The following is a 44,674-nucleotide window of genomic DNA, read 5'->3' on the forward strand; positions in this document are numbered from 1 at the left end:
GCCACGGCCAGAGCCGAGGTGCCTCCGCCGATGTTGGCCTGCGAGGCGACGGCCGCGGTTTCCGGATCGATACGCAGCAGGCGCGCGCCCGCGAAGGTGAACAGCCCGTGCACGGCGACCAGCGTGGTCGCGAAGCCCAACAGCAGCAGCCCGGTGCGCCCCAGGCCCACCAGGCGGACCACGTCGCAGAACGCCCCGATCACCGCCAGGAACAGGTAGACCGCGAACATCCCCAGCACACGCGTGCCGCGCAGCGTCGCGAAGACCGGGAACTGCGCCAACGCGAGCGCGAGCGCGGTCAGAATCAGGATAGACGGCACGTTCCAGCCGGCGTCCGCGAGCGCGGCGGACGCGTAGTTGGAGAGGTAGAGCGCGGCGAAACCCAGTCCCAGCAGGATCGCGAGGTCCAACGGGTGGACCGTTTCCGTGTCTTCCGCGACGCCGGTGACGTCGTAGTCGGGATCGGCCGCCGGTTGGGAGCCCTCGCGCGTGCGCCATAACGGCAGCACCAGCCGGGGCAACGCCAGGGTGGCCATCATCCAGACCGCGGTGAGGATGTTGTCCACCACCACGGTGCCCGCGAACAGCGTCCCGTCCCGAACCACGTCGTAGCCCAGCGCGACCGCGTTGAAGTTGATCGACCCGCCTATGTAGGTGCCGACCATCACCCCCACCGACCCGATCAGAAAGAGCGCGATGATGGGCAGACCGGCCTTCAGCACTTCCCGGAGGCTGATGGGCAAGACCAGCCAGAAGATCGCGAGCGGCGCCAGGTAGGCGAAGATGGCGTCGTAGACCGGCACCGGCGCCTCGGCGCTCGAGCCCGCCGGTATCCACCCCAGGTTGGCGACCACCGCCGTGACGAGGATCACCAGCAACGCAGTGCCGAAATGCCGGAAGAAGGTACGCCGTACCAGATACTCGGTCGCGACCACCAGCGCGCACAACGCCGCCAGCACGTACAGGGAATCGTGCGTCATCGCTCCTCGCGGGACTGTCGGCGGCCGGGATTCGGGCGCGCACAATAGATCCGCGGCGATGCGCCGGCCAGTCCACGCCGGGCACACAAACGTCTTGACAAAAAATACTTGTCAACGCATCATGGGGACATGACGACGACGAGCGCAACCACCGAACCGACCCCGATCGCCTTCCTGGAGGGGCTGGAAGGCGCGGTGCTGCTGAGGGATCCCGAGCGGCGCAGGCTGGTCGACGAGCTGCGCGAGCTGCCCGATTCTGCGGCCGGCCTGGCTCAGCGCCTGGGTCAGACCCGCCAGCGGCTGAACTACCACCTGCGGGCGCTGGAAGAGGCCGGGGTGCTGGAGCTGCACCAGGAGCGGCTGAAGGGGAACTGCCTCGAACGGATCCTCCGCCCCACGGCGACCAGCTATCTGGTCGACCCGGGGGTGGTGGACGGCGTTCCGGCGCCAGACTCCGCGGGCGACAGGGCCTCCGCCGCGTTCCTGCTTGCGCTGGCCGCGCGCGCCGTGGCCGAGCTCGGTCGGCTGTGGCGGAGGGCGGGTCGCGAGCGCAAGCGCCTGGCGACCGCCGGAATCGAGTCGCGCGTGCTGCTCGCGCGCCCCGCCGACATGGAAGCGTTCGTCGCCGATCTCACCGACGCCGTCGCCGACGTGGTGCGGCGGCATCACGACGACCGTGCAGGGGCGCGACCTTTTCGCGTCCTAGCGGCCGCCTATCCGGAACCGGCCGTGGACAACCCGGCCCAAGACGAAGGACGGATGCAATGAACGACGTACGGAGTGCGCCCGCCGAGGCCGAGCAGGCCGCCGCGAGCGAAGGACGGTCCGCGATCGGCGAGGTGCGTATCGACGCCCCGATCGAGGACGTGTGGCAGGCGCTCACGGACCCGGTCGAGCTGGCTCGTTGGTTCCCGCTCAACGCAAAGGTAGAGCCGGGGCCCGAAGGCTCGATCTGGATGTCCTGGCTCAACGAATTCGTGGGAACGAGCCGCATCCTGGCTTGGGAGCCACCTACGCGGCTGCTGACGACGTGGGGCGAGGTCGATGGCGGGCTGGAGCCCGGGCAGCGCACCGAGTACGTCCTTCGAGCCTCGGGCGGAAGCACCTTCCTGAGGGTGGTCACGTCGGGCTTCAGCGACGACCCGTCGTGGGACGCCTGGCTGGAGGGGACGCGGCGCGGCTGGCGCTTCGAGCTGTCCTCGCTCAAGCACTACCTGGAGAGCCACCGCGGGCAGGATCGCGAGGTGGTCTACCTGCGCCGGCGCGTGGCGCTTTCGCAGGCCGTAGCATGGGAGCGGCTGACCGGGCCCGGAGGCCTGGATCCGAGCTCCTTCGGGGGAACCGCAGTCGACGAAGAGCCGCCGGTGCAGTATGCCGCGCTGACCGAGCGGCCGCGGGGCCTTCTGCGGATGTCCATGGAGCCGTGCCACGACGGGCCGGATGGCCGCGACGTCACCCTCTGGCTGTCCGTCTGGGGAGACCACGGCGCGGACCTGAACGCGCTGAAGTCCGACTGGACGGACAGGCTCGAGCGACTGTTTCCGGAGGGCAGGTTCGCCTGAGGCTCCGGCCCCTCCCCGCTCCCAGCGATGGGACGTTTGACCGGGCGCCTCCGCCGGACCATGCTCCGGACGGGGGCGCCCGTCTCGTCGTGGGCGCGTGACGGCCAGGACCCGACCTTCCAAACGGCGGTGGCGCACCGCAGGAGTCGCGCAGGTGAGATCGAGCCAAGGCGCCACGGCGTGGGCGTTCGCGGCGGCGGCAGCGGTCGTGACAGCGGCGCCCTGTGCGCTGGGCGCGCAGCAGCCGGCGGACACCGCGGCCCCGATGGCCGGATTCGAGCGCCTGATCGGGGCGTGGCGTTCGGGGTCCACGGTGCAGGTCTTCGAATGGGGCCCCGGACGGCTCGCGGTGCGCGCGCGCTCGCACCTTACGGCCGAGGAGGGCTCCCGGCAGGTCAGCGAGGGCCTCTTCCTGCACGACCCGCTGCGCGACGAGGTGCGCGGGTACTTCGTCGCCGTCGAGATGCCCGTTTCGTACTTCGAATACTCCGTGGACTGGCAAGGCGACGTCCTGGTCGCCGAACTCACCACCACGGACGTGGAAGGGCGGACGCAGCGGTTCATCGAGCGCTGGAGCTTCGTGGAGGCGGACCGGTTCCTCTGGACGCTTCTGGCGGGCGCGGACGGCGCCGACTCCGCGCCCATCATGAGCGCGGAGTTCGAACGCGTCGTCTGGCCGCCGGAGAATCTCGACGAGGACGCACCCGAAGGAGAGCGGTGAGCTCGCCGGATCTCGCTGGTGGACAGGCCTCGCTGGCTGTTCGAGCGGTTGGCGTCGCCTCGGCTCAGGCGTCGCCCCCCTCTTCCGCCAACGGGGCCGCGAATCCGACGAGCGTCCCGCAGGGTGCCATGACGAAGATCTCGTCCATGCCGTAGAAGGTCTGCCGCCTCGGCACGACGACATCCGCGCCTGCCAGCGCCGCCACGACAGGATCCAGGTCGTCCACCTTGATGAACAGCGTGGCGACGCCGGCGGCGAGCCTGTCGGCCAGTCCCGGGTGCCCGGGCGCTTCGGCCTCGAGGTCGTCCTGGATGCTCGCGCGCGACTGATACATCACCACCACGTCACCCTTCTGCAGCATCGCGAACCCCGTCCCTTCACCATGCGGCACGGTTGCCACCACCTCGAACCCGAAGCGGTCGGTCCAGAAGGGCAGGCAGGGGTCGACGTCATCGACGGTGATGAGAGGCGTAACGTCGTTCATTGGGCCGGCCTCCGAAGGCGGGGTCGAGCGTGAGCAAAGGGGCCGGCAGGGCGACGCCCCGCCGACCCCATCGAGGTCGATGCTCAGCGCACGGTCCTACCCACCCAGCTCGAACCGCACCCGGGCGTAGTAGAAGCCGCCGTTCATGCCGAACTGCGTGACCCGGCGGCTGAACGGGAAGTTGCCGTTGCTGATGTTGGCGTCCTTGGTGTGCCCGTCCGGGAAGGTGTTGAAGATGTTATTGGCGCCCACCTGCAGCATGACGCCCTCGGCGAGATCGACGCCGATGTCGGCGTCCACCAGGAACTTGGCGCCGAAGTCTTCGTCGTTGTCAGGATTCGTAGGCCGGTACAGAACCTCGCCGAAGAAGTTGCCGCGCAGGCCCACGTTGACGTTGCCTCGATCCCAGCGCGCCGACGCCGTGGCGTTCTGCTTGGGCAGCGCGGTCTCGAGCCGGTTCTGCTCCTCGCGGTTGAACAGCACGACCGCGATCGCCGAGTCGACTCCCGCGGTGAAACGGTCGGCCATCGTCTGCGGGACGTTGATCGCCGTCACCTCGGTGTCGGTGATGTTGGCCGACCCGGTCAGGTTCAGCGTGCCGCCGTTCCAGTCGGTGACGTAGTTGATGACCAGGTCGCCGCCCACCGTCCGCGTGTCGACCGCGTTGGCGAAGAACTGCGCCTGCCCCACGCCCAGCGACGCAAACGGCGCGAGGATGTCCGCCACGTCATCCCCGATGTCGTCGTTGCCGTCCGAGAAGCGGCTGGTCAGCACGACGCGGTCGTCGATCGTGATGTAGTAGAAGTCGCCCGTGACCGACACGTTGCTCGCCGGGCGCCACGTGAATCCGCTGGACACGTTGATCGACGTCTCCTCGGTGAGCTCCGGCACGCCGAACGCCTTGGTGACCGGGCTCACGTTGTTGGCGGTGAGGACCCGCGCCGGGACCAGCTCGTTGGTGGCGGGATCGATCACGAACTGGGTGCTGACGGCGTTGAACCAGATCTGGTTCAGCGACGGCGCGCGGAAGCCGTTGCTGACGGCGGCGCGCAGCGCGAAGTCCTCGGACAGCTCGGCGCGCGCTGCGATCTTGCCCGCGAACGTCTCGCCGAAGTCGCTGTAGTTCTCGAAGCGGCCGCCCGCATCCAGTTGGAAGGCGTCCGAGAACTGGGTCTCGAGGCCTATGTAGGCCGCGACGCTGTTGCGGCTCCGGTCCACCTCGGCGGCCGTCTGGAAGCCCGGGAATACCTGCGAGCCGGACTGCTTGGGCCCGCCGCTCGAGGTCGTGTCGAAGTCGACCCCCGGAACGCTGCCGCCGTTGCCCAGCGAGAACGACTCGAACTGGCCCGCGCCGAGCTGGTAGTTCTCCATCCGGAACTCGCCGCCGGCCACCAGCGAGAGCGACTTCACCGCGCCCTCGGTGTCGATCAGGCGTACCGCGTCGAAGTTCCCCGTGGTCTCCCTATAGGCCAGGTTGCCCGCGTCGAAGGACGTGGGGCTCGCGGCACCGAGCGAGGCGTTGTTCGTGTTCTCGATGTTGAACCGGAAAGAGTTCTGTCCGTGCGCCACGCTCAGATCGAAGTCCCAGGCGCCCTTCCTGCCGCGCAGGCCGCCGGTGAAGGCGCGGTCCGTGACCTGGGTGTGGATCTCGGGCAGGAAGCCGTTCGGGAAGATCTCGAAGACGACCCGATCTTCCTGGATGGGCCGCCTGTAGAAGCCGGTCGCGATGCCGTTTCTCTGCGTGGCCCCGCCGAACACGTAGAGCTCGGCGTCGTCGGACACGGGGTAGGCGCCGTTGAAGAACGCGTGCCCCACGATCGCCTCGCCCTGCCCCGTCTTCATGCTCATTTCTTCGCGGGTAAGGCCGGCGGCGGCGATCGCGACGTCGTCGGCTTGGCGATCGTCGAAGAAGAGGGCGCCCTGGAACGGGTCGGACCGGTCGGTCCGCTCGCGGTTCAGGAACTCGCCGGTGACGTTGAAGTAGCCGGCGTCGCCGACCGGGAAGCCGAAGTTGGCGTCTGCCTTCACCTGCTCGCCGTCGCCTTCGCCCGTCAGCCCCGTCTGGACGTTGCCCACGAACGCGTCGGTCTGGCGCTTGAGCACGATGTTGATGACGCCCGCGATTGCGTCCGAGCCGTACTGCGACGAGGCGCCGTCGCGCAGCACCTCGATGCGCTCGACCGCGGCCATCGGGATGGCGTTCAGGTCGACGCCGACGGTGCCCCGCCCGAAGGTGCCGTTGACGTGGGTCAGCGCGCTGTGGTGCCGGCGCTTGCCGTTGATCAGCAGCAGCACCTGGTCGGGCCCGAGGCCCCTGAGGCTGGCCGGGTCCACGTGGTCGGTGCCGTCCGAGATGGTCTGCTTCGACGCGTTGAAGGACGGCACGATGTCGCGGATGACCTGCGCCAGCTCGGTCTGCGGCGACTCCTGAATCTCCGCCGCGGTGATGATGTCGACCGGCACGGTGGTCTCCAGCGCGGAGCGCTGCGTGCGCGTACCGGTGACGACTATCTCGTCGATGCTGAGCGCGCCCACCGATAGCTGGAAGTCCACCGTCTGGCTTTCACCGACGCCCACCGTGACGGTGCTTTCGCCGGCCTGGTAGCCCAGATACTGCGAGCGGATCGTGTAGGTGCCGGGCGGAACCCGGAGCGTGTAGCGCCCGTCCGAGCCGGTCAGGACGCCGCGCGCGGTGCCGACCACGAAGACCGGCGCCCCCACGAGCGGCTGCTGGGTTGCGGCGTCCACGACCAGGCCGGAAATCGTCGCCCCCTGTGCGGCCCCGGGTGACGCTACGGCGAGCAGCGAGAGAACGGTCAGCGTCAGATGCCGGATGCGTCTCACGGTCACCTCCTAGCGTTGGGAGAGTCCACGCCTCGACCCAGCCCGCACGGGCGCCGGTGCGAGATTGCCCTGCTGGCCGCCGCGCGCGTCCCGAGCGGCGGCCAAGGCTGCACTAATCGTTTCGCCTAAAACCACTTGCGTCAACCGCGATCACGCCGTCGGCGTATACGAACAACGGATTGACCTCCACTTCCGCGACATCCACGTGGGCGCTCAGGCAACGAGCGACGCCCCTGGCGACCGCCGTGACCGCGGCGAGATCGGCGCGTGCGGTGCCACGATAGCCGAACAGTACGGGACCGCGCCGAAGACCGCGGCAGAGGTCGATGACCTCGGCTTCGGACACCGCTCCATCCGCCCCGAGCGGGAGCAGCCCGACGTCTCCAAGGAGTTCTACGTCCGTGCCGCCCAAGCCGAGCGTCAAGATCGGCCCGTAGCTCGGGTCGCGGCGCGCGCCCACGATGAGCTCGGCGATGGGCGCGGGGTGCTGCGGCGAGATCAGCGCGCCGTCGACTTCGACCGGCAGCCCGGCTCGGCGCAGAAACGCCTCGGCGGCCGTCCGGCACTCCCGGAACGCCGTGAGGAGGCCGTCGACGTCGTCCAGGCCCAGGCGCACCGCGCCAGCCTCGGTGCGGTGCGGCAGGTGCGGGGACACGACCTTCAGGACGCGCCGGCCGTCGTGCTGCGGCAGCGCCCGGATCGCGGCCTCGTCCGCGCACAGCGCGGCCTCGCCGAAGGGAACGCCCTGGGCGGCGAGGAGCTCGCGCGCCTCGGTCTCCGAGAGCGCCGCCGCGGACCTGTCCGCGGGAGACCGCCTCTCGACCTTCGGCGCGAGCACCGCCGGCGCGGCCGGCGACGCCAACGGGGCACCGCGCTGCCACACCGCGGACACGGCGCGCAGCCCGGTCTCCAGAGAGGCGGTCACGGGCACACCGTCTTCGATCAGCCGTCGGAGGGGCGCCGGCCCCCGCGCCGCGTATAGCGAGTGAACGACCAGAGGAACGGCGCCGGCGCGTGCCGAGGCCGAGATGGCGCGCGCGGCGCGCAGCTCCTCCCCCGCGAGGTCGGCCGAGAACCGGATCGCGTATCCTCCGAAGAGACCCGTCACGAAGAGCGCCGCGCAGCCGGCGTCGCGCGCGATGAGCTCTACCGCGCGGGCCAGCACGGCCGGCTCGCGGTCCGCCGCGCCGGCCACGTCGATCGGGTTCGACACCGCTGCGGCCGGGCCCAGCAGGGCGCGCAGCGCCTCCTCCGTACGCCCGTCCAGCGCCGCCAGCGGGACCTTGTTTGCGGCGAGCTCGTCGGCCGCCAGCGTGGCGTGGCCGCCGCCGTCGGAGAGCACGACCACACCGACGGTGCGCTCGCCCCCGGTCCGACGCCGGACGGACGCGGGGGCGGGCGCCTGGAGCGCCAGCGCCTCGGCCACCGTGAGCAACTCGTCCGAGCGGCGCACCTCCACGATGCCGGCGGCCCGGGCCACGGCGCTGAAGACGTCGTAGGATCCAGCCAGGGCCCCCGTGTGCGACAGCGCGGCTCGTCGCCCCGCGTCGTGCTTTCCTCCTTTCAGGGCCACCACCGGTTTCCGCTCGGACACTCGCCTGGCCACCTTCGCGAAGGTCTCTCCCTCTCGCATCCCCTCGACGTACAACGCGATCGCCCGCGTGGGCTCGTGGTCGCCAAGGAAGTCCAGGTACTCGTGGATGGCCACGTCGGCCTCGTTGCCCGGGCCTACATATACGGAGATGCCGAGCGGCCCGGTCGAGGCCGACGTCATGAGGTCGAGCGCGAGGTTGCCCGATTGCGAAACCACCGCGAGGCCGCCGGGCGGGTGCGGCTCGCCGCCGACGAGCTGCAGGCGCCGATGGGTGTTGACCAGACCCGACGTGTTCGGCCCCACGATGCGGATACCGGTGTCCTTCGCGGCGGCCACCAGGCGGGCCTCCAGGTCGGCCCCTTCCGGCCCCGACTCGCGGAAGCCCACTGCCGGAACGACCGCCCCGCGCACGCCCGCCTCTCCGAGCGCGCGCGCTGTCTCGGGCACCTTGGCGGCGGGTAGCGCCAGGTAGGCCAGGTCCGGCGTCGACGGCAGCTCATCGATCGAGCGCGCGACGGGCAGACCCAGCAGCCCTCCGCCCCTGGGGTTCACCGGGAGGATGTCACCCTTGAAGCCCGCGTTCAGCAGGGCCGCGACGGCGTGGTGGCCGCGCTTACCGGGGTCGGCCGAGGCCCCGACGATCGCCACCGATCGGGGCTCGAAGATCGGACTCAGCGGGTGCACTGGTCGCGCGGTGTCAGGTTACTCGCCGCGAAACACCGGGTCGCGGCCCTCGGCGAAGGCCCGCACGCCCTCCTCCCAGTCCTCCGACGCCATGCACTCGGCGAGCGCCTCGGCCTCGAGTTGCAGCGCCGTCCCGGGGTCGGCGCGCGCGGCGCGATCGAGCACGCGCTTGGCGAGCCGCAGGGAGATCGGAGCGTTTGCCGCCAAGGACGCCGCTAGTCCGAGCGCGATCGCCAGCGCGGCCTCGGCGGACTCGGCCAGCCGGTTCGAGAGGCCGAGGTCGTGCGCTTCCAGGCCGGTGAAGAAGCGACCGAGAAGGATCAGCTCGGACGCGCGCGCGTAGCCCACACGGCGCGCGAGCGTATAGGAAGTGCCGCCGCCGATGAACGTGCCCAGCGCCACCTCGGGGAAGCGCAGCTTGGCGTCCGCCGCCACGACGAGCAGGTCGCAGGAAAGCGCCAGCTCCAGTCCCGCGCCTATGGCGTGCCCGTTGACCGCGGCCACGACCGGCTGCGGGAGCGTCTGGATCGCGCGGTAGACGCGCTGCCCGGTGTCGATGTAATCGCCGCGCTCGTCGGCGGTCGGTCTGCGCTCGCCGTAGGCCTTGAGGTCGGCCCCGGCGCAGAAGGCGCGGCCGGCGCCGGTGAGCACGACCGCGCCGACCTCGCCGTCGGCCGCGGTATCAGCCAGCAGGGCCTCGAGCGTGCGGTACATGTCGATGCTCACCGCGTTCAGCCGATCCGGCCGATTCAGGCGAACCGTGCGCACGCGGTCCTCGGTCTCGAAGACGACCGGAGCGGAGGTCACGCGCTCGCCGGCGAAGCCGCGGGCCGCTGCCCGGAGGCGCCTGCGCCGTCTGTCCGCCCCCTCTCGCGCGTGTCCAGGACGTGCTGGACGAACTGAATGGCCATCGCGCCCTCGCCCACGGCGGAGGCGACGCGCTTCATCGACCCGGCGCGCACGTCTCCGGCTGCGAAGACGCGCGGCAGGCTGGTCTCCAGCAGATAGGGCGGGCGTTCGAGCGGCCAACCCGGGGGCTTGCCCCCGTTCGATGAGAGGTCCGTGCCGGTGAGGATATAGCCTTGCTGATCCCGCTCCACCGCGTCCGCGAGCCATTCGGTGTGAGGCTCGGCGCCTATCAGCACGAAGAGCGCCGCCGTCTCGAGGCGCTCGGTCCGGCCGCTTGCGCGCTCCCTGACGGTGATCGCCTCCAGCCGCTCGCCACCGTTCGCGTCGACGACCTCGACGCCCGTCCGAACGCTGATCCTGGGCGACTGCTCGAGCTCGGTGATCAGGTACTGGGACATGCTCTGCTCGAGCGATTCGCCGCGCGCGAGGACGGTCACCGACGCGGCGTACTTGGCCAGATTGACGGCCGTTTGTCCGGCCGAGTTTCCTCCGCCCAACACGCACACGCGCTGATCCTGCATCGCGCGCGCCTCGCTGGCGCCCCCGCAGTAGAACACGCCCGCGCCGATGCGCTCCTCGATCTGGGGAATATCCAGGCGACGCCAGACCACTCCGGGTGCCAGTATCACGGCCCGGGCGCCGACCTCCCGACCGACCGCGACCCGGATGCGGAGCTCGCCGTCCTCCTGTCGCAGTCCGGTGGCCTCCCGCGCGAAAACCATGTTGGCGCCGAACAGCCAGGCCTGCTCGCACGCGCGACTCGCGAGGTCTTGCCCGCCGATCCCCCAGGTGAAGCCCGGGAAGTTGCGGATCCGGGAGCTCATGCCGGCCTGACCGCCCGAGACGGACTTCTCTAGAACCAGGGTGTCGTGACCCTCCGACGCCGCGTAGACGGCCGCGGTCAGGCCGGCGGGACCGGCCCCTACGATCGCTACGTCGTAGGTCCTGTCGCCGGGCAGGGTGCCGCCGCCGAAGCCCGCGATTAGCTCGGCGTCGGTGGGCTGGACCCAGACCCGGCCGTCGTGCCGCATCACGACCGGCAGCCGGGATTCGTCGACGCCGGCTTCTTCGAGCAGCTCGCGGCCCGCTGCGGAGTCGTCCTCGTAGAACCCGAAGGGCATGTTGATGCGGCTGAGCATGTCCCGGATCTCCAGAGCGCGCGCGCTCTGTTTCGGTCCGACGACGCGGTACATCATGAAGCTCGGTTCGTGCCCGGCCGACCACGACGCGAGGAACTCGCTGACCGCCGGATAGAGCGCCTGTACCGGATTCCAAGGCCGCGCCAGGTGGTAGTCGATCTGGCCGAGGGTCATCGCTTCCACGGTGGGATTCTCCGCCGTGTAATCCCGCTCGATCAGTAGGATCCGCTTGGCGTGCTGGTGAACGGCGTGTGCGCGGGTCAGGAAGTCGACGCCGGACAGCCCGGCCAGCTCCTGATCGGCGATCAGGAGCGCGACTGGAGCCGACTCGGACGCCAGCGACCCGAGGGTTGCCATCCCCGCCTCCGGGTCGCGCGCGGCGAGGATCCGGCAGTCGTTGCCAAACCTGCGCTCCAGGTCGCTCTGCAACTGGCCCAGGACGGACTCTTCGGAGACCGCCAGGAAGATTATCGGTTGTTCCATGCGTCCCCCGGGCGAGTGCGTCAGCCCGATGCCATGGGCACGAAGTAGGTGCGATCCGCCCAGCTGAAGGTCATGCGGCCGCCCGACTCGTCGCCCTCGATGCCGATCGTGAAGCGCTCGAAGGGCTCGGCGCTGGTCTCCCACTCCATCGGTACGCGCACGAAGTCCTGGGCCTCGTCGTACACAGTACCCCACTGGCCGGTCTGCGAGTTGATGATCAGCTCCGCGCTGTCGCTGGTGTAGGTGGACCACAGCGTGTACTCGCCCGCCGGGATCGTCGCCCCGCCGATCTGCACGTCCGCCGTCGTCCAGAACATCGTGGCCGAGTTGGCTCCGGTACGCCACGTCACGTCGTACGGAACCAACGCCCCCCAGATCTCACGGCCCCGCATCGCGGGCTGCGAATACGCCACCTCCAACTCGCTCCCGGCGACCGCCGCCCGCGTGGTGTCGGCCGGCGACGGCACTCCCAGTCCCTCTCCAGCCGCGTCTCGCGCGCCGAAGTCCGCCGCCAGCGCTTCCAGATCGAGCGCGGTCGACGCCGCGTCGGACTCCAGCTTCACGGTCGTTTCGCGTCCGGTGACCCTCTCGAGCACGCCATCGGCCGAGCGCACCACCAGGATCGGGTTGCCGAAGTACAGAACCGCGACGGTGTCCCCGCCCCGCCTCACGAGCCCCGAACCCGTGGGCCGACTCGCCAGCGGATTGATGAAGCTCAGCGGCAGCTCGTCGGCGTCGGCGAGGCGCTTCGTGACCAACTCCAGGATGCTGGGAGGGGCCGGGATGTTGGGCGGAATGGGCGTGGCGCCTGGCGGCAGGGATATCGCCGACCTGGTGGTGTCGGAGCCGGTAACGACCACGACGTCCGCGCTGTCGCCGCGAGCCGTGTACTCGTAGGATCGCGCGGACCCCGCACCGGCGTTGGTTGCGGGTGTCGACAGCGTGCCGGTGAGCCGTCGGATCCCGCCCTCGCCGTCCAGCTCGGCGGTGTAGCTGTGCACCCGCGTGAGGGGAGTGCGCACGATCCAGGTGCCTTCGATACGATCCCCGGTGACCGTAAAGCGCTCGATACTGATGGTGTCGGCTCCGAGCATCTGCACGAACGTGCGCTCCAGGCCGGTGTCAGCGGCCGGGGCGCAGGAGGTAGCCACGACGGCGAGCGCCGCGGCGAGCACGTAAACGGGAATGGGACGCATGCGAATAGCCTCCTGGCTGAGGGTCGAGGCGACGGTACGCGTAGTCGAGCGGGGCGGCAAGCCGCGCCAATTCGGTGGGCGGCTCAGGCGGGCGTGGCCTTACCTCAGCTTGGCCCACGGCGCGGCCGGACTCCTCGCGGACGCCATCCTGGCCCGAGCGCTCAGCGCACGATGACCGGCTGGGCGGCGGTGGGGGTCGCCGCGCCCCCCGCCGGGTCCGCCGACCCGCCCTCGACGGCCGCGCTAGCGGCGGCGAGCTGGTCGGCCAGCGCCGCCGCCCCGGTGCCTCCGGCGGCGCGTTTGCGCGCCACCGACCGCGCGGGATCCAGCAATTCAGCCAGCCGCAAGCCTGTCGCGCGCGGGCCGAGCTCCGCCAGCGCATCGTCCCCCAGCGCCGCCAGGGGCACGCCGCCGGCCTCCGCCCGGCGTACGAGCGCGCCCACCGCCCCGTGCGCTTCCCGGAACGGCACGCCCCGCTCCACGAGGGCGTCCGCCACGTCGGTCGCCAGCATGGCCGAGTCGACCGCGGCTGCGCACCTGCCCGCGTCCATGGCCAGCGTGGCCACCGTTCCCGTGACCGCCGGCAGAACATCCGCCAGCGAGTCGAAGGCCCGCAGCAGCGCCTCCTTGTCCTCCTGCAGGTCCTTGTTGTAGCCGCTGGGCAGCGCCTTGAGCATCGACAGCAGGCCGGTCAGGTCGCCGATCGCGCGAGCCGCGCGCGCGCGCGCCAGCTCCAGCGCGTCCGGATTGCGCTTCTGCGGCATCAGTGACGATCCGGTCGAGAAGCGCTCCGAGAGCCTGACGAACCCGAACTCCGACGACGCGTAGGTGATCAGATCTTCGGCCAACCGGGACAGGTGCACGCCCAGCAGCGCCGTCACGAACAGGAGCTCGGCCGCCCAGTCGCGATCACCCACGGCGTCGATGCTGTTGGGCGACACGGTGCGAAATCCGAGGACTTCCTTGAGCAGAACGCGGTCCACCGGGAAGCCGCTGCCGGCCACGGCGCCCGAGCCGAGCGGCAGCGCGGCGACCCGCTGGCACGCCTCGGCCAGGCGCTCGCGGTCGCGCGCGAGCGGCCACAGGTGAGACAGGAGCCAGTGCGCGGCCGACACCGGCTGCGCGCGCTGCAGGTGGGTGTAGGCGGGCATCAACAGGTCCGCGCTGGCCTCGGCCTGCGCCAGCAGAGCGCCCTGGAGTCGGGCGATCTGCCCATCGAGCCTGCTGGCGGCGCCCAGCGCCCACAGCCGGGTGTCGGTGGCGACCAGGTCGTTGCGCGAGCGGCCGGTGTGGAGCTTGCCGGCGAGCTCGCCCAGCTCTTCGCCCAGTAGCCGCTCGACCAGGGTGTGGATGTCCTCGTCCGGCGCCGCGGCCCAATCGTGCTCGGACCAGGCGCCCAGTCGGCTCCTCACGGCGGCGAGTCCGCCGCGCAGGCTGCGCGCCTCCGGCTCGCTGAGCGCGCCCGCCTTGGCGAGCGCCGTGACCCACGCCTGGCTCGCGCGCAGGTCTTCGCGCCAGAGCCGGCGGTCGACCGGCAGCGACCGGTTCAGCCGGTCCAGCTCTGGCGCGGGGCCCTCGGAGAACCGGCCGCCCCACATGCGGTGCGTCGTGTCCACCCGCGCAGGTTCCGGGGTGGCCGACCCCGTACCGCCGGCGCCCGGGCGGGCGCTCATCTCGCGGCCCCCGCCGACGCCGCTCGCGGCCGACTCGGCCGGAAGGGCGCCTCCGACTCGGCCGCCGGGCCGAGCGGGGTCGCCTCCGAGTGGCGGGCGACCTCCGAGTGGCGGGCGACCTCCGCCACGTGTGCGTCGGCGTCGAGCGCGGACCGGCGCCGCAGAGCCTCCACGCGCATGGGCAGCCCGAACAGCCGGATGAAGCCGCCGGCGTCCGCCTGGTCGTAGACCTCATCCTCGCCGAACGTGACGAAGCGCTCGTCGTAGGCGCTGTTCGGCGAGGAGCGGCCGGTCACCGAGCAGGTGCCCTTGTACAGGCGCAGTTTCACGCTGCCGCTCACCCGCTCCTGGGTCCTGGCGACGAGCGCGTCCAGCGCCTCGCGCTCGAGCCCCCACCAACGCCCCTCGTAGACGAGGGACGCGTAGCGGTGCGCCAGCTCGTCCTTCAGCTCCAGCGTGCGCCGGTCCAGCACGAGTTGTTCGAGATCGGAGTGCGCGGCGTAGAGCAGCGTGCCTCCGGGCGTTTCGTAGATGCCGCGCGACTTCATCCCCACGAGCCGGTCTTCCACGATGTCGATGCGACCGACGCCGTGCAGCCCGGCCAGCTCGTTGAGCCGCTCCAGCAGCGCCACCGGCGCCAGCCGCCGCCCATCGACCGCGACGGCGATGCCGGCCTCGAAGTCTATCGAGACCTCGGCCGGTGCTTCCGGGGCGGACGCGGCCGCGCGGGTCAGCAGGAAGACGTCCTCGGTCGGGCTCCACGCGGGGTCCTCCAGGGGCCCACCCTCGTGCGACACGTGCCACAGATTCCGGTCGCGCGAGTAGATCTTCTCGTGCGTGGCGCTCACCGGAATGCGCCGGCTGGCGGCGTATGAGAGGGCGTCCTCCCGGGAACGGATGTCCCACTCCCGCCACGGCGCGATGACGCCCAGGTCCGGCGCGAGCGCGGCGTAGGTCAGCTCGAACCGCACCTGATCGTTGCCCTTGCCGGTGCAGCCGTGCGCGAGCCAGCCGGCCCCCAGGCGCCTCGCCAGCTCCACCTGCTTGCGGGCGATGATGGGCCGCGCCATGGACGTGCCCAGCAGGTACTTCCGGCCGTACACGGCGCCGGCGCGCACCGTGGGCCAGACGAAGTCCGTCAGAAACTCCTCGCGCAGGTCCTCCACGTAGCACGCGCTGGCGCCGGATGCGAGCGCCTTGGCCTCGAGGCCGTCGAGCTCTTCGGCCTGCCCCAGGTCGGCGGCGAAGCACACCACGTCGAGGCCGTAGTTCTCCTTGATCCACGGCACCACGATGGAGGTGTCCAGCCCCCCCGAGTAGGCGAGTACGACGGTGTTGGATTCATTCACTGGATGCTCTCCGAGGTAGGCGCCGGAGCCAGGCGCAGCACGGCGATTTCGTCGCAGGCGTCCCTCTTCGGGCAGCCCGCGCAGTCGACGTCGATCTTCTGCGGCAGCACCGCCCGCTCGATCGTGTGGTAGCCGAGTCGGTGGAAGAAGCCGGGCTCGAGCGTGAGCGCGAAGGTCCGGCCGATGCCGAGGCGCGCGGCCTCGGCGTGCAGGGCTGCGACGAGGCGTCGCCCTACGCCCAGGCCGCGAGCCGCGTCGGACACCGCGAGTGAGCAGACCTCGGCCAGGTCCGGCTCGTAGATGCGCAGGGCCCCGCACCCCAGCACGCCCTGGTCGCTCTCCGCGACGATGAACTCGCGCACCGTGCGGTAGAGGTGCGCCGGGGTCTTGGGGAGCATCAGTCCCAGCGCGGCGTAGCGGTTGATGAGCGATGCCATGTCCGGGATGTCGCCAAAGGAGGCCGGCCTGGTGCCTACCAGCGTGGCGTCGACGGGCGCGGTGCCCCCGGTCGGGGCGGCCTGCATTCGCTGGGCGATCTGCACGAGCATCAGAGCGCCCCCTCGAGGATTTCGCAGCCGGCGATGAGGTCGGCGCGCGAGACGTTGAGCGGGGGCAGGAGGCGCACCACGCTCGGGCCGGCGAGGCACAACAGCAGGCCGGCGTCGCGCGCCGCCTCCACGACCGGAGCGGCGGCGCCGGGGAGCTCGAGTCCCCACAGCAGCCCCCTGCCGCGGGCGTCCACGACCGCGCCCCGGCCCACGAGGCCCCGGAAGCGCTGCCGCAGAAACTCCTCGCCGGCGCGCACGGCCTCCAGGAACCCGGGGGATGCGATTCGGGCGCACACCTCGAGAGCGGCCGAGGCGACCAGTGGCCCGCCGCCGAAGGTGGTCGCGTGGTCGCCGGGCCGGATCGCCGCCGCGATGTGCTCGCGCAGGACGACGGCGCCCATGGGCAGCCCGCCGGCCAGCGGCTTGGCTATCGTCATGAGGTCCGGCTCTACGTCCGTCCACTGGTGCGCCCACAGGCGCCCGGTGCGGCCCAGGCCGGTCTGGACCTCGTCGAAGATCAGCACCGCGCCGGCGGCGTCGCACAGGTCCCGCAGGGTCTGGAGGAAGCCTTCGGCCAGCGGGCGCACCCCCCCCTCCGCCTGGATCGGCTCGACGATTACGGCCGCCGTGCGCTCCCGCTCGATGGCATCCCCTACGGCTTTTTCATCCAGCGGATCGACGATCCGGACGCCCGGCACGAGCGGGGCGAAGGGCGCCTGGTAGGCCGGACGGTCGGTCGCCGACAGGGCTCCCAGCGTGCGTCCGTGGAAGCCGCCGGAGAAGGCTACTATGTCGGTCTTCGCGAGCGCCCCCGTGGAGGTGGCCCAGCGACGCGCGAACTTGAGCGCTCCCTCCACCGACTCGGCGCCCGAGTTGCAGAAGAACACGCGGTCGCCGAAGGAGTGCTCCACCAGCCACGCCGCGAGTTCTTCGGCGGGTCGCGTGCGGTACAGGTTGGAGGTGTGGATGAGGCCCAGGTCCAGCGCGGCGCGCACCGCCTCCGCCACGCCGGGGTCGCCGTGCCCGAGCGCGTTGACCGCGATGCCCGCGGTGAAGTCCAGGTACTCCCGACCGGCGTCGTCCACGATGCGGCTCCCCCGACCCGACACGAAGGTCTGGGCCGGCTGCCGGTACACGCCGAGGAGGGGCGACGCGGGGGCGGTGGGGTTCACGCGAGCACCTCCAAGCTCGGGGTACCCACCCCACCGCCGGCGGCCGAGGCCGGACGGTCCGCGCAGGACGTAGGGGGTGCGCCGCCCACGATCCGAGTGCCTCCGCCGCCGAGCGCGGTCAGGCCGCCGATCCGCACGTCCGGTATCCCCCCCGACGCGGCCTTCGCCGCCGTGGTCAGCTTGGGGATCATGCCGCCTGCCACGGTGCCTTCGGACACGAGTGTCTTCGCTCCGGCCTCGTCGAGCGTGGCGACCGCCCTGCCCGCGCCGTCGCGGACGAAGGGGACGTCGCTCAGGAACAGGAGGCGGGCCGCTCCCAGCGCCGTTGCCACGGCGGCGGCCACGGCGTCCGCGTTGACGTTGAGCGGTTCGCCATCCCCGCTCCCCGAGACGGGCGACAGCACGGGTACGAAACCGGCGGTCAGGAGCGCGCGCAGGAGTCGGGGCCGTACGCACGCGACGTCTCCCACGCGCCCGAGCTCGCCGCCCCGACGCGGGGTCGCCTGGACGGACGCCCCGTCCTCCCCGCTCAAGCCGACCGCGGCCACGGCGGTGGCCGTGAGCGCGCGCACGATGCGCTTGTTGACCTCCCCGGAGAGGGTCATGGACACGAGCCGCATGGTGGCCCGGTCGGTGACCCGCTGGCCTTCGTGGAAGGTCGGCTCGACGCCCAGCCGGCGCCCGAGGGCGCTGATCTCCGAGCCCCCGCCGTGCACCACCACGAAAGTCGCGCCCGCCGACGTCGTATCCTCCGCCTCCCGGGCACCAGCCTCGGACAGCGCGCGCGCGAAGCCGCGCGCCGCCGCGACATCCTCGACGAGGCGTCCGCCGACCTTGACCACGGTGAGCCGCCTCGGACCCGGAGAGGAGCCTGCGTTCGCGGTCAGGCCCACGACCCCACCCTGGTCTCGAGGCCCGCGGTCTCGGGCCACCCGCACATGAGGTTGAGGTTCTGAACGGCCTGGCCGGCGGCGCCCTTGAGCAGATTGTCGATGGCGACGAAGACCTGCAGCGCGGGCCGCTCGACCCCGCCGACCTCGGCCAGGCCCAGCGCGGCCCGGTTGGTGCCGACCACGTCCCGCAGAGACGGAGGACGGTCGCGCAACACGTCGACGAACGGCTCCTCGCCGTAGTCGGCCATCAGGAGCGCCGCGGCGTCCGCGGCATCCAGGTGCGCCGCCAGCGGCACGTGCAGCGACGCGAGGATGCCCCGCCCGACGGGCAACAGGTGGGGCGTGAACACTATTTCGACGTCTCCCGTGCCGAGCGCAGACGCGAAGTGGCGCATCTCCGGCTGGTGGCGGTGCGCGTTGCCGACGCCGTACGGGCGGAAGTCCCCGGCCACCTCGGCGAAGAGGAGGTGGCGGGCCGCGGTGCGCCCGGCTCCGGTTACGCCCGACGCCGCGTTGGCGATGACCGATCCGCCGATCAGGTCGCGCCGGATGAAGGGCGCGAGGCCCAGCAGCACCGCCGTTGGATAGCAGCCCGGGTTGGCGACGACGCTGGCGTCCCGGATCGCGTCGCGGTGCAGCTCGGTCAGCCCATAAGCGAAAGCGGCCGCCCCGGTGCTCGGGGCGGCCGCCGTCGCCTGGGCGGCGGGGCAGGGGAGCCCTCCGCCACCGTCCGCGACGGCGCGCCACTGCTCGCGTCGGCGGCGCGCGGTGAGGTTGGCGAAGCGCTCCCTGTGGGTGGGGAGCCTGAGGTCGGCCGACAGATCCACGGCGAGCCCGGGGCCCAAAGAGCCCAGCCAATCCCCGACGCGGCCGTGCGGGAGGCACGCCAGCACCGCGTCGCACGCCGACAGATCGGTGTCGGTCAGCGAGGTCAGCGGGAGATCCGGCGCGTCCCGGACGACCGACGCCAGGGAGGCCCCCGCCTCTCCCTCCGACGTGGCGGCCGCCAGGCGCACGTACGGATGGCCCGCGAGGATCCGGACGACCTCGCGGCCCGCGTAGCCCGTGGCTCCGAGCACGGCGACCAATAACGACTGTTTATGCATCGTCCGGCATAAATAGCCGCCGCCTACCTACGTGTCAACAGAGTTCTTGCGCAGTAGCCGCCCGGTCAGAAGCCCTGGTAGAGGTAGTACCAGCCATCGCCCAGGGGATGGAACCGGTCCTCGAACATCCGCTCGGGGGGTCCCTCGGGTGCGTGGACCACGCCGCACGCGTCGACCACTCCGCAGGGCCCGAACACGAATCGTACCTGGCCGCGGAATGCCTCCGAGGATTCCACGCGCAGCCAACCGACTCGGCCGACGGTCGAGAGGTCCGGGTCGGCCCGGTGGGCCTCGGCGGCCGCCGCGAAGGCGTCGCGGCTAAGCTCGAAGCGGAGTCGAAACAGCGGATTGGCCAGCGGCAACCGCGCCAGCGGGAGGAGCGCTACGGCCGCCACGCTTAGCGGCACGATCAGCCAGTATCTGACCGCGCCCAGGCGGAAACGGGCCAGGGTCAGCCCCACCAGCCACAAGAGCGCGAGACCGAGGCCGCCGTAGACCAGCACCAGATACGCCAGGATCCCGAAGCTCCCGCGGCTGTGGTGGGCGATCAGGCCGACCGCCCACAACAACCCCAGCCAGGTCGCGACGCGGGTGACCTCCAACCCCCGGTCGCGGCCTTTTGCGTCCAGCCTATTCGCCTCCGATCGAGCGCTCGAACAGCTCGTAGATGCGGCGGTACTCATCGGTCCACGAGGTCGGCTCCACGAAGCCGTGGTTCTCGACCGGGTAGAGCGCCATCTCCCAGTCCTCTTTGCCGAGCTCGATGAGGCGCTGGGCGAGCCGCACGACGTCGGAGAAGTGGACGTTGGTGTCGTACATGCCGTGCGCGATGAGCAGATCGCCTTCGAGCCCCTCGGCGAAGTAGATCGGTGAGGACTGCCGGTAGGCCTCCTCGTCCCCGTCGGGCAGGTTCAGGATCCGGCTCGTGTACCAGTGGTTGTAGTGCGCCCAGTCGGTGACCGAACGCAGCGCGGCCCCCGCCTGGAAGACGTCCGGCTCGGTAAACAGCGCCATCAGCGTGATGAAGCCCCCGTAGGAGCCCCCGTAGACGCCGATCCTGCTCGCGTCCACGCCCTCGGTCTCCGCCAGGTAGCGCGCGCCGTCCACCTGGTCCGACAGGTCCCAGCCGCCCATGTGTCGGTAGATCGCGGTCCGCCAGTCGCGGCCGTACCCGCGCGAGCCGCGGTAGTCGATGTCCAGGACGGTGTAGCCGTTGGCGGCGAGGAAGTGGTGGAACATGTATTCGCGGAAATAGCCCGACCACCAGTTGTGGACGTTGTGCAGGTAGCCCGCGCCGTGCACGAAAACCACGCCGGCGCCGTTCGGCTCGGCGCCCACGTCACTGGGACGATAGACGCGCGCCGGCACGCCCACCCCGTCGCGCGCGGGGACCCTGACGATTTCAGGCTGGATCCAGGGGAAGCCGGCCCACTCCTCGGTGGGCGTGGACGTCAGCCTTGTCCGAGGCGATCCGGGCGAAGCCGAGGTCACGTACAGTTCCGGTGGAGCATTCGCGGAGGAGTGGACGACCGCCAGCGTGGTCCCGTCGGGAGACGGCGTCGCGTCGTACGCGCCGCTGCCGTCGACCAGCCGCGTGCGGTCTGAGCCGTCCCAGCCCATCCGCCAGGGGTGCCGGTCGAAGGGCGACGCCTCGCTCGTGTGCAGCAGGAAACCGTCCCACGACTCCGGAATCTCCAGCCGGTCGACCTCCCATTCGCCCGAGGTCAGGGTGCGCCTGTCCGAGCCGTCGGCGTCGACGGCGTAGACGTGCGCGTACCCGGTCTCCTCGCTGACGTAGTAGGCGCGCGGCTCGGAGCCGGCGCGCGCGGGCAGCCAGCCGGCGCACGGGCCACCGAAGCCGAAGCACGGTCCGCCCACCCAGGCTTCGTCCTCGTGCGCATCCAGCAGGGTGAGCGTGCCCGCGACGGGGTCGAGCGAGTAGAGCCTCCAGGTCTTGTAGTCGAAGTCGATCGCCACCAGGAGCGCGTGGCTGCCGCTCTCGTGCCACTCCACCAGCCTCGCCGCGGCCAGAGCCGGGGCGTCCCCGTTGTCGGCGCCGCCGCCGCGCCGCGCGCCGGCTTCGCCGCCGGCGGGCGTCGCGCTCTCGCCTTCTCCTTCTTCGTCCTCGCCGGCGTCCGCGTCTTCGCCCTCGCTCTCCCACTCTACCTGGACCTCGTCGCCTGGCGACTCGCCGCCGCTCAGATCGAGCCACGCGATCCGGCCGGTCGCGGTTTCCAGCAGCGCCAGACGCGTGGCGCTCTGTTCGTCGCCCACCTTGGCGCGCACCTGGCGGTCCTCGGTGTAACCCGTGTCGGTGATCCACAGCGGCACGTGCGTCCGCTCCGCGTCTTCGGCCGGCTTCTGCGAGGCCACGATCGCCCAGGTCGCGGTCGGGTCGGCGGTGACGCCGCCGAGACGGTTGCCACGGCCCAGGTAGGCCGGTTGGGCGCGGCGGGCCTCGTCGCGCTCCTCCCGAGCGTCGTCGCGCTCTTCGCGCAGTCCTTCCACGCGCACGTGCTCGAACAGCTCCTCCTGCTGCTCCTCGAGGAACGCCTTGTGCCCTTCGGCCTCCTCCGGATCCTCGGGCGCCTCCCCGGTGCGCACGTCGGTCACCTGCCACAGAGGGGCGCCGTCTACGCCAAGCGCGAAGACGTTGTCGTCGGTGCGGAACAACACCGTGCGTCCGTCGGCGCTGAAGGTCGCGTTGGCTTCGGCGTCCGAGGTGTTGGTGAGGCGTCGCGCGTCGCCCGTGGCGCGGTCCAGCAGGTACAGGTCGCCATCGACGCTGGTGACCCGCAGCGATCCATCCGGAGAGAGGTCGCCTCCTGCGAGCGAGGCGCCGAGCGTGTCGGCCGCCGCGTCGTCCAACCGCTCGGGCTCGCCTCCCGCGGCGGGGACGCGGTAGGTCGCCGACTCCTCGTGCCAGGCCGCCCCGCCCGGGAGCCACGAGAAGTAGATCCACTGGCCATCGTCCGACCAACGCACCCGGGAGGGCGATCTTCCGATCAACTCCGTGCCGCGCATGATGCTGCGGATGGTCAACGGAAAGGCGTTGGCGCGCGCGGTCGCGGGCTCGTGATCCGCGGTCGCGGCCCGTGTGTCCGCGTCCGGCGCCTGCCCGCTGGTCCAGGCCGGCGTACACAGGGCGGTGGCGAAAGTGGCGATGAAGATCAGCGGCGCGTTGCGATGCATGGGGCCTCCCGGTCAGTCCTCGATTCCGGCCAGTTGCCGGATTCGTCTTTCGATCGACTTGCGTTTGCGGGCATCCCTCAGGATGAGAAGAATGGTGTCGTCCCCCGAGATCGTTCCCAGCAGCTCCTTCCAGCCCTGCCGGTCGAGCGCCACCGCGACGGGCTGCGCTCCTCCCGTCAGCGTCTTGATGACGACCAGGTTGCCGACGCCATCCACGCCTGTGAAGAGCGCGGGCAGCAGCCGCTCCAGGGTGGGCTTGGGGTCGCCACGGCCGGGTGACGCCTGGTAGGTGGACCCGCCCTCGGGAAGCGGGACCTTGGCTACGCCAAGCTCGCGCAGGTCCCGCGAGAGCGTCGTCTGGGTCACCTCGAAGCCGCGCTCGGCGAGTAGGTCGCGCAGCGCTTCCTGGGAAGTCACGCTGCGGGTCCGGATCAGTCGCAGTAGAGCGGCGTGGCGATGCGCCCGACTCACCGTCGCTTGGGGGGGAGGGTTCGCAGGCGCTGCGTCATGCGGTCTCGCTCGTTGTTGATCGCACGGACAACCGACCGGTGGGCGGGCGTGTCCTACACAACCGACTCCTCGAACGCGGAACCTAGCATGACGCAAAAACGCACGACAACGGCGGCGCTGCTCCTCCTCCTCGCCGGCACCGGTTGCGCCGCTTCGGCGCAGGAGCCGGCGCCCGACCTCACCGACAACTCCGGCGGCGCGGAGGCCGCCGCCATCGAATCAGCCGAGCAGCTCGTGCGCGCCATGCACGATCGCTACGCCGACTCTTGGTATCGCACGCTCTTCTTCAAGCAGACCGTCATCCGCACCCCGCCCGAAGGCGAGCCGCCGCCGGACGAGGTATGGACTGAGTACATGACGCTGCCCGGCCAGCTCCGCATCGACCTGACCGACGGATACAACGGCAGCGGCGCGATCTTCCGGGGCGACAGCACGTACGTGTTCCGGAACGGAGCGCTGGCGGTCGTGCGCGATCAGCGAAACGCGCTGCTCGTGCTCGGCTTCGACGTCTACGCGCAGGAGCCCGAGGTCACGCTGGAGATTCTCGGCGGCATAGGCTTCGACCTGTCCGTGCTGAGGTCGGACACCTGGCAGGGGCGGCCCGCCTGGGTGGTTGGGGCGGCGGAGGGCGATCTCACGACCCCTCAGTTCTGGATCGACGCCGAGCGACTGCTCTTCACCCGGCTGATCCAGCCGTCTCCGAACGGCGCGGGCATCTCCGACATCCGCTTCGACGACTACGAGCCGCTGGCCGGCGGCTGGATAGCCCCCACCGTCGTCTTCCTCACCGACGGGCGCGAGACCTTGCGGGAGGAGTACTTCGACGTCGAGGCGAACCCGGACCTCGACCCGGCGCTGTACGACCCCGAGGCGTGGGGACCGCCGGCAGGCTGAGTTCAAACCGTACGCCGCCCGACGGCATCGCAGGGTGCATGAAAAACGATCGCACGAGCGCCACGGCGCACGCGGCGGCCCTGCTCGCGGTGCTTCTGCTGGCCGGGCCAGCGCCGGCTCAGTCCCCCGCGCAGCCCGACGTCGACACCATCGTCGACCGACACATCGAGGCCCGAGGCGGGATCGAAGCCATCCGGGCGATCCGCACGCTCGTCTATTCGAAGGGACAATACCGGGAGGGCGATTTCGTCGGCGGCGGCAACTCGCGCATGGCGTTTCGCCGGCCCTACTACCGCGTGGTCGGAGATCCTTCGAACGCGTCCGGTTTCCTGGAGGGCTACGACGGCGGGAGTTGGGAGTGGTACGGGAATCCCGGGATCGCCATCCGGACCGTGGGGGCCGCCTCCGGGGCGACCCGGCGCGGAGCGGATTTCGAAGGTCGGCTGATCGACTATCGCGCGAAGGGGTCCACGGTCGTGCTCGGACCCGTCGCGGAGGTCGAGGGGCGCCCCGCATACCGCCTGACGCTCACCACCCTGGACGGATTCCGGCGCGACTACTTCATCGATCGGGAGTCGTATCTGATCGTCGCGGAGCGCTACGCCGCGCCGGTCCACGCGTTCGGAGCCGCCGTCGCCACCGAAGCCCGGATGGAGGACTACCGGGAGGTAGCGGGTGTGCTCTTCCCGCACCGCTTCCGTGAGAGCGAGATACAGACGGGCCGTACCCTCAACCAGATGCAGTGGGGCCGGATCGAAGCGAACGTCGAGCTACCCCTGTCGCACTTCAGTCCCCCGGATCCCGAGCGTACACCGCTCCAGAAGGTGCTGGAGGCAATATTCGCAGGCCGCACGGACCCGGACGCCGTGCTCTGGAGCTACCGCGAGTTTCGGCGCGGCTATCCGGAGGTGGATAGGCGGGCGGGCGTGGAGATGATCGGCTTTCAGATCCTCAAGATGGGGGATGGCGTAGACGCCGCCATCCGTCTGCTGGAGGTCAACGCGCGCGACTACCCGCTGTCGGCGTCCGCTGCGTTCTCCCTCGCCCGGGCGCTGGAGACGGCAGGGTATCCGCATACGGCTGCGGCAGAATACCGCCGAGCGGTCGAACTCGACCCGGAGCACGAAGCCGCGCGGCGGGCGCTGGCCCGCCTGGGTGGTGGGGGCCGCGGAGGGAGATGAGACACGCCGCAGTTCTGGATCGACGCCGGAACTGAACCCCGCGCTGTACGATCCCGACGCGTGGGGGGCGCCCCAGGGTCAGTAGGGATCGCGCTGCCTGCTACTCGGCTCCGGGCCCTTTTTCGATGTGGAGGCGGACGACGTAAGGCACGCCGAGCGAATCGGTCATCGTCGTCAGCCCTGGTCCGACCGTCGACATGGAGTGCGTGACTTCGTAACACAAAGTACTTGACGCAGTCGTGTACCCTGTGAACATTCGGTCCATGATCGACGAAAGCAGGATCAGGACGGAGAGCGGCATGAAGGGGGCCGACTCCACCGCCCCCCTCGCGCTGGGGCTGGCGGCCGCGCTGGGCCTTCTGGCCGACGGCCTCTTCCCGGCGGGCCCGGAGGGTGCCGGGTTCGCCTTATGGATACTCTTCCTGGGAGTCGCGGCCGTTACGGTCGCGCGACGGGTGGACCCGGCCTCGGCCGGTGCCGTCGGCGGTTGGTCCGCGGTCTCGACGGCGGCTGCCGCTGCTCTGCTGCTCCGGGATACACCCGTCGTGATCCCGGCCATGTGGCTCGTGATGCTCGCTTCCGCGTCCATGGTGCTCTTGCGCGCGGGCGGCGTCCGGCTATGGACGACCCGGCCGGTCGACCACGTGGTGGGTTTCGCGGCCGTGCCGGCGCGCGCGGCCCTTGGCACGATCGCTCTCGCCGTGGACGCGCAGCCACCCCCGGACTCGTCGCGGCGTCGCATCGCGGCCGTACTTCGCGGGGTGGTCCTGGCCGTCCCCCTGCTGCTGCTGTTCGGTGCGCTTTTCGCAGCCGCGGATGCGGGCTTCGAACGGTACGTCGAGAGGTTCGCGGCGTTATGGCTGGAAGACCTGCTGGCGCACCTGGCGGTCATCTTCGGCTTCGGCTGGATCGCCGCGGGCCTGCTCTCCGGCGTGCGGGCGAAGCGGCTGCCGAACCCGTTCACCGGCTTCACGCCCCCGCGGTTGGGTTCGGGCGAGACCGCCGTGGTTCTCGGGTCGTTGGCGGCCCTGTTCCTTACGTTCGTCGGATTCCAGCTCGGCTACCTTTTCGGCGGCCGCGAAGTGATCGAAGTGACCTCCGGCCTCACGGTCGCCGACTACGCGCGCCGCGGATTCTTCGAGCTGATGGTCGTGGGCCTAGCCACGGTGGGCGTGCTGCTGGTGGGCGACGCCCTCAGCTCGGCCCGGCGGCTCTTCCGATGGCTTGCCGCCGTCCTCATCGGCTGCGCGCTGGTGATCCTGGCCTCCGCGGTCCAGCGCCTGATGCTCTACACGAACGCGTTCGGCCTGACCGTGGATCGCATCACGGCCGCCGTCGTCATGGCGTGGGTGGCAGCGGTTCTAGTGCTGTTCGCGGTGACGGTGTTACGCGACCGGCCCGGCCGGTTCTCATCCGCTGCCGTGCTCGCCGGGATCGCCGCGGTGTTCGTCCTTGCGCTGATCAACCCCGGTGCCATGGCCGCCCGGTCCAATCTCGATCGCGCCATGGCGGGCGCACGCGAGGCCGACGTGGCTTTCCTGAGCCACCTGTCCGCGGACGCCGTACCGGCGATCCTGCAGCGGGTCGACGAGCTGCCTCCGGCCGCGCAATGCGAACTCGGGCGGAGCCTCCTCGACCGATGGGGCGATGCGCCCTACGGCGGGCACGACGATCGTGACTGGCGCGGCTGGAACGCAGCCCGGTCGGCGGCGCGCCGCGCGGTTCAGGTCTCGGAAGCGCGCTTGACGGCGGCTGCACACGACTGCTGAGGGGGCGTTCGACATGTCGTCGCCCGGTGTCGCGCCCAACGCTCGTCGGCAGCGCCTCGGCGTAACGCCGGGTGGGATTTACGGCGTCGCGGCCTCCTCCACGTAGATCTCGCTCCCGCCCTCGCGGAATTCTTCCGCCTTCTTCTCCAGCCCGGCCGCGACGGCGTCGCCGGCGCCCAACCCCTGCTCGGCCGCGAAATCACGAATGTCCTGCGTGATCTTCATGCTGCAGAACTTGGGGCCGCACATGGAGCAGAAGTGCGCCACCTTGGCGCCCGGCGCGGGCAGCGTCTGGTCGTGGTAGGCGCGCGCGGTGACGGGATCCAGCGCCAGATTGAACTGATCCTCCCAGCGGAACTCGAAGCGAGCCTTGCTGATGGCGTCGTCCCACGCTCGAGCGTGCGGGTGACCCTTGGCCAGGTCCGCCGCGTGCGCGGCGATCTTGTAGGTGATCACGCCGGCCTTCACGTCGTCGCGAGCGGGCAGGCCCAGGTGCTCCTTGGGGGTCACGTAGCACAACATGGCGGTGCCGTACCAGCCGATCTGCGCCGCGCCGATCGCGCTCGTGATGTGGTCGTAGCCGGGCGCGATGTCCGTGGTGAGCGGCCCGAGCGTGTAGAACGGCGCCTCGTCGCACCACTCGAACTGCTTGTCCATGTTTTCCTGGATGAGGTGCATAGGGACGTGACCCGGCCCCTCGTTCATGACCTGGACGTCGTGCTCCCAGGCGACGCGGGTGAGCTCGCCCTGCGTCCGCAACTCCGCGAACTGCGCCTCGTCGTTGGCGTCCGCGATGGAGCCGGGGCGTAGCCCATCGCCCAGGGAGAAGGACACGTCGTAGGCCGCCATGATCTCGCAGATCTCGCGGAAGCGCGTGTACAGGAAGCTTTCGCGGTGGTGCGCCAGGCACCACTTGGCGATGATCGAGCCGCCGCGGCTGACGATGCCGGTGACGCGCTCGGCGGTGAGGGGCACGTACCGGAGCAGCACGCCGGCGTGCACGGTGAAATAGTCGACGCCCTGCTCGGCCTGCTCGATCAGGGTGTCCCGGTAGACCTCCCAGGTCAGCTCCTCGGGCACGCCGCCGACCTTCTCCAGGGCCTGGTAGATCGGCACTGTGCCGATGGGCACCGGCGAATTGCGCAGGATCCACTGGCGCGTCTCATGGATGTGCTTCCCCGTGGACAGGTCCATGACGGTGTCCGCGCCCCACAGCGTGGCCCAGCGCAGCTTCTCCACCTCCTCCTCGATGGAGGAGCTGACCGCGGAGTTGCCGATGTTGGCGTTGATCTTCACGCGGAACCCGCGGCCGATGATCATCGGCTCGATCTCCGGATGGTTGATGTTCGCCGGGATGATCGCGCGTCCGCGGGCGACCTCGTCGCGAACGAAATCTGGAGGCATGTTCTCCCGCAGTGCCACGAACTCCATCTCGGGGGTGATTTCGCCGCGCCGCGCGTAGTGCATCTGCGTGGCCGGCGCGCCGGTAGCGCGCAGCGGGTCGCGCAGCAGCGATGTCGGCATCTCGACGCTCGCGCCTCCGGACATCGCCTGCGTCCGGCCGGTGGCCTCGATCCCACGGTGCGCGCGGATCCAGGCTTCGCGCAGCGCGGGCAGTCCCTTCCGGACGTCTACTTCTCGCGGCCCGCTCGAGTCGTAGACACGCAGCGGCGGCTCGCCGCCGGACAGCTCGATCTCGCGAAAGGGGACGCGCACGCCGCGGCTGCCTTGCGCGTAGACCTTCATGGAGTTGGGGAACGCCTCGCCGTAGTCGCCGGTCCAGGACTCGGTCGGCGGGCGCGTGGTGGCGGGGCTCTCGGTCCCCAGGGTCGGTAGCTCCAGCTTCGATTCGCTCATCGCCGCTCTCCCTACGCCGGTGTCAGCCGGATCAGGTTCCAAGGGACTGTCTCAACCCCGGTAGCTCCGCGGGTGAGGCGGGCGCTGCCGGGGTACCCCTGGCGGTTGGTTGGACTCTACCGGAAGCGCCGGCCGCCGTCAAAACGGAGGCCGGCGCCCGGGCCTCACACCACCACGGCCTTCCAGCGGCCGCGCCGGAACACCACCGCGCTCACCACCGCCAGCGTGGAGAAGGCCACCGTGATCGCCACGAACGCACCGGTCGGACCGAGGTCGGTGTGGAAGGCGAGGAACCACGCCAGCGGAATCTCCCACAGCCAGAAGCAGACCAGGTTGATCACCGTCGGCGTCCACGTATCGCCCGCGCCGTTGAACGAGTTCGTCAACACCATCCCGTAGGAGTAGAACACGAAGCCCAGGCTGATGATGCGCAGCGCCGTGACGGCGTGCGCGCTGGTGTCACCCTCGCCGCCGAACCACCCCACGATCAGCGGAGCCGCGATCACGAAGATCACGCCCACGGTGCCCAGGAACGCCAGGTTCATGCGGCCGGCGATCCACACGGACCGTTCCGCGCGGTCTGGGTCCTGGGCGCCGAGCGACTGGCCGACCATCGTGGCCGCGGCGTTGGCCAACCCCCACGCCGGCAGCAGCGCGAATAGCACGATCCGGATCGCGATCGTGTAGCCGGCGACCGCTTCGCTGCCGAACTCGGCGACTATGCGCACGAGTCCCACGTAGCTCGCCGTCCCGATGAAGGTCTGCAGCGTTCCGGTCGCGGACAGCTTGAGCACGCGGCCCATTACGTCCGGCACGACGCGCAGGTGCCGACGGTACACGTGGATCTTGCCGATCCCCTTCAGGAGCAGCCAGAGCTGCACCAGCACCGCCGTGCCACGGCCGATGTTGGTCGCCACCGCCGCGCCGGTGACGCCGAGCTCCGGGAACGGACCGATCCCGAATATCAGCAGCGGGTCCAGCACGATGTTGATGGCGTTGGCGAGCCACAGCACGCGCATCGCCACGGCCGCGTCACCCGCGCCCCGGAACGCCGCGTTCATCAGGAACAGCAGCAGGATTACCGCGTTGCCGCCGAACATGATGCCGGTGTACGTACCGCCCGTGGCCACCACGGACTCGCTGGCGCCCATCAAGCGCAGCAGCCGATGCGCGTTCGGCGCGGCGAAGACCGCGATCAGCGCGGACATCGCCACGCCCAGCAGGATGGCCTGACCCGCCGCGCGAGCGGCCCCCTCCGTGTCGCCCTCGCCCGTCCTGCGAGCTACGACCGCCGTGACGCCGATGCTCAGCCCGATCGCGACGGTGTAGATGAGGGTCATCATGGACTCGGTCAGGCCAACCGCGGTCATGGCGTCCGCCCCCCGCCGCGAAACGAAGAAGATGTCCACGACCGCGAACACGGACTCCATGACCATCTCGAGTACCATGGGCACGGCCAGCAGGACGATGGCCTCTCCCAAAGGGCCCTTGGTCGCGTCCGCCGTGCGGCCGCTGGCTGCCTCCCACACGAGCCGCGCCCAGCCACGCGCCCCTTTTACCGACCGCGAACCGCCTATATCCGACATGCCTACCTCGATGACTCCAAAAGAAAACGGCCCCCCGGCGAGGCGCCGAGGGGCCGTCGTCCCAAGAAGGAACGGCGCTCCTAGATCACCCCAAAGCCGGGCTCCACGGCACAACCACCGGCGCGGCCGACGCGTCCCCACCCGGGAACGGATCGGCGCCCATGGCCTGCGGCGTACGGAGGGTGATCTGCTTGCTCATCAAATCCTCTTGTCGGGGCGGAGGCTCGCGATTCGGCCGCCGCACGAAGCGCCCACGTTACGCAAACGATCCAACAACGTCAACGATCGCAGCAGTGGCCATTCCTGGCGCACACGCAAGGCGGCCCCGGTGGCGTGGCCACCGAGGCCGCAATCTATCGAGAACGCCCCTGACTCGCGGGCGACGACCACATCGCCCGCGCCACGTCCGGCCTTACAGCGCCCCGACGAGCGACGCGATCGACGCGCTCTCGGTGTCGGGGAGGAGCGGGGAGGTGGAAAGCCGCTGCGCCCTTTCGGCGAGCGACCTGGCCCGCGTCGCGTCGCCCTGCTCGATGGCCGCGTGCGCGGCCTCGATGTAGGCGTGCGCCGCGTCTACCAACGCGCCCCGCGCCAGGGCGAGGTCGCCGGCGTCCGTCAAGGTCTCGCGGGACTTGCCGAAGTCACCCGCCTGGGCGTACACGCGACCTGCGAAACGCATGGTCTCGAACGCCGCGGGGTCGTCCTGCGAGCGGTTCTCCGCGGAACGGCGGAGGAGGCTCGCCGCCTCTGCCCAGCGGTGCTGTGAATCGAGCAGGCTGACGGCTCGGTCGTACAACTCTTCTGCCCTGTCGTTGTCCACCCGGGGCGGCGCGGCGACGGCTGCGGCCGGCGCGGAGGCCAGCGAAATCATCGTAATGGCCAGAAGGCCGGTCTTGGCGATCATGTCTATCTCCAGGCTCTAACATTCGGATATTCGAGACCGGGTCTTCGCCCGGCTGGAAACTCTACGGGCGCGGGGACATCGGGTTTCACCTAATCCCCCGCGAACCCCGCTCGGTGGCGCCGCCGCCGCCTCGCGACAGCTTGTTCGTCCTTCAGATCCGCCCGCCCCGCCAAGGGTTGCGGTGCGCGTGTCAGGATTGTGTGGAGGGGGCTCAAGCGACGGCGATGAAGTCCCGGCCCTCGCTCAGGCCGCATGCGCGGGCGGCGAGGCGGACCCGCTCGCGCCCGCCCGGCTGCGCCACCGCTCCCAGGTGCAGCGCCCCGGCGAAACGGCCGGCCTCCGGCGGCGCCACCACGGAGGCCCCGTGGATCGTCTGGCCCACCTTCCGAGGGTCGACCTCGACGAACGCCAGCACGCGCAGCTCGGCCGCGGCTAGCGATCGAGCGAACGCCTTTCCCGTCGGGCCGGCACCCCACACGACCACGTTGGGCCGGTCTCGCAGCAGGCTCTTCCGGAGGTGGTGGATCTTGCAGCGTCGAAAGGCCTCGGGGGCATACGAGGAAGACGTGCGAGACAGCCGTTGGGGGCTGTCCCACCAACGCAGCAGCACCCGCGGCACGACATCGATGGCGCCGCCGCTGCGCCAGATGCGCAGCAACAAGTCGTAGTCTTCGGGCCAGCCGCGATCCCGGTAGCCGCCCACCTCCGCCGCGGCGTCCGCGCGCAGAAAGAAGGTCGGGTGGGCGATGGGGCATTCCACCCACAGATCGCGTTGGATGTCGGCGCCGCCGCGAAGGCCGTTCAGCCAGCGCTGATAGCGGCGCGCGCCGTCGGTGACGCGCCCGTGCGAGGCGTACACGACGTGGCACCCGATCAGCGCCAGTTCGGGCCGCCTCCTGGATAGTTCCTGCTGCGCGGCCAGTCGGTCCGGATGCGCCTCGTCGTCTGCGTCCATACGCGCCAGCCAGCTCCCGCGAGCGAGCGCTCGTCCCCGTTCGAGCGCGGCGACGAGGCCGTCATGCGGTTGCGACTGGATTCGCACCCGCGGGTCCCCGCGGGCCCAGGTGCGCAGGATGTCGGCGGTGGAGTCCGTGGAGCCGTCGTCGACCGCTACGACCTCGAAGTCGGTGCAGCTCTGGCGCTGGAGTGAGGCGATGGCGCGCGGCAACGTGCGCTCGCCGTCATGGACGGGGAGCAGGACCGATACGCGCGGTGCTTTCAGGGAATCCGCGGGCCGCGGGTCGCCGGCCTAGAGTGTGCCGGCGCGGAACGTGTGCACCGAGGCGCGGGATGCAGCGCGCGCCGAATGCCTACCGGACTTCGGCAACGGTACACTAGAGACCGAAGATCGGGCCGCGGCCGGGTGGCGTCGGGCAGTGGCCATCGCCCGGCCCGGCACCCAGGACGGCGCTGATGTAGCCGGATCGGCTGGCTTTCTCCGCGTCCTGGCCGGACCAGCCCAGCTTGGCCTGCCGCACGCCGCCCGGCGTGTAGGACGCGGCGCGCGCGGACGCGGCCCGGCGGCTTGCGGGCGTCTCGACGACCGCGCTGGCGAGCAGAAGCGGCGAAGAAGTGGGCTGCGTGAAGCTGACCAGCACCGGCGGCGCGGCGGACTCGGAGCCGCCGAGTGCGGGCGCCGCGGCCGGCGCACCGGCACCCGCGTCCGTGGCCTCGCCAGCCGACGCGTTCGCGGGGGATGCGGACGCGGATTGGCTGGGCGCCGGAGCCTCCTGCGCTATCTCGACGATCTGGAGCGCGGCCCAGTCCTCGGCCACCGATACTCTGTCGCGTTCGTCATCGTCGGAGGAGCCCGGAATTCCGAATCCGACGAAAGCGAACAGCGCGAGGTGGGCCAGGATGGAGGCCGAAACCCCCGCTACGATGGCCTTGAGATCGTGGCGCCCGTTGCGCCGAGAACGAGACTGAGACACGGAACCACCTTCCAAGTGTGCCGCCGGGTTCATTCTCCCGGGGCGGGGCCTCCGGTTTTTGCAACACCGCCCGCGCCGCGTGGGTTCCAGCCTACCGGCACCCATTCGCGCGCGCTGTTGACGAACCAGATCGCCGACGCCGCCGCTACATCCTCCACGCGAACCGGGCGTTCCTCCACCCGACCGGAGCGCACCAGTTCGTCTCGATAGACCCCCGGGAGAAGTCCAGCGTTAATCGGCGGCGTGAACAGCGTCCCTCCGAGCTCTACGACCACGTTGCCACGGGTGAACTCCGTGATCTCTCCACGCTCGTTCCAGAGCAGCACTTCACCGCGGTCTGGGAGGCGCTCGCGCGCCCTCTCATACAGCGTCCGGTCCGAGGTCTTGTGAAACAGGCGTGGGTCCGTCGAGCAGATGGGATCCGCCGCGAGCCCCGCGGTCAGGGGGACCTTGGGATCGAAGGCCCTGACGGCCGCGCTCGCCCGCCCATCGTGCGCCATCCGTACGCGGATCAGCGCGCTGCCCGCACCGGTAGCCTGGCAAGCCTCCCGCACGGCCGCGTCCAGAGCCTCCGGGTTGGCGGCGTGCCCCAGGACGCCGGCGGAGCGAATCATCCGCGCTTTGTGTCGAGCCCACCTGAGCGGCCGGCCGTCCTCCAACCTCAGCGTTTCGATGAGGTCATCCGCGGCGGCCAGCTCGCCGAGTATCGCCGCCTTGCCCAGCGCCTCTTGCCACTCTCCGCGAGCGGTCGAAGCCCAGGTAACCCCGCCGCCTACACCGTAGCTGATTTCGCCCCGGCGCTGGTCCACGAGCGCGGTGCGTATAGCCACGCTGAACGCACAGTCACCGCCCGGGCGAAGCAGGCCGATCGCTCCGCAGTACGCCTGCCTGGGTGAGTCTTCCAGCCGGGCGATCACCTCCGTGGCGGCGATCTTGGGAGCGCCGGTCACGGACCCGCACGGGAACAGCGCGGCGAAGACGTCCGCCAGCGACGTGCGCGGGCGGCACCGGGCGCTCACGGTGGAGGTCATCTGGTGCACCGTGGGGAACGCCTCCACGCGAAACAGGTCGCTCACCTCGACGCTGCCGAATTCCGCGACACGCCCCAGATCGTTGCGCAGCAAGTCGACGATCATGAGGTTCTCGGCGCGGTCCTTCTCCGAGGCGCCGAGCGCCGCCCCGAGCGCGTCGTCTTCGTCCGTCCACCGACCCCGCGGAGCCGTGCCCTTCATGGGCCTGGTCGTGATGCGATCCCCGGTCCGCCGAAAGAAGAGCTCGGGCGAGACCGACAGCACGTGGTGGGCGGGAAGACGTACGTAGGCGGAGCAGGGCGCCGCGGCGACCGAGGCCAGGGTCTCGTAGAAGGCGAGCGGATCCTCCGCGAACGCCCGCCGCAGCCGGAGCGTGTGGTTGACCTGGTACACATCTCCGGCCGCGATCAATTCGCGGATCGTCTCCACCGCCACTCGGTGCGTCGCGCGGTCCTCGCTCGTGACCCAGCCTGCGGGGATCTCGGCCGGACCGCTCGGCGGGAATGCGGGCGTGCGCCCGAGGGGCGCCGCGCGCTCCGGTTGGTCGTACGCCGCGAACCAGGCGAGCGGAACCTCACAACCCGTTCGGACCCTGAACCGCGCGTCGAACGCGGGCGCCGCTTCGTATGCCACGAACCCCACGACCCAGCGCCCCCGCAGGGCCGCGTTCTCCGCCGCCGACAGCGCGCTCGTGACGTCCTCCGGGGTCTCCGCGACGAACAGCTCACGCGGCTCACCGAAAATCAGCCGACCGGGCTCGTCGGCGGATCGGAAGTCGATGATGGCGCTGGGGTCGCTCAAGCCACACGGGGTTCGGGGTCACTCGTAACGGTCCGCCGGCGCCGGACAAACTCGCGCTCGACGCCACCGGCGTCACCTACCCCGTCACGGCTGGCTAGGCAAGACCGTTCCGGGGACGGAGGCCGCTTGCCGGCGCGTGTGCTCCGCGGCGCGTGCGCGGGAAGGCGGAACCACAGCGCACGGCGGCGGGTGTATTGTATGGCAACGGTATCGAACCATTCGACCCGACCGAGGATGTTCATGAGGGCTTATTGGAGCGGGCTGCGCGCCCAGATGGCACGCGCCACTTTACTCTCCTTTGCGATCATCGCGACCGCGGTGGGTGGCGCCGCCGCCCAGGCTAGAGATGGCGGCATACCACTCACGCCGCCGGAGCCGCCGCGCGAGCCGATCGGCACCGAGCTGCCGCCTGCGGTGGTGGACACGGTTACGCCCGCTCGGTTGTCCGCGGCGTTCCGCGCGGCGGCGGGTCACGCGCTGCCGGCGGTCGTCTACATCGAGACGGAACGGCGCCCCACCTCCAGAGACATCGCGCGGGAGCAATTCGGGGATCGGCAGCTGCCATCCAACCCGTTCTTCGACAGCCCGGAATTCCGGCGCTTCTTCGGCATTCCGGAGGAGGAGTCCGAGGACGGTTCCGAAGAAGAGCAGGCGCCGGAGGAGAAGGGGGCTCCGGAGGGCTCGGGCCCCGAATCCTGGAAGCGGCCCGAGCGGCCTTCCGTGTCGACGGGGACGGGCTTCGTGATCGAGGAGAGCGGCCTGATCCTCACCAACAACCACGTCGTCCGGGGCGCCCATTCGGTGGAGGTGCGGCTCCAGGACGGGCGCCGTTTCGGCGCGGAGGTCGTGGGGGTGGATGCGTCCACGGACGTCGCCCTCTTGCGACTAATTGAAACCGCCGGGGCGACCTTCTCCGTGGCGGATCTGGGTGAGTCGGAGGATCTGCAGGTCGGCGAGTGGGTGATCGCTCTGGGCAACCCTCTGGGGCTGGACTTCACGGTGACCGCGGGGATCGTCAGCGCCCTGGGCCGAAGCCTCGGCGGGGGGCAGTCCGCCGTACAGTCGTTCATCCAGACCGACGCGGCCATCAACCCGGGCAACTCGGGCGGGCCGCTGGTGGACCTGCGGGGCCGGGTGATCGGCATCAACACCGCCATCCAGACGGACGGCAGCGCGCCCCGCTGGCTGGGCTACGGCATGGCCATCCCCATCGACCTGGCGTTGCGCGTCACGGACGACCTGCTTGAGTACGGCCACGTCCGCCGGCCGCAACTGGGCGTCACGATTACCGCGGTCACGGCGATCGACGCGGAGGCGTACGGGCTCGGCTCGGTGGCCGGCGCGGCGGTGACCATGGTCCTGGATGGGTCGCCCGCGTCGCGCGCCGGCCTGGCCGCGCGGGACGTGATCCTGGAGGTGGACGGCCAGCCCGTGGGCAACAACACGGAGCTGATCATCGCGCTTCTGGAGCGTCACCCTGGCGAGGCCGTTTCGCTGGGAATCTGGCGAGACCAAGAGCGCCACCAGGTGGAGCTCGTGCTGGGCGAGTTCGCCCGCGTCCCCGAGACGGCGGCCCAGGATGTGGGGCAGGCCGCCGACGAGTCGAGCGACATGATTCCCCGCTTGAGCCTCACCGCCATCGAGCTCGACCCGGACATCCTCGCGCGCTTCGAATACGAGGACGCCGAGGCGATCCGCGGGGTGATGGTGAGCCGGGTCGAGGACTTCAGCGGGGCGGCCAGGGCGGGACTGATGCCGGGACATGTCATCGTGGACGTGAACGGACGCGCCGTCGCGACGGTCGCCGAGCTGCGCGCGGCCGCTTCCGCGCTCGGACCCGGGGACGTGGCATCGCTGCTGGTGCGGTTCCCCGCCGGCACGCAGGGAATCTACAACTTCGCGGTGGACCGCTGACGTGAGGCTCTTTCTACCGGCCGCGGCGTTCGCGGCGGTCGCGCTGTGGGCCTGCGGCGGCTCCGAGCAGAGCGAGAGCGACGCCGCGTCGAGCGCGGTGCCCGACGCCGCTGCCGAAGTTTCGGGGCTTGCGCCCGCTCTGGACGCCCGGGTGGCCTTCCTGGCCGCTGACCGCGGCGCCGGGTACGAGGCGGTCTCGGCCCTCGGGCCGGAGGGCGCGGCGCTCCGCGGCGACCGCGAGATCTTCGAAGAAACGCTGCGCTGGGTCCTGGCCGAGGGCATCGACACGCTGCCCATCGGCGGCGCGGTAGCGCGCATCGGCAGGCGCTTCGTGGGGGCGCCCTATCGTCCGGGCACCCTGGACCCACCGGGCCCGGAGAACCTGGTCGTCAACCTGCGCGAATTCGACTGCGTAACGTTCGTTGAAAGCGTGCTCGCCCTTGCGCACGCCACGCGCGCCGATGAGCCGTCGTTCGAGGAGTTCGCGCGCGTCCTGGAGCGCCTGCGCTATCGGGGTGGGGTGCGGGGCGATTATCCGAGCCGGCTGCACTACTTCAGCGAGTGGCTGGCCGACAACGCGCGCCGGGGCATCCTCGAGCTCCGGACCCGGACGTTGGGCGGGGATCGCGACCCGGAGCCGATCCACTTCATGACGCGGCACACAAAGGCATACTGGCAACTGGAAGACCCGGGCACGCTCGACGCCATAGGGCGGATCGAGCGGCGCCTGAGCGACACGCCCCGGCACGAGCTGCCGGAGACGGCTATCGAGGACGCGGAGGGCGGGATCGAGGAGGGAGACGTGATCGCCGCGACGAGCACGCTGGCCGGCCTCGACGTGGCGCACACCGGGATCGCCGTGGAGGTCGACGGCCGCATCCACCTGATGCACGCTCCTCTGGTCGGCGACAGCGTTCAGATCAGCCAGGTACCTCTGGCCGTCAGGGTCGGTCGCATTCGCACGCAGGACGGCATCATGGTGGCCCGCCCGCTGTAGGCGGATCGCGGACGTCGACGGCCGCGGACAGCTTGCACGAAGGGCACACCGCCAGAACCCTGCTGCGCACGTAGGCGACTTCGGGCGGCCGCTGCACCCGCGACAGCGCGACCTTGTCGCCGCACCGCGGGCAGGCCGGGACGTCTCCGGCGTGCAACGTCTTCGCCAGGGCCGCGCGCTCTGCGGCCGTGAATCCGACGGCGTCTACGCGTCTGCCCACCGCTCCCACCGTTGCTCCGCTACGTGATCGCCCGCCGCCGCCGCGAGCTTCCCGAGGGCTCGTGCCGCCGCCGCCGCGTGGCCCGGACAGCGGTGACGCCGTGCGACGGCGAACCCGAGCCGGTGGCACGCCCCGGTCCCGCCGGGGCCGGGCGCCAGCCGCGCCAGGTCCCGCAGGCACGTGCACAGGGTTGCGGCCGAGGCCGGGTCGGGGCCCAGCCGTCCGAGGCCCCTCGCCGCCCGGAGCGTCCGTATCGCAATCCCACGCAGCTCTCCGGCCGCCGAAGCCGCCAGTCGCCGTGCAGCCCGTTCGTGCGGGCGGTCGACCGCCGCGCCCTCGAGCCAGCGTGGCGCGACGCACGCCAGGGTCGACTGGATCGCCAGGGCGCTACGCACCGCGGTCGCCGCGCCGTCGCCAAGATCGCGCAGAGGGCCGAGGCTGGCGAGGAGGTCGTAGTCGGTCCCCCAGGGCGCCGACTCGGGCCAGGCGTCTGTTTGGGAAGGTCGGCGCTCGCGGACGAAGAGCGTGGTGGGCGGGTGATCGATGCGGGCGAGTCGGGTCATGACACACGGTAGGCGAGGGAAACGTGCCGAACGATGCACGTTCGGCTATCCCGGGGCCATGGCTGGATGGGACATCGTGGCGATGTCGTGAACCGCGTCCTAACTTTGCGCGCCCTCGAACGCGCAGTCCTCACTAGCAGCGTCGCGAGGCCCCGCGAACCCCAGGTGAATGCCAGCCGTCAGGGTGCCGCCGCTCCTAATACTCGTGTCCGCCGTGCTGGTGGACATGATCGGCTTCGGGATCGTCATTCCTCTGCTGCCGTTCTACGCGGAGGAATTCGGGGCGAGCCCCTTCGTCGTCACCCTCCTCATAGCATCCTATGCGGCCACGCAGCTGCTGGCTACGCCCATCTGGGGCCGCATGAGCGATCGGCGCGGGCGGCGCACGCTGTTCATATTCGGGCTGGCGGCGTCTTCCGTGTCGCACCTTCTCTACGGGTTCAGCAACACCCTGCTGCTGCTGTTCGCGTCGCGCATGACGGCGGGAGCCGCCGGCGGGACCATTTCCATCGCGCACGCCATCACGGCCGACAACACGTCCGAGGAGGATCGCGCGCAGGGTCTCGGCTGGATCGGGGCGGCGGCGGGACTCGGGGTGATGCTGGGGCCCTTCATCGGCGGATACTTCAGCAGCATATGGGGACTGGGGGCGCCGGGATTCATAGCCGCCGGCCTCACCGCGGTGAACGCGCTCGCCGCGTATTTCTTCCTGCCCGAATCCCGCCCGCGTTCTGTGGCGGCGGGTTTCGCGCAGGGGGAGGCCGCGACGTGGCGCGGCTGGCTCGGGATCCTCACGCGCTACCCTCTCGCGCTAATGATGGGCGTGTACTTCCTGACTATCTCCTCGCTCAGCGCGCATTTTAGCGTTCTGGCGCTCTACCTCGAGAGGGTGTTCGCGTTCGACGGTGAGGCGGTCGGCTACGTGATGGCGTTGAGCGGAGCGTGTACCGTGGTAGTGCGCGGGGGCATCCTGGGGTGGATGGTGGGCAGGATAGGTGAGCCCAACACGGCGCGGTTCGGCGTCGTATTCCTCGGCCTGGGAGTGATGACGGTACCTCTCATGAGCGGGCCGGGCTGGCTTCTTCTGGCCGTGCCCCTGTGGGCTCTGGGGGCCGGCACGCTGTTTCCGGCGCTCGCGACCATGGTGTCGCGCGCCACGGACGAGCACTCGCAGGGCAGCGTGCTTGGCGGTAGCCAGGTCGTCGGAGGTCTCGGGCGGGTCATCGGCCCCGTCTGGGCGGGGCTGCTGTTCCAGTCCGCGGGCATAGCGACGCCGTACTGGGTGGGGGTGGTCGCGATCGGCGCGGCCGGCGTACTCGCGCTCGGCCTGCCGCCGGTGTCGCAGCTGCGTCGCCGCGTAGACCCGGCTACGCTCGCCCGCGCCGAGGCGGAGGAGGCCACCGCCGACGCGCCGGTGTGAGGGAGCGAAGGAGCGCGAGGCGCCCGCCCACGTAGAGACGGCTCGTAGACGGTCGGGTTGCGGGTCCGTCGCCGATCCGCCTATATGGCTGGCGGATCCAAACGGCTTTTTTCGCAGAGGATGGCGATGTTCTTCGTCGGCCTGATCGTCTGGTTGGCCATCGGCCTGGTCGGTGGCATCCTGGCCCGCGTCCTGTACTCGACCCGAGACACCGCGGCGGCCCTGACGCTCGTATTTGGCGTATTCGGCGCCTTCATCGGTGGCATGCTCGGCTTGTCCGGATACATCCACCACGACGCGACGCCCATGCGCTTCGGGGGGTTGCTGGGAGCGGCCCTGGGCGCGCTTCTCTTCGCCTTCATGTACCACTTCGTGCAGCGTAAGGCGGCTTAGACCGATGGGGTCTCACGGCTACCGGACGGCCGGGATCCTGACGGCGCTGCTCGTGGTGGCGCCGGGGTTGCAGGCGCAGGAGGCCGGCCGGGAGGACGCGCAGCTCTACCGCGTGACGCTTCTGCAGGCGGCTCCGGGGCGGCTGCTGGACCTGATCGGCGTACTGCGCGAACGGTTCCCGGAAGACGACCCGGCCTCGCCGCTGATCATGCGACACTCCCAGGGCGACCGCTGGGACCTCATGGTGCTCGGGCCGAGCGACGCGCTCGAGGCCGGCCTGGAGGGCGCGGCTCCCGTCGACTTCCTGCGGCTGGTGCGCGGCTCGTCTCCGGTCCCGGGCACGGCCGGCCCGGAGGCCGCGCCGCAGCCGCTCTCGACCGACCCGCTCGACGAACTGATCGGCTGGACCGAGGACCATTGGGCCTGGGGCCCCCACGCCGACACCGTGCGCGCGCGCGCCGAGGGCGCCGGCCTGTTCCACATCGAGATGTTCGTGGCGCTCCCGGGCGAGCGCGGCGCGCTCATCGAGCAGCGCGGCATGGAGAACGAGTATCTGCGCAGGATCCAACGGCCCGACAACCTGCTCTGGGTGCGGCACGCGGGCGCGGACTGGGATGCGTTCACCATCGGCTTCCACGCCAATCTCCAGGCCTACGCCGAGCCGTCTCCGCTGAGCCAGGAGGAGCGGGACCGGGAAACCGTCGCGGTGGGGTTTCCCGGCCCCGGCCAGATCGGCGCGTACCTCAGGCGCTTCCTCGCCTGGCACAACGACACGCTGGCGGTGGTCGCCCGCTGAGACCGGGCCGATTCAGCGCCGGCGTCACTCCCCGACCAGCGTGGATACCGTGATGGTGCCGTCGGGATTGGGCTGCTCGAAGCGGGCGATGTAGGGGGCGTCATCCCACAGCCAGACCTTCCACGGGATCAGGCTCGTCTCCACGACCCAGGCGTCCGCCGTGATGCCGCCGGCCGACACCTGCTCGCGTCCCGTCACGCGCACGGTCTCCTGCACGAGCTGGACCGCTCCGCCGGGCGCCATCGCCGCGATGGCCACGCTCGCGGTGTAGCCGTCCTCCAGCGGAAGCGAGCGCAGGAGCACCGCGTACAGAGACAGGTCGAAGGCGGCCATGGCCTCGGTCCGCGCGGTCAGGGCCGCGCCGTCCGGCGAAGGGATCAGGACCGAGCGCAGCGAGTCGGCTTCGTAGTCCACATGGATGACGGTGCCGTTCGGCCCGACCTGGTGGGTCCGCAGCGGCGCCATCGTAGCCAGATCGGCGCTCTGAACGCGCACGAGCTCGGAGACGCCCTGCGCGTCGAAGCGCTCGACCCGTCGCCAGAGGACGGCCCGTTCCCCGCTTCCCATGAGCTTCACCTCGTCGGTCCACGCGCCCGCCGGCGTCTCCGTGCCGCCGGGGCCCACGCGAGTCAAGGAGAATCGGGCCGCGTACGGCGCCAGCTTCGCGCCGGTGGCGACGCCGCTGCCCGGCTCCACGACGGGGGCGCTGCTCTGGGAAAGGGCGGGGACGTGGGACGCAGCCGCCGCCAGCCCCGCGAGGATGAGGGACTTGAGCGACGACAGCGCGACGGTCCGTACAAGGGAGTACATATGAGAATCCTTTCTCGATATAGTAGACTCCAGTCTAAGTTTAGACTATAGTATAAAAAAAGGGTGTTGTCGAGGGGGTGCAGTGGAGTCAGGCGGACGAAGGGCGGAAAAGAAGGCCGAGACCCGGGCGGCGTTGCTGGAGGCGGCGCTGGAGCTGTTCGAGCGGGACGGCTTCGCCGGCACGACCGTGGACGCGATCGCCGAGCGCGCCGGTGTCTCTCGCGCGACCTACTTCAACTACTACGAGACCAAGGAAGGAGTGCTGATTGCGTACTACCGGGGCGTCCTCGAAGGGGAGTTGAACCGGCTCGAGGAGGCGGTAGCGCGGGACACCCCGGCCAGGCGGTTCTTCGAGGAGCAGTTCGAGATGGGGCTTCGCACCGCCCACCGCGAAGGCGAACGCTTCCGCGTGCTGTTCAGGGAGGTGTTCTCCAACCGCCGCGTCCTGGAGGCGAATCAGGAGCTCGCCGCCCGCGTCACCACCATCTACTTCGCGGCCATCCAGGGCGCGGTGACCCGCGGCGAGCTCAGGTCGGATCTGGACGTCGCGGGCGCGGTCGGCGTGTTGGGCGCCGTATGGAGCTCCACGCTGGTCGAGCGGCTGTACACGCCGCTGGACCTGGACACGCTCATCCAGCGCATGCGGGCAAAGGTGGACATCGTTTTTCGCGGCATCGTGGGTTCAGGCTAGCCAGCCGCCTCGCTGACCGCCGGCACCGGGCTCAATCCGAGCCGTGCCGTTGCGCCCACTGGCGCAGGGCGCTCGCGCCGCCGCGAAAGGAGTAGGCCTCGTAGCCGGCGCGCTGCATGCGCTCGGCGATCTGCGCGGTCTGCACTCCCTGCGCGCAGTACAGCACGTAGGTGCCGTCGCGGTCCAGGTCGCCGAAGGTTCGGCCCAGCTCCCAGTCATCGACCAGGCGCGCGCCCGGCAAGTGCCAGGCCTCGTACTCCCCCTCGCTGCGGCAGTCCAGGATGCTGGCGCCCTCCGGCACCTCGCTCGTGAAGAGGTAGGGCGCGACCAGATCGGTGGGGGTCAGCCGACGCAGGTCCAGGACGCGTCGCTCGGCCACGGCCCGCTCGACCGTGCCCGGGTCGAGCAGCGCGTCCTGCGCGTCGACCACGTCCACCGAAGCCGCCGTGACCGGTTTGCCGGGCGCGATGGCGCAGTACTCCTTGACGCGCGCCGACAGCTCATCGGTGCCGATGACGCGCGCGCGGGCGATGATCTCCTCCTTGTCGAATCCGATCAAGGGGCGGAATACGGGCAGCGACGCGGCGGGTTCGATGGCCCGCAGGTTGGTCAGCGTCTGCGATGATACCTGGCCCACAGCCTCCCCGGTCACCAGCACCTCGGCGCCGATCCGGTCGGCGACGATCGACCCCGCGCGGTACATGAGTCGCTTCAGCAGCACCTGCCAGTACCGCTCCGCGGCGTGCGCACGCAGGTCGTCCAGCGCGGGCCCGAAATCGATCAGATGAATGCGAGGGCGGGACCCATAACTCCACCGGTCCGCGAGCACCTTCATCACCGCCAGCACGGACCGCTCGTAGGCGTCGCCGCCCAGGTTGCAGAAGGCGTAGTCGAGCTCGACCCCGCGCTTGAGCATCATCCAGGCGGCCACCGCCGAGTCGTAGCCGCCGGACACGAGCGCCAGCGCCCGACCCTCCACGCCCAGCGGCAGACCGCCCGCTCCGGGCGTGCGTCGCGAGAAGAGGTGCGCCACGTCGTCGCGGACCTCGACCCCGACCGTAACGTCGGGGTTCGACAGGTCCACCCGTCCCGGCCCGTCCAGCGCGGCGCCCAGCTCGATCTCGATGTCTTTCGAGCGGAAGGGGTGCGTGCCGGACCTGCGCGATCGCACCGCGAACGAACGGCCGAGCACCTCATCGCGGAATCGCTCCCCCCCGGCCTCTACGATGCGGTCCAATTCGGCGGGCACGGTGAGCGCGATGGGAGACAGAGACCCCAGTCCGAAGACCCGCCCCAGGTGCGCCTCCGCGTCCGGTGAAGTGGATCGCACGAAGATCCGGCTCCAGCGATCCTCTACTTCGTACGTTCCGCCGGCCTCTTCCATGGCGTCGCGCAGGTTGCGCAGCAAGCGCCTGCGGAAGCGCTGCTGGGTTCTACGCGACTTGACGGAGAACTCGCCGGCGAGTCTGAGAAGAAAGCGCTGCTCTGCGTCCATCGCCCTAACAGGTCGCTGAAAAAGGGTAGCGAGCCGCGTTGGGAGCGCCACGGGGTCGGCTGCAAGGCAGCGCGACGAGGCGATACCGCTGCGTATCGGGGAGGAGCGCTAACGACATCAGACGGCCCCGTGCCGCCCCAACCCGAAGGGAGCAGGGGGGTTGCGGGATCCAGCGTTCGTCTCTCCTCGTCGCCATAGCTTAGGCTATGCCTCCTCGTCGTTCCTGCCCTGGACGCCCGCAAGCCCCCTGCTCGCGGCCGCACTCCCCTTGTTCAGCGACCTGCTAGTGTACCGTTGCAGAAGTCCCGTAGGCATTCGGCCCGCGCTGCATCCCGCGGATGCGGCGTTGGAACTCCTTGCCGTAGCGACGGCTACGGCGCGT

At 70.6% G+C, this 44,674-nt stretch carries 39 protein-coding genes and 1 riboswitch; of the genes, 13 read left to right on the forward strand and 26 right to left on the reverse strand.

Annotated elements, in window-relative coordinates; translation table 11 throughout:
- The coding region (locus ABFS34_05440) for a DUF819 family protein (protein ID MEN8374874.1) at positions 1-980 on the reverse strand (980 nt) is incomplete at its 3' end.
- A gap of 129 nt (positions 981-1,109) precedes the next feature.
- Here ABFS34_05440 and ABFS34_05445 point away from each other — a divergent pair.
- From ABFS34_05445 to ABFS34_05455, 3 genes are all read left to right on the forward strand, one after another.
- Positions 1,110-1,748: a winged helix-turn-helix domain-containing protein gene (locus ABFS34_05445; protein ID MEN8374875.1), complete on the forward strand. Its 639-nt coding sequence runs from the start codon at positions 1,110-1,112 to the stop codon at positions 1,746-1,748.
- Positions 1,745-2,542: an SRPBCC domain-containing protein gene (locus ABFS34_05450; protein MEN8374876.1), complete on the forward strand. Its 798-nt coding sequence runs from the start codon at positions 1,745-1,747 to the stop codon at positions 2,540-2,542. Before ABFS34_05445 ends, ABFS34_05450 begins: the two co-directional genes overlap by 4 nt.
- 154 nt (positions 2,543-2,696) lie before the next feature.
- The gene (locus tag ABFS34_05455) at positions 2,697-3,263 is read left to right on the forward strand and encodes a hypothetical protein (protein MEN8374877.1); all 567 of its coding nucleotides are present in this window, start codon (positions 2,697-2,699) and stop codon (positions 3,261-3,263) included.
- 64 nt (positions 3,264-3,327) lie between these two features.
- On the opposite strand, the gene ABFS34_05460 is transcribed toward ABFS34_05455, so the two are convergent.
- The 6 genes from ABFS34_05460 to ABFS34_05485 form a co-directional block, all read right to left on the reverse strand.
- The gene (locus tag ABFS34_05460; protein MEN8374878.1) at positions 3,328-3,747 is read right to left on the reverse strand and encodes a VOC family protein; all 420 of its coding nucleotides are present in this window, start codon (positions 3,745-3,747) and stop codon (positions 3,328-3,330) included.
- Between the two features lie 96 nt (positions 3,748-3,843).
- Positions 3,844-6,591 (reverse strand): TonB-dependent receptor, encoded by a 2,748-nt coding sequence (locus ABFS34_05465; protein ID MEN8374879.1) that lies wholly within the window; start codon positions 6,589-6,591, stop codon positions 3,844-3,846.
- Positions 6,592-6,703: 112 nt separating this feature from the next.
- Positions 6,704-8,833, reverse strand: a complete 2,130-nt coding sequence (locus ABFS34_05470; GenBank protein MEN8374880.1) for an acetate--CoA ligase family protein — start codon at positions 8,831-8,833, stop codon at positions 6,704-6,706.
- 54 nt (positions 8,834-8,887) lie between these two features.
- Complete coding sequence (locus ABFS34_05475) at positions 8,888-9,676, reverse strand: enoyl-CoA hydratase/isomerase family protein (GenBank protein ID MEN8374881.1); 789 nt, start codon at positions 9,674-9,676, stop codon at positions 8,888-8,890.
- Positions 9,673-11,400: an FAD-dependent oxidoreductase gene (locus ABFS34_05480; protein ID MEN8374882.1), complete on the reverse strand. Its 1,728-nt coding sequence runs from the start codon at positions 11,398-11,400 to the stop codon at positions 9,673-9,675. Before ABFS34_05480 ends, ABFS34_05475 begins: the two co-directional genes overlap by 4 nt.
- A gap of 20 nt (positions 11,401-11,420) precedes the next feature.
- Positions 11,421-12,596 carry a DUF2911 domain-containing protein gene (locus ABFS34_05485; protein ID MEN8374883.1) on the reverse strand — a complete coding sequence of 392 codons (1,176 nt, stop codon included), beginning with the start codon at positions 12,594-12,596 and terminating at the stop codon, positions 11,421-11,423.
- On the opposite strand from ABFS34_05485, the gene ABFS34_05490 reads away from it, so the two are divergent.
- A complete protein-coding gene (locus ABFS34_05490; protein ID MEN8374884.1) occupies positions 12,595-12,771 on the forward strand; it encodes a hypothetical protein in 177 nt (58 codons plus the stop codon). The genes ABFS34_05485 and ABFS34_05490 overlap by 2 nt on opposite strands.
- On the opposite strand, the gene argH is transcribed toward ABFS34_05490, so the two are convergent.
- From argH to ABFS34_05535, 9 genes are all read right to left on the reverse strand, one after another.
- On the reverse strand, positions 12,758-14,212 hold the full coding sequence (gene argH / locus ABFS34_05495; GenBank protein ID MEN8374885.1) for an argininosuccinate lyase: 1,455 nt from the start codon (positions 14,210-14,212) through the stop codon (positions 12,758-12,760). The two genes, ABFS34_05490 and argH, sit on opposite strands and share 14 nt — an antisense overlap.
- A gap of 53 nt (positions 14,213-14,265) precedes the next feature.
- Complete coding sequence (locus ABFS34_05500) at positions 14,266-15,618, reverse strand: argininosuccinate synthase (GenBank protein ID MEN8374886.1); 1,353 nt, start codon at positions 15,616-15,618, stop codon at positions 14,266-14,268.
- Positions 15,615-16,166, reverse strand: coding sequence for an N-acetyltransferase (locus tag ABFS34_05505; protein ID MEN8374887.1), 552 nt, complete (start codon positions 16,164-16,166; stop codon positions 15,615-15,617). Before ABFS34_05505 ends, ABFS34_05500 begins: the two co-directional genes overlap by 4 nt.
- On the reverse strand, positions 16,166-17,338 hold the full coding sequence (locus ABFS34_05510) for an acetylornithine/succinylornithine family transaminase (GenBank protein MEN8374888.1): 1,173 nt from the start codon (positions 17,336-17,338) through the stop codon (positions 16,166-16,168). The genes ABFS34_05505 and ABFS34_05510 overlap by 1 nt, the downstream gene beginning before the upstream one ends.
- A complete protein-coding gene (gene argB / locus ABFS34_05515) occupies positions 17,335-18,231 on the reverse strand; it encodes an acetylglutamate kinase (GenBank protein MEN8374889.1) in 897 nt (298 codons plus the stop codon). The genes ABFS34_05510 and argB overlap by 4 nt, the downstream gene beginning before the upstream one ends.
- Positions 18,222-19,337: an Asd/ArgC dimerization domain-containing protein gene (locus ABFS34_05520; GenBank protein ID MEN8374890.1), complete on the reverse strand. Its 1,116-nt coding sequence runs from the start codon at positions 19,335-19,337 to the stop codon at positions 18,222-18,224. The genes argB and ABFS34_05520 overlap by 10 nt, the downstream gene beginning before the upstream one ends.
- 65 nt (positions 19,338-19,402) lie before the next feature.
- The gene (locus ABFS34_05525) at positions 19,403-19,939 is read right to left on the reverse strand and encodes a hypothetical protein (protein ID MEN8374891.1); all 537 of its coding nucleotides are present in this window, start codon (positions 19,937-19,939) and stop codon (positions 19,403-19,405) included.
- A 28-nt stretch (positions 19,940-19,967) separates the two neighbouring features.
- Complete coding sequence (locus ABFS34_05530) at positions 19,968-22,529, reverse strand: prolyl oligopeptidase family serine peptidase (protein ID MEN8374892.1); 2,562 nt, start codon at positions 22,527-22,529, stop codon at positions 19,968-19,970.
- 12 nt (positions 22,530-22,541) lie between these two features.
- Positions 22,542-22,946 carry an arginine repressor gene (locus ABFS34_05535; GenBank protein ID MEN8374893.1) on the reverse strand — a complete coding sequence of 135 codons (405 nt, stop codon included), beginning with the start codon at positions 22,944-22,946 and terminating at the stop codon, positions 22,542-22,544.
- 180 nt (positions 22,947-23,126) lie between these two features.
- Here ABFS34_05535 and ABFS34_05540 point away from each other — a divergent pair, with 180 nt between their 5' ends.
- The 3 genes from ABFS34_05540 to ABFS34_05550 all read left to right on the forward strand — a co-directional run bounded on the left by ABFS34_05540 (position 23,127) and on the right by ABFS34_05550 (position 26,883).
- A complete protein-coding gene (locus ABFS34_05540) occupies positions 23,127-23,933 on the forward strand; it encodes a hypothetical protein (GenBank protein ID MEN8374894.1) in 807 nt (268 codons plus the stop codon).
- Between the two features lie 38 nt (positions 23,934-23,971).
- Positions 23,972-25,114 carry a tetratricopeptide repeat protein gene (locus ABFS34_05545; protein MEN8374895.1) on the forward strand — a complete coding sequence of 381 codons (1,143 nt, stop codon included), beginning with the start codon at positions 23,972-23,974 and terminating at the stop codon, positions 25,112-25,114.
- 299 nt (positions 25,115-25,413) lie between these two features.
- Positions 25,414-26,883 carry a DUF4173 domain-containing protein gene (locus ABFS34_05550; protein ID MEN8374896.1) on the forward strand — a complete coding sequence of 490 codons (1,470 nt, stop codon included), beginning with the start codon at positions 25,414-25,416 and terminating at the stop codon, positions 26,881-26,883.
- 78 nt (positions 26,884-26,961) lie between these two features.
- Here the strand turns inward: ABFS34_05550 and thiC are convergent, their stop codons facing one another.
- The 6 genes from thiC to pabB form a co-directional block, all read right to left on the reverse strand.
- Positions 26,962-28,740: a phosphomethylpyrimidine synthase ThiC gene (thiC, locus tag ABFS34_05555; GenBank protein MEN8374897.1), complete on the reverse strand. Its 1,779-nt coding sequence runs from the start codon at positions 28,738-28,740 to the stop codon at positions 26,962-26,964.
- Positions 28,731-28,850: riboswitch (TPP riboswitch) on the reverse strand. It overlaps the preceding gene by 10 nt.
- Before the next feature lie 54 nt (positions 28,851-28,904).
- Complete coding sequence (locus ABFS34_05560; GenBank protein MEN8374898.1) at positions 28,905-30,326, reverse strand: MATE family efflux transporter; 1,422 nt, start codon at positions 30,324-30,326, stop codon at positions 28,905-28,907.
- A 412-nt stretch (positions 30,327-30,738) separates the two neighbouring features.
- On the reverse strand, positions 30,739-31,230 hold the full coding sequence (locus ABFS34_05565) for a hypothetical protein (protein ID MEN8374899.1): 492 nt from the start codon (positions 31,228-31,230) through the stop codon (positions 30,739-30,741).
- A gap of 211 nt (positions 31,231-31,441) precedes the next feature.
- Positions 31,442-32,452, reverse strand: coding sequence for a glycosyltransferase (locus ABFS34_05570; GenBank protein ID MEN8374900.1), 1,011 nt, complete (start codon positions 32,450-32,452; stop codon positions 31,442-31,444).
- A 112-nt stretch (positions 32,453-32,564) separates the two neighbouring features.
- The gene (locus ABFS34_05575; GenBank protein MEN8374901.1) at positions 32,565-33,161 is read right to left on the reverse strand and encodes a hypothetical protein; all 597 of its coding nucleotides are present in this window, start codon (positions 33,159-33,161) and stop codon (positions 32,565-32,567) included.
- A 29-nt stretch (positions 33,162-33,190) separates the two neighbouring features.
- The gene (pabB, locus tag ABFS34_05580) at positions 33,191-34,993 is read right to left on the reverse strand and encodes an aminodeoxychorismate synthase component I (GenBank protein ID MEN8374902.1); all 1,803 of its coding nucleotides are present in this window, start codon (positions 34,991-34,993) and stop codon (positions 33,191-33,193) included.
- A 240-nt stretch (positions 34,994-35,233) separates the two neighbouring features.
- Here pabB and ABFS34_05585 point away from each other — a divergent pair, with 240 nt between their 5' ends.
- Together ABFS34_05585 and ABFS34_05590 are read left to right on the forward strand one after the other, a co-directional pair.
- On the forward strand, positions 35,234-36,907 hold the full coding sequence (locus tag ABFS34_05585; protein ID MEN8374903.1) for a trypsin-like peptidase domain-containing protein: 1,674 nt from the start codon (positions 35,234-35,236) through the stop codon (positions 36,905-36,907).
- Position 36,908: 1 nt separating this feature from the next.
- The gene (locus ABFS34_05590; GenBank protein MEN8374904.1) at positions 36,909-37,904 is read left to right on the forward strand and encodes an N-acetylmuramoyl-L-alanine amidase-like domain-containing protein; all 996 of its coding nucleotides are present in this window, start codon (positions 36,909-36,911) and stop codon (positions 37,902-37,904) included.
- Here the strand turns inward: ABFS34_05590 and ABFS34_05595 are convergent.
- Together ABFS34_05595 and ABFS34_05600 are read right to left on the reverse strand one after the other, a co-directional pair.
- Entirely contained in the window at positions 37,882-38,124 is a 243-nt protein-coding gene (locus ABFS34_05595) for a hypothetical protein (GenBank protein ID MEN8374905.1), read from the reverse strand. The genes ABFS34_05590 and ABFS34_05595 overlap by 23 nt on opposite strands.
- Positions 38,109-38,687: a hypothetical protein gene (locus tag ABFS34_05600; GenBank protein MEN8374906.1), complete on the reverse strand. Its 579-nt coding sequence runs from the start codon at positions 38,685-38,687 to the stop codon at positions 38,109-38,111. Before ABFS34_05600 ends, ABFS34_05595 begins: the two co-directional genes overlap by 16 nt.
- A gap of 169 nt (positions 38,688-38,856) precedes the next feature.
- On the opposite strand from ABFS34_05600, the gene ABFS34_05605 reads away from it, so the two are divergent.
- The 3 genes from ABFS34_05605 to ABFS34_05615 all read left to right on the forward strand — a co-directional run bounded on the left by ABFS34_05605 (position 38,857) and on the right by ABFS34_05615 (position 41,296).
- Positions 38,857-40,107: an MFS transporter gene (locus ABFS34_05605; GenBank protein MEN8374907.1), complete on the forward strand. Its 1,251-nt coding sequence runs from the start codon at positions 38,857-38,859 to the stop codon at positions 40,105-40,107.
- 126 nt (positions 40,108-40,233) lie between these two features.
- On the forward strand, positions 40,234-40,500 hold the full coding sequence (locus ABFS34_05610; GenBank protein MEN8374908.1) for a hypothetical protein: 267 nt from the start codon (positions 40,234-40,236) through the stop codon (positions 40,498-40,500).
- 4 nt (positions 40,501-40,504) lie between these two features.
- Positions 40,505-41,296, forward strand: a complete 792-nt coding sequence (locus tag ABFS34_05615) for a hypothetical protein (GenBank protein ID MEN8374909.1) — start codon at positions 40,505-40,507, stop codon at positions 41,294-41,296.
- A gap of 24 nt (positions 41,297-41,320) precedes the next feature.
- On the opposite strand, the gene ABFS34_05620 is transcribed toward ABFS34_05615, so the two are convergent.
- Positions 41,321-42,106: a hypothetical protein gene (locus ABFS34_05620; GenBank protein MEN8374910.1), complete on the reverse strand. Its 786-nt coding sequence runs from the start codon at positions 42,104-42,106 to the stop codon at positions 41,321-41,323.
- Between the two features lie 82 nt (positions 42,107-42,188).
- On the opposite strand from ABFS34_05620, the gene ABFS34_05625 reads away from it, so the two are divergent.
- A complete protein-coding gene (locus ABFS34_05625; protein ID MEN8374911.1) occupies positions 42,189-42,797 on the forward strand; it encodes a TetR/AcrR family transcriptional regulator in 609 nt (202 codons plus the stop codon).
- Positions 42,798-42,828: 31 nt separating this feature from the next.
- Here the strand turns inward: ABFS34_05625 and thiI are convergent, their stop codons facing one another.
- Positions 42,829-44,292 (reverse strand): tRNA uracil 4-sulfurtransferase ThiI, encoded by a 1,464-nt coding sequence (gene thiI / locus ABFS34_05630; GenBank protein ID MEN8374912.1) that lies wholly within the window; start codon positions 44,290-44,292, stop codon positions 42,829-42,831.
- Positions 44,293-44,674 lie beyond the last annotated feature (382 nt).

The sequence above is a fragment of the Gemmatimonadota bacterium genome, assembly GCA_039715185.1.
Taxonomy (GTDB): domain Bacteria; phylum Gemmatimonadota; class Gemmatimonadetes; order Longimicrobiales; family RSA9; genus DATHRK01.

Excerpts from the sequence above, each read along its gene's own strand:
- ABFS34_05445 (MEN8374875.1), top strand. The coding sequence starts at position 1,110 with ATGACGACGACGAGCGCAACCACCGAACCGACCCCGATCGCCTTCCTG.
- ABFS34_05450 (MEN8374876.1), top strand. The coding sequence starts at position 1,745 with ATGAACGACGTACGGAGTGCGCCCGCCGAGGCCGAGCAGGCCGCCGCG.
- ABFS34_05460 (MEN8374878.1), bottom strand. The coding sequence starts at position 3,747 with ATGAACGACGTTACGCCTCTCATCACCGTCGATGACGTCGACCCCTGC.
- ABFS34_05480 (MEN8374882.1), bottom strand. The coding sequence starts at position 11,400 with ATGGAACAACCGATAATCTTCCTGGCGGTCTCCGAAGAGTCCGTCCTG.
- ABFS34_05490 (MEN8374884.1), top strand. The coding sequence starts at position 12,595 with ATGCGAATAGCCTCCTGGCTGAGGGTCGAGGCGACGGTACGCGTAGTC.
- ABFS34_05485 (MEN8374883.1), bottom strand. The coding sequence starts at position 12,596 with ATGCGTCCCATTCCCGTTTACGTGCTCGCCGCGGCGCTCGCCGTCGTG.
- ABFS34_05505 (MEN8374887.1), bottom strand. The coding sequence starts at position 16,166 with ATGCTCGTGCAGATCGCCCAGCGAATGCAGGCCGCCCCGACCGGGGGC.
- ABFS34_05520 (MEN8374890.1), bottom strand. The coding sequence starts at position 19,337 with ATGCATAAACAGTCGTTATTGGTCGCCGTGCTCGGAGCCACGGGCTAC.
- ABFS34_05530 (MEN8374892.1), bottom strand. The coding sequence starts at position 22,529 with ATGCATCGCAACGCGCCGCTGATCTTCATCGCCACTTTCGCCACCGCC.
- ABFS34_05540 (MEN8374894.1), top strand. The coding sequence starts at position 23,127 with ATGACGCAAAAACGCACGACAACGGCGGCGCTGCTCCTCCTCCTCGCC.
- ABFS34_05545 (MEN8374895.1), top strand. The coding sequence starts at position 23,972 with ATGAAAAACGATCGCACGAGCGCCACGGCGCACGCGGCGGCCCTGCTC.
- ABFS34_05550 (MEN8374896.1), top strand. The coding sequence starts at position 25,414 with ATGAAGGGGGCCGACTCCACCGCCCCCCTCGCGCTGGGGCTGGCGGCC.
- thiC (MEN8374897.1), bottom strand. The coding sequence starts at position 28,740 with ATGAGCGAATCGAAGCTGGAGCTACCGACCCTGGGGACCGAGAGCCCC.
- ABFS34_05560 (MEN8374898.1), bottom strand. The coding sequence starts at position 30,326 with ATGTCGGATATAGGCGGTTCGCGGTCGGTAAAAGGGGCGCGTGGCTGG.
- ABFS34_05565 (MEN8374899.1), bottom strand. The coding sequence starts at position 31,230 with ATGATCGCCAAGACCGGCCTTCTGGCCATTACGATGATTTCGCTGGCC.
- ABFS34_05585 (MEN8374903.1), top strand. The coding sequence starts at position 35,234 with ATGAGGGCTTATTGGAGCGGGCTGCGCGCCCAGATGGCACGCGCCACT.
- ABFS34_05600 (MEN8374906.1), bottom strand. The coding sequence starts at position 38,687 with ATGACCCGACTCGCCCGCATCGATCACCCGCCCACCACGCTCTTCGTC.
- ABFS34_05605 (MEN8374907.1), top strand. The coding sequence starts at position 38,857 with ATGCCAGCCGTCAGGGTGCCGCCGCTCCTAATACTCGTGTCCGCCGTG.
- ABFS34_05610 (MEN8374908.1), top strand. The coding sequence starts at position 40,234 with ATGTTCTTCGTCGGCCTGATCGTCTGGTTGGCCATCGGCCTGGTCGGT.
- ABFS34_05615 (MEN8374909.1), top strand. The coding sequence starts at position 40,505 with ATGGGGTCTCACGGCTACCGGACGGCCGGGATCCTGACGGCGCTGCTC.
- ABFS34_05620 (MEN8374910.1), bottom strand. The coding sequence starts at position 42,106 with ATGTACTCCCTTGTACGGACCGTCGCGCTGTCGTCGCTCAAGTCCCTC.
- thiI (MEN8374912.1), bottom strand. The coding sequence starts at position 44,292 with ATGGACGCAGAGCAGCGCTTTCTTCTCAGACTCGCCGGCGAGTTCTCC.